Genomic DNA, 55,608 nt, shown 5'->3' on the forward strand with positions numbered 1-55,608 from the left:
GGTCGCTACAGTAGAAACCGCCCACGGGTGGGGAATTTCAGTGAGCACACCTGGGGAACTTTCTTGAGCCTCGTCACAGTTTCGGGCGGGACCCGCTACACGCTTCGAATCTACGGCGATCCCCCGTTCGGCGGTGCCCTCGGACGCCTCGCCGACGCATTGAACTCGGCCCTGTTTCAGTGGCTGCTGAACCGCAACTTTGCCAAACTACCGTCGTGTGTCGACGCCTGGGCTGCGGACCACAGCTGACGAGACTCCAACCGTCGGCGTTACTCACGCGTAGAGCCGTACGGAACCGCGGCAAGAGGCACACTCCGTCACGCTACCGAGAGCCGTCACACGTTAAACCGGAACTCCACGACATCCCCGTCGTGCATGACATAGTCCTTGCCCTCCATACGCACCTTGCCAGCGGCCTTGGCGGCCTGCATCGAGCCGGCGGCGTCGAGGTCGTCGAACGAGACGATCTCGGCCTTGATGAAGCCCTTTTCGAAGTCCGTGTGGATGACGCCTGCAGCCTTGGGTGCGGTGTCGCCCTGGTGAATTGTCCACGCGCGCGACTCTTTTGGCCCCGCGGTCAGATAGGTCTGCAGGCCGAGCGTGTGGAATCCGGCCCGCGCGAGGGAGCGCAGGCCCGGCTCGTCCTGCCCGATAGAGTCGAGCAGTTCCTGGGCGTCGGCCTCGTCGAGTTCGAGTAGCTCGCTCTCGACCTTGGCGTCGAGGAACACCGCGTCGGCAGGTGCGACGGCGGCCTTGAGTTCGGCCTTGCGGGCGTCGTCGGTGAGGATCGACTCGTCGGCGTTGAACACATAGAGGAACGGCTTGGCAGTCATCAGGTGCAGTTCACGCACCGACGACAGATCAAACGAATCCTGCTGCGAGAACAGGGTTTTGCCGGAGTCGAGGATCTCCTGGGCCTTCTTCGCGGCGTCGAGCACCTCGGCCTGGTCCTTGTTCTTACGCGCTTCCTTCTCGAGCCGCGGAACGGCCTTTTCGAGTGTCTGCATGTCGGCGAGGATCAGCTCGGTCTCGATGACCTCGATGTCGGCGAAGGGATCGACGCGGCCGTCGACGTGCACGACGTCGTCGTCGGCGAAGACGCGGACGACCTGACAGATGGCGTCCGCCTCGCGGATGTTGGCCAGGAACTGGTTGCCCATGCCCTCGCCCTCGGAGGCGCCCTTGACGATGCCCGCGATGTCGACGAACGACACTGTTGCGGGCAGGATGCGTTCGCTGCCGAAGATCTCGGCGAGGCGGTCGAGTCGCTTGTCGGGCAACTCCACCACGCCGACGTTGGGCTCGATGGTGGCGAACGGATAGTTCGCCGCGAGGACGTCGTTACGGGTCAGCGCATTGAAAAGGGTGGACTTGCCGACGTTGGGAAGTCCGACGATGCCGAGGGTGAGACTCACGGGTGTCCAGTCTACGGTGACGCGTCGGCGTCGTTTGCGTCGCCACCACCGGCGTCGGGTGGCTCCTTGTCGTCGGGCACTCCGACGTTCTCGGTCACCGGGGCGCCCTGCGGCGGCAGCGTCTCCCCCGCTCGCTCGGCTATTCGTTCGTTGAGGTAGCGCAGGACGACGGTGAATGTGGCAGCGGCAGGCACCGCGAGGAACGCTCCGGTGATGCCGAAGATCGAACCGCCGAGGGTAACCGCGAGCAGCACGATGACCGCGTGCAGGTTCATCGACTTGGCCTGCAACCACGGCTGCAGCACGTTCCCCTCGAGTTGCTGCACGGCGATGATGATCGCGAGAACGATGAGTGCAGTGGTCAGACCGTTCGACACGAGTGCGATCAACACGGCGAGCGCGCCCGCCACGAACGCACCGACGATGGGGATGAAGCCACCCATGAACGTGATCACCACAAGCACTCCGGCAAGCGGCACTTTCAGTATGAACAGACCGATGCCGATGAATGTCGCATCCACCAGGCTCACGATGGCCTGCGTGCGGATGAAGCCGCCGAGGGTGCCCCACATGCGACGCAGCACCTCACTGATGTGCGTTGCCGACGGGTGCCCGATTGTGCGGTCGATCCACGGGGTGAACTTGGGTCCGTCTTTCAAGAAGAAGAAGACCAGGACGATCATGGTGAACAGAGTGACGAGCACCGAGGTGGCCGTCCCGACCCCACTGAACACACCCGACGCGATGGTGGCCGAACTCGATTGGAGCTTGCTGACGATCGCGTGGACGGCGTTGTCGATCTGCTCGTCCCGAACGTTGAGCGGCGGGCCCTGCACCCACCGCTGCAGTCGCTGCACACCGTCGGTGGCGCGGTTGGCCAACTCGGGCGCCTGCGCGACCACCGACGGGACGATCAGAGCGATCACCGCAGCGACGACGCCGATCGCGACCAGCATCATCACCAAAGCCGCGGCGGCAGGCGGAACACCTTTTCGGCGCATCAATGCGACGGGTGGCCAGAGCACTGTGCAGATGATGATCGCGAGCAGCACCGGCAGGAGGACGACCCACAACTTGCCGACGACCCACAGCAATACCCAGACCGCAGCCACGACGAGCACAGCCTGCAGCGCGACGATCGCAGACTCGCGGAGGCCTTCCCGGATCACCGACATCCGGGTCGGGTGTTTCTTGTCGGCAGCCACTGCGGAGTCGGTGGCGGAAGTGGCGGGTGCGGTCTCGGCGGGTTCAGAGTCGGACGTGGCAGGGACGTTCTCGGACGAAGCGGTCACGCGATGATCCTCACATGAGCAACCGGGTCATGCGAAAAGCGATCGCTCGCATGACTCGGATCGTCGCTTCAGTGGCGCGCGAAAGTTCGCTTGAGCCAGCGCAGCATCGCGTTGATCGCCTCGATCTCGGCAAGCATGGGGGTCAAGATCTCCGGGGGGATCGGCGCGTCGTCGTCCGCGGCGCTACGTTGCGGAGTTGCCTTCACCGAAGCATCACCGGCAGGCTCGACGCGGCCGTCCGGTCCCACCCCGCGTGTCGACGACGTGTTGTCGAGGTGAGCGAGGTCGTCGACGCCTGCACTCGGTCCGGATAGCTGCTGCTCGGCGAGAATGCTGTCGACGGTCTCGGATCCGTACAGTCCGCGCAGAATGTCCAGACCCCACTCGGGATACTCCACGAGCGGGAGTTCACGGTTGCGACCTCGATGTCGAAAACCGCCAAAGTGTGTACTCATGCGTAACATGGTGCCACCCAGATGTAATCTACGTCACGTTTTTCCGGTTTCCCTCACGGCCTCAGCGATGGCCGATTTCCGCCAGAACAGTCCTGCGCGCCGTGTCAGAGTTGAATTATGACCACCCCGCCGATGGCCCCTGGCCTCGACTTCGATGCCTGCTACCGGGCGTTGTCGGCTCGAGATCGACGATTCGACGGCCAGTTCTTTGTCACCGTGCACACGACCGGCATCTACTGCCGCCCGTCGTGTCCCGCCCGGACACCACTACCCGCCAACATCTCGTTCGTCCCGACCGCCGCCGCAGCCCAGACGCGTGGATTCCGCGCGTGCCGACGCTGCGCACCCGACGCCGTGCCGGGCTCACCGAGGTGGAATGCCAACGCCGACCTCGGTGCGCGAGCGATGCGGCTCATCTCCGACGGCGTGGTGGAACGCAACGGCGTCGACGGACTCGCCGCGGCACTCGGCTACTCTCCTCGCCATCTCACTCGAGTGCTGACCGACGAACTCGGCGCAGGCCCCCTCGCGTTGGCCCGCGCACGGCGTGCGACCAGTGCACGCATACTCATCCAGCGCACGACGATGCCCATGTCCGACGTCGCATTCGCCGCGGGATTCTCCAGTGTGCGGCAATTCAACGACACGATCCGCGAGATCTTCGGCCTGACGCCGACGCGGCTGCGCGCGCTCCGCACTAACAGCGCGGATGCGGGAACTCACGCCGAGGACGGTGCGATCTCACTGCGCCTCCCCTACCGCGAACCCTTCGACGCCTCCTGGCCCGCGACGCTCTTGGGTGCACACGCCGTCGACTCGATGGAAGAGTTCATCGGCGATCCCGCGGGCGACTGGACGTTCTCGCGCGTCCTCACGCTCCCGCACGGACATGCCCTTGCCCGGATCTCGCTGGGATCGGGGCGTGACCGGCGCGGTGGCTACCTGCGAGTCGACCTCTCGCACGTCGACACCCGAGACCTCGGCACGGCAGTGTCGCGTGTACGCCGCCTCCTCGACCTTGACGCCGACGCCGCTGCCGCAGAAGACGTCCTGCGGCGCGATCCACGCCTTGCACCCCTGATCGACGCAGGCCCCGGCATTCGGTTACCCGGATCGCCGGACCCGACGGAGGCTCTGATCCGCACGATGATGGGCCAGCAGATCAGCGTCCGCGCGGCACGCCATCACGTCGGGGCATTGGTCTCGGCTCTCGGGACGGACACCGGGTGGAGCGGCGGTCCCGCACGGGCGTTCCCCACCGCGACGGCGATCGCCGACAACGGTGGGTCGGTGCTGCGGGGTCCGCGTACACGCGTCGACGCCATCGTCGCCGCGGCGTCGGCGATCGCCGAAAACTCGATGGAACTTCACCAGGGGGTCGCTGCGTCTGAGTTGCGTGCTCGTCTTCTGACTCTGCGCGGGGTCGGGGCCTGGACCGCCGACTACGTGACGATGGTCGTCACCGGCGACCCCGACACCCTGCTCCACCACGACCTCGTGGTGCGGCATGCCGCGAACGATCTCGGCGTCGACCTCACCGCCACTCAGGGATGGGCACCGTGGCGCTCCTACGCATCGATGCATCTGTGGCGCCATCGGCTCGGGCCGCAGCTCGGCACGGTCGCCTGACCGCCGAACCGGCGTGTCCGCGCACCGGACCGCACCGACACGCGCCAGGAGGCAACCATGACACCACTCGACGCCGTCCCCACCGAACCCACCGAGCCATCGACCGACCCCGATACCACCAACGCAGAGCCGTCAGCGGTTGAGTCCGAGGCGGTTGAGTCCGACGCGGTTGAGTCCGACGCGGTTGAATCGTCAGCGGCCCACGCGACCGTCGCGACGCCGACGGGCCCCTTCACCTTTGTTGTCGACGACGCAGGCGCGGTGCTGGCCTCGGGCTGGACCGACGACGCCGCGTCGCTCTTGCCGTCGATCCACCGGGCACTCCGACCGGCGTCGTCTCGGTGGTCTGAGGAACTCACCGACGTGCGCGACGCGGTCGACGCCTACTACGCCGGCCAACTCGACGCGATCGACGCGGTGGCGGTCCGGCAACGTTCGGGGCCCTATGTGGAGAAGGTCTGGGGGTCGCTGCGCGCCGTCGCGCCGGGCAGTCCCACGACGTTCGTCCAGCTGGCCGAGGCGACCGGACACCCGACGGCGATTCGGGCGACCGCCACGGCCTGCGCGAGAAACGCGGCCACGCTGTTCGTTCCGTGCCACCGCGTGCTCCGCCAGGACGGCACGGTCGCGGGATTTCGCTACGGCAAGCCGCTCAAGCAGTGGCTGCTCACCTACGAGGACGGCGGTACCCCGACGTTCTGACCTCAATGGCCCCCTGAACTGCGCTGACGGAAAATTGTCGGTACCGGACGGCACGATCACTGTCATGTTGTCCGTCGCTATCGCTCTCTTCGTGGGTCTGTTGCTCGGTGCCGTGCTGGGTTGGCTGGCCAACGCATCACGCTCTGCCGCGGCGGTGTCGGCCGCACGTACGGAGGCCGACGCGCTGCGCAGCTCCCAGGAGCTCGCAGCGCGATCACTGACGGCGGCAAGCGAAGACGCCGCACGCAGACAGTCGACTGCCATCGGCAGCCAGGTCAACCACATCGTCGAGCCACTGCGCGGGGTGCTGGGTCAGTTGTCGGAAGAACTGCGCAGGGTCGAGCACAACCGGATCAGCGCGTATTCGGGGCTCGCCGAGCAGGTACGCGGTATGCACACCGCCTCTCAGCAGCTGTCGAACGAGACCCGCGCGCTGGCCAACGCGCTGCACACACCGCATATCAGGGGCCGCTGGGGCGAGCTGCAGCTCGAACGGGTCGTAGAGCTGGCAGGCATGAGCGAGCATTGCGACTTCAGCACGCAGGTGTCGGCCGAGTCCGACATCGCCGGGCAGGTTCGACCGGACATGGTGATCCACCTGGCGGGCAACCGCGACATCGTCGTCGACGCGAAGGTTCCGCTGCACGCGTACCTCTCCGCCGCGGACTGCACCGATCCGGACAAGCGGGCAGCGCTCCTGGCCGACCACGCGCGCGCGGTCAGGGCACACGTGACGCAGTTGGCGGCGAAGTCGTACTGGACCGCGTTCGCCAACACTCCGGAGATGGTCGTGTTGTTCGTACCCGGAGACACCATCCTCGACGCCGCGGTGCGCGTTGATCCCGGACTCATCGAATACGGGTTCGGGCGGAACGTCGTGGTGACGACCCCGACCAGCCTCGTCGCATTACTGCGCACAGTCGCTCTCGGGTGGCGCCACGACGCCCTCGCCGCCGACGCCGCGACGATCCGAGAGCTCGGCGTCGAGCTCCACCACCGCCTCGGATCGGTCCTGAATCACCTCGACAAAACGGGCGCTTCACTACGTCGGGCGGTCGAATCGTTCAACTCGACGCTCGGCGCCGTCGACAGCCGCGTCGGAGTCACAGCTCGCAAACTCGCGTCGCTCGAATCGCTCGGAATCTCCTCCGAACCGGATCGACCCAGCCCCGTCGATGTCGGTGTGCGCCCCACTCCCGGAATGTCCGTATCAGAGTCCGACAACCCGAACCGAATACCCGACGAACCAGACGCGCGCGCAACATCGAGCACTGGTTAAGGGAAATCCGGGGATCACCCGGTACCGTCTAGGAGTGCCTTTCCCGCAGCGAAGCCGCTCCGCGGTGCCCGTCGACCAACAGTCGGTACTGCCCAACGTCAGGGGTATCCCCTGGTGGGGCGCCGTTCTGGTGGCCGCGGCCTTCACCGCTGTTGGTGCGATCATCGACGCCAATCAGAGCGAGGCGCTGGGGTCGGTCTTCAACTTCTTCTACCTCGTCGGCTGCGTCGTCGCTGTTCTCGCTGTCCGCAGGCGGGCATTGTTCACCGCCGTCGCACAGCCGCCGCTGATCGCGTTTGGTGTGGGTGTCATCACCCTGTACGGCCTCAACGCCGACGAAGCGTCGGGCCTCAAGAGCCTGATTTTCAAGGTGCTGCTTCCGATCGCCAACGACTTCCCGTGGATCCTGTTCACCTTCCTCGTGACGCTGGCACTCGGTGTCGGACGCTGGTACATCACGCGCGGCCAAACACTTACCGATTCACCCGCACCGAAACGTCGATCACGCGGCGCGGGTACCGAGCACACGTTCAAGAATCCGACCCCAAAGAATCCGACCCCAAAGGATTCCACCCCAAAGGATTCGACGTCGCGCACGTCTGAGGCTGCACGCGCGCGAGCCGGGGACTCGAAGACCAAGCGTTCGCCGCAAAGTGGCGCAGCGAAGTCGGACCAAGGACAACAACCGGGTACCGCTCGGCGTCGGGCGAAGGCTGCTCGACCGGAGTCCGATGCGACGCCACGCACGCGCAAGGCGCCCCCACAGGCAACGTCGACCGATGACCCCCGTCCTCGACGCCGCACCTCCGGCGAGCCGGGCGAGCGAAACCAAGGCAGCCGAAGCCAGGGCGAGCGGAGTGCGGGGCGTGAACGCCCGGCGCGCGACGATCACCGCGAACGCCCCGCCCGCGAACGTCCAGTGACCGACGACGGCGCGCGCCCCCGCCCACCCCGGCCCGCACAACAGGATCCTCGTCCGCGTGCGACGGCTGGGCAGGTGCAGCGCACTGCTGCCGGCGAGCAACTCGACGGCCAGGCCGTCCGCGCCACTGCGGCCGCCGATCTCGATCGGTATGAGCCGGCAACACGCGCGGCGGGTTCCGCTGTCTACCAGACCACTCGCGCACGCAATCAGCGCTGAGCGTCAAAGAGTTCCGTCTGCAAGCCAATCACCGAGTAGCCGGGCCGCGCCGTCGACCAACGACGGCCAGTCCATCGCCTGCTCGTCGGCACCGTCGCTGACCACTTTGACCAATTGGCACCGCACGTCGAACGCGGCCGCGACGTATGTGACGGCACAGCCCTCCATGTCCACCAGATCTGCGTGTAGTGCCAGACTCGCGCGACGTACCGGATCGGCGACGAAGGTGTCGCCCGAGGCGAGCACCGAGCCGTCGCCGTCGGGAACCTCCCACCGATCGACGATCGGGTAACCCATGGCACGCAGTTCGGTCGCGCTGATGTCGTGCTCGACGACCACCGACGGCAAGAACAACCCAGCGTGATGATCGTGCAGCGCTCCCGCGGTGCCGATGTTGACGACGAGCCTCGTCGACGGTGCCGAGGGGTCGGCCAAGGCGCGGGTCAAGGCGGCCGTCGCGCGCATCTTGCCGATTCCCGTGACGAGCAGTCGCGCACCGGACGGCACGTACTTCGCCTCGGCGCGGGTGGCCGAGACGATGAGGATCGAGGGATCGAAGTCGTGGTCAGGCGGCGTCGAATTCATCGGTGGCCTTCCGCGAGCGCCAACGTCGCGCGGGCCGCATCGCCAAGCGCCACACCGTATCCGGGTCCGTGTCGCACCGAATGCACCGCGAGCGGATGCATCTGGTGAAGCAGAATTCGTTGCCGCCATCCGTCGGTGAGCGGATGCGTGTACTGATAAGAATCGACGACGTTGTCGAGATGCGGGCAGCCGAACAGCGCGAGCATCGCGAGGTCGGTCTCGCGGTGTCCGCCATGCGCAGCGGGATCAATGAGGACCGCGCCATCTGGCGTCCACACCACGTTTCCGCCCCATAGGTCACCGTGCAGGCGCGCAGGCGGAGCACCGTCGTCGAAGGTTCCCGCGGCGATGAGATCGCAGGCTTGTCGGGTCGACTCCGCGTCACGCTGCGTGACGTTGCCCGCGGCGATTCCCGCTTCGAGGAACGGCAGCACGCGCGCCGAGGCGTAGAACTCACCCCAGTGGTCGAGCTCGACGGTGGGCAGGGGCAGCTTGCCGATGAATTGCCTGCCGTCGTAACCATCTGGTGGAGAACCGAATTGGGCCGCGCCCGCGCTGTGCGTGCGGGCAAGCATACGGCCGAGATCCTCGGCTGCGGCGACGGTCGGGCGTGTGGTGGTCAGTCGTTCGAGTTCGATGTTGTTCGCGGACACCGAGATCACGCCGACAACCCGCGCTCCCCCTGCCGCCAGCCACCGCAACGACGCCGCTTCGGCCGCGAAGAAGTCTGGATCATCGCCCGCCGCAGCGGTTTTGACGAAGGAGTTACTCACCCGTGGTCCGCTGTCGTCCCCGACTGCGTCTCTTGCGCCGACCGCGTCTCGAGGGTCGTGCCTGCAACGCGCGCAAGGTGATCGAACCGGTTGTTGGCGATGCGCATGACGATCTCGTACGGCAGCGCGAACTTGCGCGCCCACCAGTAGCCGAAACGGGTATCGAAGGACGTGTAGACCATGAACTTGTTCTTCCGCACACCTGCGAGAATCTTGGCCGCAGCGGATTCCGGACTGACCGAGATGCGGTGAAAGTGACTGATGGCCTTGGCAACTCGCGGATCGTCGCGGTCGACCCCGACGATGCTCACCGTGTTGACGAGCGGCGTGGCGACGGCACCCGGACACACCAGCGAGACACCGATGCCGTGTCGGCGAAGGTCGAACCTCAACACCTCGGAGACACCGCGGATACCGAACTTGCTCGCGCTGTAGGCGGCGTGCCACGGCAGCGCGAGTAGCCCCGCCGCCGACGAGACGTTCACCAGGTGACCACCCTCACCGCGTCGAACCATCTGTGGCACAAAGGATTCGATGATGTGAATCGGACCCATGAGATTGACGTCGACCATCGACCGCCAGTGCTTGTGCTGCAGATTCTCAACCGTGCCCCACACGGAGATGCCCGCGATGTTCATCACCACGTCCATCACGCCGACCTCGGCGTCGACCTGGCGCGCGAACGCCGACACCCAGTCGTAGTCGGAAACGTCGCCCGCGAGGTGGAAGAGCACGACGCCACCGGAAGCGATTATCTCGGCGACCACCTCGTCGAGTGTCTCGGCGTGCAGATCGGTCAACACCAGCTCGGCGCCCTGCGCCGCCGCCGCCTCTGCCGTCGCCCGGCCGATTCCGCTCGCCGCGCCGGTGATCAGCACCTTGCGACCGCGCAACGACGGCACCGGCGTCTTCATGACGAGATCATGGATACCCATGGTTTCCAACAGTAGCGGCAGGTTCACCGGACGCGAATGCGGACCGGCCGATCAGTGAACGCCCGTACCCACACTCACCCGATGGGCAGTTTGCCGTCGAACAACCCGTAGATCACGTCGAGCATCGCGTTGAGTACCTGCGCCGACACGTCAGGCCCCTCGGACAGCAACAGCTGGGTGATCTCTTTCGGGTCACCGGACTTCAGCAACTGCTGAACGAACGGAATCACCAGCGACAGACCGCCATCGGAACTCGGAGTGCTCGACTGCGGGGTCGCCGGCGGCTTGTTGAGAGTGTCAACCGAAGGCGACGCAGCGCCCGGGTGCGCATAGTTGAGGATTCCGTTGGTGATCGCCATCGCGTACTTCAATTGTCCGTCGTGACCCGCAAGTGCTGCCGCTTCGGTGGGATTCGACAAGTTGCCCATCTCGATGAACACAGCCGGCACCGTCGTGAGATTCACCGCGGCGATATCGGACCTGGTCTGGATGCCATTGTTGACGCCCGCGTAGTTCGCAGGCGGGAAGCCCGCCTTCACGAACGCGTCGCGCATGATGTCCGACGCCTTACGCCCCTGCCCACCCTGCACCGCGTTCGCCTTGGCGTCGGGAAGCGGAAGCGCGGGAACGATCATGTGAAAGCCCTTTTTCGCAGCGTCGGCGCCCGCAGTCGTCGAATCGGCGTGCAGGCTGACAGCGACCGCCGCACCCGACCGGCTCGCGGCGGCCGCGCGTTCGTCGACGCATCCGCCCCACCCGGTGTCGTCGGGCCTGCTCAGCACCACTCGCGCACCCTGGCTTTCCAGACCGGCTTTCACCAGTTGCGAGATCTGCCAGTTCACGGTGTGCTCGGCGGCCCCGTTGACCCCGGTGGCGCCGGTGGTCTGGCAGTCCTTCTTGCCGCCGCGGCCATCGGGCACCTGCGCCGACAGACTGTGGCCGGCAGAGCCGCCCTGATGTCCTGGATCGAGAAACACCGTCTTGCCTGCAAGGGAGTTGCCGGTCGCCGACGGTGCGGCGGGCGCGGTGGGCGCAGCCATCGCGGTACCCGCCCCCGTCGTGACGGTGACGGTTGCGGTGGCCGCAAACGCGAGCGCGGCGGCAGCAGCAGACACACGGGTCCGCAGGTGTCGTTTCTGGGTCATCACGGTTTCGGGCACGCTCGGCTTCTGCCGGGCGAACCTCACTCCTTCCAAGACGCAACACTGGTCACAACAGTCACAGCTTTAACAGCTAAGCAGCAGAGTGCGCAATGTGGAAATCGGTGACCTGGGACGATGAAATTCGTTAGGCAGCTGTGACGTCCCTGCAATCGGTGGGACGCGCTCGTCGATCAGTGCGTGTCCGGCAGGTGACGAGTGATGTGCAGGATGCCGTACTCGTCGTCGACCGTTTCTGCTGTCGCCAGGACGCCTTCGAGAGCCTCCCGCGCGGCACCACGATCCATTCCTGATCCGATCGCGACGATCCTGGTGCGGGGCTCCTCCCCCGACCAGCCATCGCGCGTGATGCGAACAAAACCGCCGACACCGTGGACGATGTAGCGCTCGGGATACCCCGGTAGATCGAACCTGACCACGCCCTTGAGGCGATAGCACCCGGTTGGCGGCTCGCGCAGCAACTCTGCGAGTCGTCGCGGATCGACGGCGTCGGCGGTGTCGAGCTCGACGGACTGGTAGACGTCGTGCAGGTGCGTGTGCGCCTCGTGATGAGAATGTGGAGCTTCTGCGTGCACGGGGTGCTCGACGTCGGCCTGTTGACGTTCGGGGTCTGGAATCAGCAATTCGTCGAGTGTGAGCTGACGTGGCTTCGTGACGTCTTCGACGGCGCGCGTCAGCCGATCGAACAGCAACGCCGGATCGACCCGCCCTTCTGCCACAGCGACGACGGGCGCGGACGGATTCAATTCACGGACAGCTGCGACCAGCTCCGAGAGCGTCTGCGCGTCGACGAGGTCACGTTTGTTGACGACGACGAGGTCGGCGATCGCGATGTGCGAGTCGACGTCCGGGTGCCGCACGCGCAGGTCGGCAAAGCCGGCGGCGTCGACCACGTACACGAGCCCGCCGTAGCGCATCGTCGGGTCGTCGAGTCCTGCGACGAGCCGGACGAGCGTCTTCGGTTCCGCGATGCCACTCGCTTCGATCACGATCGCGTCGAGGCCGGCCTCCGGTCGAGCCAGTGCCACCAGCGCAGCGTCGAGTCCCTCGCGGTCGACCGAGCAGCACATGCAGCCGTTGGACAGCGTGACCGCTCCGTCGGCCTGACCGGCCACCAGCAGCGCGTCGATGTTGATGGCGCCGAAGTCGTTGACGAGGACGCCGAGCCGCGCCCTGTCCGCTGCTCGCCCATCCGCGGTCTTCCCTGCTCCGCCAGCGCGCAGCAGGTGATTGAGCACGGTCGTCTTGCCCGCACCGAGAAAGCCCGCGAGAACGACGACGGGCACCGGCTCCGCGGTCATGCGGGCGAGTCGGCGAGACCGTCGAAGCAGTCGGTGCAGATCACCGCCAGCTCGCGTCCCAGCCGATCCGGATAGTTGTCGACGTTGCTCGTCGGTCGGCCGCACTCGCTGCATCTGCCGACCACGGCGGCGTCGTCGGAGAAGTCGACGGTCATCCGCTTGTCGAAGACGTACAGCGAGCCCTCCCAGAGGCCGCGGTCGCCGTATTGCTCGCCGTAGCGGACGATGCCGCCGTCGAGTTGATAGACCTCGGAGAAGCCGCGCTTACGCATGAGCATCGACAGCACTTCACAGCGCACACCGCCCGTGCAGTAGGTGACGACGGGACGGTCCTTGAGGTGGTCGAATGCGCCGCTGTCGAGGAGCGGTACGAAGTCACGCGTGGTCTCGACATCGGGGACGACCGCGCCGGCGAAGCGTCCGATCTGCGCCTCGATCTGATTGCGTCCGTCGAAGAAGACGACGTCGTCGCCCCGTTCGGCAACGAGGCGGTGGATGCCATCCGGGTCGAGTCGTTCGCCACCTCCGACGACGCCATTCGCGTCGACATCGAGTTCATCGGGAGCACCGAATGTGACGATTTCCGGTCGGACCCGAACGACCAACTTCGGAAAGTCGTCGCCGACGCCTTCGGACCATTTGATGTCGACATCTCGGAATGCAGGGTATTCACGCAGTCTTCTGACGTAGCGTTTGACGCTGGCCAGTTCGCCGCCGACGGTGGCATTGATACCGTGCGGGGACACAATGATCCTTCCGCGAAGATTGAGCGATTCGCACACGGCTACTTGCCACAGGCGTATCGCTTCAGGATCCGGAAGCGGCGTGAAGACATAGAACAACACGATCTTGGGGGTCGACACAGTGCAAGGGTACGGTCGGCGCCGCACGCGTTTTCTGGCGGTTCCCGCAATCGCCGCAGCTGCGATGCTCGGTGTTGCGATCACCTCGTGCGGGTTGAACACCAGCACCACTCCCTCGTCGATCGTGTTACCGCCTAAGGACAACTTGTCGACCGAATCGGATTATCCGAGTTCATCGACGACGATCGCCACGCAAAGTCGTACCGCGACGTTTCTGCCGAGCGGGACAATCGGCCGCGCGATAGCGACCGCGCCACGCGCCGACAATTCGCGATATCACCAGGGTTCGACGACCCCGCGCGGCCCTGTCATCGAGACGTCCGGATTTCACTTCACCACCCCGGACAGAGCTGTCAGCTGCTCCACAGAGATCAACGTCGACGCTTCCCGTCGCGCTCTCACGTGCCGAGCGAATGACGGCCAGTCGTCTGCGCCACGCCCGGCACGCACGCCGCGTTCCTGTGCATGGGCTGAGGATTTGGTTGTCCTGACGGCCGAACGTGCGCAACAAGGCGGTTGCGAGAATGAGCATCCGGTTTTGTATCGCAGCGCAATCGTCGACTACGGAACAACCATTTCAGTCGGCAGATTCTCGTGCTTGATCGACACCCCTGGAATCTTCTGCCTGCAATCTGACTCGCAATCCGGATTCTCGCTCAGCACAAAGGGTTTCGCCCCGCTCAATGCTGCCGACAAGGCTCCTGGGTCTCTTTCGAACCCGACTGCAATGGATTCCGATACAGCCACGACAACCGGACCCGACCAGCCTCGCGACGACACACCTACATCTCCGACGAATTGAAGCAGGCATTGCTTGATCAGCAATGCTCAGTAGTGACGCGAACCGCATTTCAACGCTTAAACCTCCCCGACCACTCATGCGCACGCCGTCGCCACGATTACAGATTCCGAATATTCGAAGAAACGGTGTATAAAGAATGTATATACAGTCCAAGTTCGATGAGTGTCGAAGCAGGCGTCGACGAGGGTAGGCCCTGACCGCACTCACAAGAACAGCAGTACATCGCAGCGACAAGCTCTCCGCTGCGTCCACAAGTCCACAGCACAACCCGGAGGGGAAAATGGCAAAGAAGGAAATCGTCCAGGTCATCGACGACGTCGACGGGAGAGTGCTCGACGAGTACGAGACCGTCCGCTGGAGCCTCGACGGCAAGAGCTATGAGTTCGACACTTCGTCGAAGCACGCCCAGCAGTTCCGCGACGGACTCGCGAAATACATTTCGGTTTCTCGCGCGAGCGGTTCACGCAGCCCCAAGCGTGTAGCACACAACGCAGGTGGCGCCCGAAGCAAAGAGCAGACGCAGGCAATCCGCGCATGGGCAACCAAGAACGGCTTTGAGGTCAGCGACCGCGGTCGAATCCCGTTGAATGTGCTCGAGGCATTCGAAGCAGCACACTGACGTCGCGCGGCGCGTCGCATCAACTGTCGCGCCGCATTGATGGACACATACAAGTTGGGCGTCTACACAGCCGATGGCTGCGTAGACGCCCTACTTGTCGGGCCGGGTACACCGATCACCAATTTCGCAGTCTCAGCGGCGACGCTCGCAGCGTCGTCGAATACGACTCTCGGAAGCCTTCGGGCGTGAGTCCGATTCCCGGGATCGAATCGACGTATTTCGACGCATATGCGGCCCACTCGGCGTCGGTCGGTCCAGTGTCGTCGGTGCGCGCCTCGCTCACGAATACGACGACGTCGCCACCCGACGGACTCGAGTTCAGATGCAACGACACATTCGGACTCACAGCGATGTTGCGCAGCTTGGCTTGACCGGGCTTGCTGAAGATCAGGAACGCGTCGTCGTGCCACAGAAACCACACTGGCGTGGCGATCGGCGTGCGTTTCGAGTCGACGGTGGTGAGCCAGATGACCTGCTCGTCGGACAGACGCTGCGCGACGTGGTCGGGGATGTTCGGGAGAGTCATGACCTCACGCTACGCACACCGATCCAACGGGGACGACCGAATTTGGTTCCGACTACGCCCATGGTGTAGTTTCGCCTTTGCGCTTGGGACCGATTTCACCGGGCGCGCATTCATGAATACGGGGCTATGGCGCAGCTGGTAGCGCACCACACTGGCAGTGTGGGGGTCAGGGGTTCGAGTCCCCTTAGCTCCACAACACAAAGGGCAGGTCAGGAACTATTCCTGGCGTGCCCCTCGTTGTGTCGAATCCCCACAGCGTGGCGCTGAATGTGCCATCGCTCGGCTGACGGGCCACCTCCCTCGTCGACGCGGTGTCGTCGTGGCAATCGTCTTGGTCGAGTAGCGGGGGTCGGGCACGCCACGATCAGCGAATCCTGCACCGGCCACTGGAAGTAGCTCGCCGTCGGAGCGGTGAGAACGGTCGAAAATCGGTGGCGGAACTGCAGGATGACGCGCCAGCATAGATGCCTGAGCTATCAGGAGATCGGATGCGTGCCACGATGGCGTTTGCTGGCCTATACCAGCTGACACACGAAATGATCAAGCAAATTGTGCTCGACAAAGTGCGTGGATACTTCTGCGTAGGGGTTATCGAGCTTGGTGATGTCATGTCAATGCAGGAGCGGGAGCCATATGAGCGTGAGGTCCTACTGCTGGCGCCGCAGAGCGCGTTCCGTGCGTCGCTGCTGTGGCTGATTCAGATGGACGCGATCACCGTTGAGCAGGCCGACAAGCTCAATGATGTGTACGCCCACCGCCACGACCTGACGCACGAGTTGGCGAAGTACGTCGTCGATCCTGACCACGAACCGCACGTTGAACTGCTTGTCGACGCCATCACGATTCTGCGAGACCTCGACCGCTTCTGGGCTCAGGTCGAACTTGGAATCGGCAGTTTCGATCATGTGGAGGGCATCGAGGATGTCGATCCTGACGAGATCGTCCCATTGTCGATGTTGGTTTTGCAGATGTGTATCGATGCCTACGTCGCCATGCCTGACGATGTGCATATGCATGAACAGCCTGGCCCGAGAGGCTAAATGTTGTTGTACCGCAAATTGTTTGAACTCAGTCGAAGCCTGGCGCATCCATGGCCTGTGTGGGCATCACGGCTAGCCTCGTGGTGGCGGCTGCCAATGGTGAAAGTCGAGGTTACCGAATTTGCAGTGACTCGCTGAGTTGTTCACCGCGCGGCCACGGAGTTCCATCGTCGTCCTGAGCGGTCCTGATTCTGAGAAAGGGTCGAAAACGGTCGCTGACACGAGGCCGAGGTACGCGCTCTTCGCTGCGAGAACACCGAATTCGAGCCTGGCGGGCGTCCCCAACCTGCCGAGTAACGACTCAATCGAGCGCGCATCGGCGTCACCGAGGAGCGGCGGAGGAGTGCAGCTTGCTCGATGGTCGTGTTGAGTTGCAATGGAGTCCGAGGTGGCCAGGGGAATCTCGTCTAATATGGGCAGGCAGGACGCTTCGTGGTGCGAAGGAGGAGATGACATATGGCACGCAGGTCCCGACGGGTGTCGCCGACGTCGACCTCCCGCACCGCTCGGATCGCCGGTCAGCCCGTGGGTAAGGGCATTCGACACGAGCGCAGCGCTGTCACCGGAAAGTTCAGAGCCGCGACATCGGCAGCTGGCAGTGCGGAGTATTCGGAGGCTGCGCGGGTCGGCAGCGTGGACCCGGAGGCCAACGACGCTCCAGATATCGAATCAATGACACCTGAAGTGCGGGCGGCGTACATCGAGCTCGTCGCCACGCAGGTGGCTGATTGGTCTGCTGAACTCAATCGCCGCTTGGCGTGACCGCGTACCTCACCGGGTCGGAGATTTTGGCGGCAGGTTCTCGCGCCTGCAAGTTCCTGGTTGTCGTCGGCGACAATGCTCAGTTCGCAGCAAACGTCCTTCGGCCGGCCTCGACGGCGTTTGGGACCGACGCCTTCCCGACGCTTTGGGACAAGGCTGCCGCGATTTTGCATTCATTTGCAACGACCCAGGCCCTGCTGGATGGAAACAAGCGAACAGCGTGGGCTGCTGCCTGGATGTTTCTGATTGTGAATGGTGCTGCGCCACTGTGGATTACGACAGTCCTGGATGCCGAAGAGGCGGAGTCGCTCGTGACGGCGGTTGCTGGTGGCGAACTCGATGTTCCTGAGACTGCGATCCGACTTCGCGAACTGGTTCCTGCGTAAGTATGAGGTTCTATCGTCGTCCCCTCAGGCCCACAGACAAGAAACCCGCTCCGACCTACGTCGGAGCGGGTTTCGTAAGTCGTGCGCGACACTCAACAGCTCACCTACTCGCCGTCAATCGAGTTCACGACGGCGGCGAACTTCGGCAGTATCGTCCGGTCCCATGATCGCTCGATCCCGTTGCGCGCGAATCGCTGAGAGCGATCCTCGACGTCGAAGCCGCTCATCTGCCAGAACAACCGGCTACCCCTGCCGTGGGACGTCAGGCGATAGTCGATCATCCATCGAACAGGTGGATCTCCGCGGAGGTCGGTCCAGCTGTATGCGAGGTGCTCAGGAGCGTCGGCGGCCGCGACCTGGCACGCCATCTCGGCAGCGGAATGATCGGGGACGGCAACTTCGACGATGAAGGTGGTCCCCACCTTTGCGACGAAGCCGACAGTGCACGAAAGCCATCGCGCCATCAGGTCCGGCTCAGTCAACGCTCGCCATGCGACTTCCGGCGGTCGCGCCACGTAGATTGCGAGTTCGATCAGGGGCGGCGTCGAGTCCTGACGTTCAGACACGTCCCTACCGTAGACATTGTCAGTGACACAGGTGGGGTTCACCAACCTGACCCGCCGACAACGACGGACCCCGCCGAGCAATTCGGTGGGCCTTCGTCATCGTTCAGAGTTGGCGGGCTGCCGTTAACGTCTCGATGTGCCGCCGGTCTGCCGGGTCGTGCCCGTCAGCCTCGTAAATTCGGATCGTCAGCGGCCACTGGACCTGATCCGGCTCAACTTTCCACCACAGCTGTGTCATAGAGAATTTTGCATCGGCCGAATTGCTGCCGCCGATCCATACAGTTTCGCCTGCGAGTTCAGTCACCGCCGACACGTGATAGCGAACGCCGCGAACGTCCGTTTTCGCGTAGACGCTGAAGCCCAACCCGAGGGGAGTGATGGTGATAGGCGACACCCACGCACTGACCCCTGGAAGCTCGCTGGCAATTTCGACTGCCTCGACACCGCTCAATGTTGAATCACCCACGGCTCATGACACTAGCCGCCGCCGTCTTCTGCAGTGGGTCCGTGCGTAGGACAGCTGTTCGTGTGCCCCAACTCTGTCGTACGACGGAAGCAACCCGGTGCGAGACGGTAGACAAACCAGACACGAAGCGCCGAGGTCAGAGGCGCCGCCGACGACGCGGACTTTCGGTGTCCCAGCGACGATCCGCACGCTCAGGCGCAACAGCTTCGGCCGCGTGTCGGCGTATGCCTTCAAGTGCGCAATCGCAGTGACTACGCGGCGCTACATTGTCAGCGCTGTCCGGACAAGGTGGGCAACGGCCAGGGATCGGCCGCGTTCCGGCCAGGCGATGACAGTCGTGACGTTAGGGGCATCGACAACCGGGACGGCCACCAGGTCCTCGGGCAACTGGGATCTGCATGAGTCCGGCGCGACCATCAGCGTCCGCCCGAGTGAAATCAACTGAAGCAGTTGCGCATGGCTATGAATCTCGGGTCCCGGGCCAGCAGCGTAGGTGCCGTCGGACCTCGGCCACCGCGGCGGCGGAAACTCCGCCAGGTCCACATCCTCCAGAAGCAGGGTCTCTCGGAGCGTCAGGGGGTGCCCAGCCGGCAGGACTGCAACCTGCCCCTCGGTAACGAGTTCTTCGGTGTCGAAGGCCGTGGCGTCGTCGTAGGGAAGGTGGAGGATTGCGACGTCTGCGCGCCCGGTGCGCAGGAGATACGCCTGCTCGCCTGGTCTGCAGAGTGTGACGTCGACACGACTGGCCCCCGGCTCGGCCGAGTATGCGTGCAAGAGCTTCGCCAACAACTCGTTGGAGGCACCCGCTTTGGTGGCAAGGACGATCCCGGGCTGAGCGGTGGTCTCGGCGGCGGCACGTCGAGTGCGTTGTTCTGCGGCGTCGACGGCGTCGAGCGCAATGCGTCCTTCCTCGAGTAGAACGCCACCGGCAGGGGTCAGGCGCACGGACCGACTGTCACGTTGCAACAACTGAATACCAAGCCGACGTTCGAGTTGACTGATCGCTCGCGACAACGGGGACTGGGCAATGCCCAATCGTCTTGCCGCTCGGCCGAAATGCAATTCGTCGGCGACGGCGATGAAGTAACGCAACTCTCGGGTTTCCATGCCACCTCCCATTCGTTCGACGGCACCAGGTGACGGCTAGTCGACAGCACCGCGAATCGTCAACATGTCCAGCAGCGTCGGGTCGTTGAACCGACAGTCCGGCGACGCGAGCCTCACCACCACAGGACCTGTCGCGATTGCCTATCCACCGTCGAAGACATTTCTCAACGCGGTGATGCTGCAGTACGTACATGCCCTCGCAGACACCAACATCCTGATCAACGCCGCGTAACCCGGCTTCGTCGCCACCGACCTGAACGGCTTCAGCGGAGTGCGGACGCCCGAGCAGGGCGCGGCGATCGCCATCAGGTTGGCAACTCTTCCCGACGACGGTCCGACCGGCGGTCTTTTCGAGGACGCCGGCGTGGTCCCGTGGTGAATGTCCAGGCGTATCGCACGATGAGGGCCAGCAGGATCAATTCCAAGACGACGCCCAGACCGTAGAAGTACAGCCACGAGCCGCCTGCCACGTTGAACGCTGTGATGGGGACATACAGCGCGGCCACTGCGAGGTTGGTGATGCGGTTCACGCGGGCCGGAAGCGTCGTCGACAGCACCACCATGAAGATCGGGATGGCCACGAGGGTCAGCGCCGTGACCGAAAAGGTCTGGGAGAGATCGAACTCGTACACCCGACCGTCGAGGATGTCCTTCACTATGCCGGGCGTGAAGAAGCCGAGAATGTCGACGTATGCGTACAGAAACATGAAGCTCGTCCACGCTGCGGCGAGCTTGGCCTGTACCGGAACCTGCTGGTCTTCCAGTGTCTGATCATTTCTTGTCGCAGTGGCGGATTGGCGTGTACTCATCGTGAACTCCGTGGCTGTCGTGCGGATCGGTGAGTCCACGATCACTCAAAGCCGGCGGCGCAGACATCGTGCCGGAGGTCGTAATTCACCGGCCGATGGTGGGGTCGTTGTCTCGTACTTTCGGCGGTTACGCGTGGGGTCACCGATCCCTAGGCTGGAGAAGTGGTCACTGTCTGGCGCGCCCTCTGGCACGAGCCGCGTCCCGCCGACGCGCCCCCCATCGGGCGGCTCGACTGGACGCTCGTGGTCGTGTTTGCCGCTGCCGTCGTGGTCGAGGGCATCGCTCGGCCGGATGTGTCCTGGCGGCCGCTGATCACCGTTCTCGCGTTGGTGCTCATTCCCCCGCTCGTCTGGCGGCGGAAACGACCGTTGACAGCCGCACTGATCGGATGGGGCGTCGCCGGACTGCTGTCGGTGTGTCAACTCGTCACGCACACCACCGACGTCGGCCTCTATTCCGTGCTGGCGGTTCTGATTCTGCTCTACTCCGTGGTGCGATGGGGTTCGGGCCGCGACGCTGTCCTGGGCGCAGCGTTCGTGGCGGCCGTTGCCGCACTTGGAATGTGGGCTTCCTCCGCACGTTGGGCAGATGTATTCGGCGGCAGCGTTCTGCTGCTGTTGTGCGTAGCACTCGCGGCGGTGTTCCGTTATCGCGCCGACCTCGAGCAGCGGCGACAGCGTGACGTACGCAATCAGGAGCGGGTGGCGCTGGCGCGCGAGTTGCACGACACCGTCGCCCACCATGTCTCTGCGATCGCGGTGCAGGCGCAAGCCGGTGGCGTAATCGCGGGTAGCCACCCTGAGAAGGCGGCCGCGGTCTTTGCTGCGATCGAGTCAGAAGCGAGTCGAACCCTTGGGGAGATGCGGTCGATGGTTCGGCTGCTACGCGACGCGGAGCCCACCTCTTACTCGCCGCAGTTGGGCGTCGCGGATCTACCTGCTTTGGCGCGGACCGATGCCACGCCCACCGTGGCGGTCGTGCTGGACGGTTCGCTGACCGGACTGACGCGACCTGTGGACTCCGCGATCTACCGCATCGCACAGGAATCGCTGACCAACGCGGTACGGCACGCGCCGGGTGCGGCCCGCGTCGAGATCGAGGTGCGCCGTGAGGGCGACGCCGTCAGGCTGCGCGTCAGTGACGACGGACAGACCGAACCGGGGTCTGTCCCAGAGCATGGGTTCGGCCTGCTGGGAATGACCGAGCGCGTCGAAATTCTCGGCGGATCGTTGCGCGCCGGGCCGCGCCCCGAGGGCGGCTGGATGGTCGAGTCCGTGTTGCCGATGCAGCAGGGGCCGGCATGAGCATTCGCGTTGTCGTCGCCGACGACCAGGACCTCGTTCTGGCGGGTCTGGTGATGATCTTGGACGCCCAACCCGACATCGCTGTTGTGGGGAAGGCAGGAGACGGTTTGACCGCGCTCGAGTTGGCGACCAGCTTGCGTCCCGACGTCCTCCTTGTCGACATCCGGATGCCTGGGCTCGACGGCGTCGAGGTGACGCGGCGCATGGCCGGGCCAGAAGTGACCGATCCGCTGGCGGTCGTCGTGATCACCACCTTCGACCTCGACGAGTACGTTCTCGGCGCGCTGCGCGCCGGCGCTCGCGGTTTCCTCCTCAAGGATGCCGGGCCCGACCTCCTCGTCCAGGCCATTCATGCCGCAGCTCGCGGCGACGCGTTGATCGCCCCCAACATCACCCGTCGACTACTGGCGACTTTCGCCGATCAGGCGCCGGCCGTTCCGGTCCAACCCGTGGACCCACTCACCCAGCGCGAAGAAGAGGTGCTCACGCTCGTGGCTCGGGGACGGACCAACGCCGAGATCGCCACAGAACTCTTCGTCGGCATGAGCACCGTCAAAACCCACGTTGCCTCGTTGATGGCGAAACTCGGCGCGCGCAACCGCGTCGAGATCGCCATGTGGGCGTACGACACCAGGCGCATGAACTCCGACTACTGCTGAGATCGGCCATCAACGCCCCACCCGAATCGTTACGACGCTGGTGCCATTGCAGATTCCGCGCCAGATGGCCGGACTCAGCCCTGGCGCCCCTTGTACCGAGGGTCCTTCTTGTTGATGACAAAGAGGCGCCCCCGACGGCGGACCACCTGGGCTCCTGGCTTGTTCTTCAGCGAGCGAAGCGAATTACGTACTTTCATCCCACTATTGTAAACGATAGTCATTTTCATTACCGAGGCCCCGCGCACCACGCGTGACCATACTCGGGTCTATCTCATTATATGAGACTCCAATATCATTTAATGGGATTCCCCACTACGCTGTCGGCAGGCGATCCAACCTCGCGCGCCTTCACGGTGACCATCCGCATCACCTCCACGTTCCGTCCCCCGAGAGCAGGAGTGGTGCCGCATGCCGCATTCCACGACAATCCCAGCAGTCCCGAACGAATCAGCAGCGCTCCGAGCCGTGCGAGGATCGGCGATTCGCAATCTCCTCGCCGTCACCGAGCAACCCGAGATGCTGAGCCTGGCGGGCGGCCTTCCCGCGACCGACCTCATTCCTACCGACCGCATCGCCGACGCCGCGGCACGGGTCATGGGCCGCCCCGGCGCCCTGCAGTACACGACGAGCCGCGGAGCGTCGCACTGTCGCGACGCGGTGGCGATGGTCGAAGGCGTCGACCCCTCACGAATCCTGCTGACCCACGGTTCTCAGCAAGCGTTGTCGTTGCTCGCCCAGGCGATCATCGATCCCGATGACGTCGTCGTCGTCGACGACCCCGTGTACGTCGGTGCGCTGCAGGCATTTCAGTGTGCGCGCGCCGCAATCGTCGCCCTGCCGATCACGAATGAGGGGACGAACGTAGCAGCGCTGGTCGAGCTTCTCGAGGGCGGAACCCGCCCTCGACTCGTGCACACGGTCAACAATTTCCATAATCCATCAGGGATCACCGCGAGCACGTCCACCCGCGAGCAGCTGGCGGACCTTGCCGAACGGTACGGGTTCTGGATCGTCGAGGACGATCCCTACGGCCGCCTCGGATTCCGCAGCGCGCCACCCGCCCCCATTCCTGGCGGACGGACGATCCGACTCGGCTCGGCGTCGAAGACACTTGCTCCGGCACTACGTGTCGGATGGTTGAATGCAGACCCGGGAGTCGTGGCCCTCATCGAGCGACTCAAGCAGTGTGCCGACCTGTGCGGCTCCACACTCAACCAACTGATGGTGGCTGATCTGCTCGCGGACACGGCGTGGTTCGACGCCCACGTCCGCGCAATGACGTCCGAATATTCTTCTCGCGCGCAGTCTTTGGCGTCTGCACTCGACGACGAGTTCGGCGACTCCGTCGAGTACGCGCCACCCTCGGGCGGCATGTTCTGTTGGGTGCGGTTGCCTGACGTCGATACCGACAAGCTACTGAACGTCGCTGTGTCGCGCGGCGTCGCGTTCGTGCCGGGCTCGGCGTTCGCCGTGAATGCCAACCTCACAGACTGCGCACGCCTCAGTTTTGCGACTCTGCAGCCCGACGGACTACGTGAGGCGGTCCGGCGGTTGGGCACGGCTGTCAACGACAACTGAGGGCCGCACCAGAACGCACGTACGCCCATCCCCGAAAATCGTTGCCTTTCAGCATGATTGCGATGTCCCCTGGGACACGGGCCGACACAGAACGAGACCCCTTCGACGCGTCGTCGAAGGGGTCTCGTTCGAGCAGCGGACGTGTCAGCTCAGGAGAACTTCGCCTTCAGCTTTTCGACGCGCTCTTCGTGCTTTTCCTTCTTCTCGGCCTTCTTCTCGTCGTGGAGCTTCTTACGAGCGGCCTCGGCTGCGGCCTCAGCGGCATCCTGTTGAGCCTCGAGCTCGGAGAGAACCTCGTCGAGCGGGCGACGCACGATGGCACCGTCGTACTTGGTCACCAAAGCGTCGAGCGCTGCGGTGTCGGCCTCGTCGGTCTGCGCGAGGATGGCATTGCCGCCGGGGCGAACGGTCTTGCCGAACTCCGTGATCGCGTCGTCGAGGTCGTCGGAACGGCTGGCGTCGACCAGCGCGCCGCCTGCGGCACCGAGGCCAAATCCGAGCAGAACACCAAGGGCCCACCGAGCACGCCGATCAGCATCCCGATCAAGGAGCCACCGACCGTGGCGTCGCCGGACTTCACGTCGCCGCCCTCGGTGATCGTCAGATGACCCGCGTCGTCACGCTGCACGATGGCCGCGGAGACCAGCCCGACCGATGAGCCGGAGTTGGTGATGGTGTTGTACACCTCGTAGGTCGTTGAGTTCTCCGGGAAACTGATCGCTACGACATATTCGGTCATGTCCTGCCTTCCATTTCACAGTTGTACGACTCGTCCCCCCCACGGACGGAACCGTCGGCCCCGCATTTACACCGAAGCGTGAATCCGTAACGGTGGGGTGTGGATGCCCGACGTCAGAAGTGTGACCGTCCCATCACCACGCGTGATTTTTTCGCACTGGCGGCCGTAAGGTCCTTGCGCATCAACGGTTTGTTCACCTTCTCGGTGAAGGTCTCGATCAGCGGTCCGGTAAAGAATGCGGTAACCACAGTGCCTGCACCGATCGTGCCGTGAAAGATCACTGCGAGCACGACAAAGACCAAGTCTTGACATGTTCGCACTGCCCGATACGGCATTTTCGAGTGGTCGACGATGATCGGCGCAACCGCGTCGTAGGGTGAATTGCCAAGTGCCGAAGTCATATATAGCGATGCGCCGTAACAGAAGAAGGTGATCCCTATAGCGAACATCACCATCTTCTGCCATGCCGCGAGATTGTCGGAAAAGTACGGATCGAGCCACGTGCTGAACCACTGCACGAAGTAGCCGACCAGAACATGTTCATGATCGATCCGATTCCGATGTACTGGCGACCCCACAGCAGCATAGGAATGAAAAGAACTGCGTTGCTGATCAACTGGTAGGTACCGAGGTCGATCCCAAGCGTGTTGCTGATGCCGATGTTCGCCGCGGTGTACGGGTCGACGCCAACCTGGCCGACGCGCAGCACCGCCGATCCCAGAGAGAGGACCGCGATGCCCACCAGAGCCCAGAAGATGCGCCGGACGTAGTAGCCGTCGAGCAGCGTCGAGTCCGACGGGTCGTCGACTCGTCGGATCGGTCAGAGTGTGTGTCGTCCCGACTGTCGTCTGGTCCGGTCATCGCTGAACGTCACCGCCTCGGTCACAGGCCCCCTGACAACAAGTGATACCAAGGGTGCCACCAAAACGACAGCGATCGGGCGATTTCGGGCCTTTGTGCTCTCGCGTCGCGTCGTCGCAACGTGTTTGAGATCTACGTGTGTGAGATCTAGGTCCGTGAGATCTGAGTCTGTGAGATCCACGACCGTTCCAGCGACTACCGAGAACGACTATTCACTCGCTTTGCCGAGCAGCGAGTCGAGCCATCCGGTTCCGTTGAGAATCCCGTCCACAGGCACGCCGCCGGAGAGCACCGTCGGTGTGGCGACCTGTCCCCCTGTGGCCTTGGCCAGCTGATTCTCTGACTCTTCTGCCGCCTTCTCCCCCTCGGCGACCTTGGACCCATCGGCGATGCATTTCTGCGTCACTGCGTTGGCGCCCTGCTCGGCCGCGACCTTCGCCAGGTCAGAGTTCGACTTATCGGAGTGGCCACCTTCCTTCGGCTGATCCGCGAACAGCGCGGTGTGGAACTTGAAGAAGACCTCTTTATTCTCCCCTGCGCCAACACATTGCAGAGCGCCCGCCGCACGACTCGAGTAGCTGCCCGACGCCGACTGGCGGTTGAGGAAGTTCAACATGTGGTAGCGAACTCGAAGCCTGCCCCCATCGACGGCGCTCACAATCGCCTGACCCGACTGCTCCTCGAACTGCTTGCACACCGGGCACATGAAGTCCTCGAAGACGTCGATCGTCGTCTTCGCGTCGGGAGCTCCGATGATCAACGCGGCGTTGGAGTTGAGGACCTGCTCGTTCGCTGTCCCCCCGTGGTCGCGGTTGCGGTTCCACAGCACGCCGCCGACGACCAGAGCGATCACCACCACTACCGCGATTCCCAACAACACATACGTCGACGTGCTCGACGTCGAGCGAGGTTGGTGTTTCGACGTCGATGCGGGTGGCTTGCGCCTGTCAGTCACAGATCATCCTTCGTGTGGTCGCCGTGCCCTCCTGCGGAGCGGGTGCGCAACACCGGTCAGCAGCGTGGCACCACGGGCGAGCCTAACGCACCGGTGATCCGCCACAGCACCGTCGAGTCATGACAAGCTCCGTCGAGTCACGACAGGGCGGCGTCGACGACCTCCTGCGCCTGCTCCTGCACCCTCGCGAGGTGCTCGACGCCCTTGAACGATTCGGCATAGATCTTGTACTTGTCTTCGGTACCCGACGGCCGCGCGGCAAACCAGGCGTCTGCGGTGGTGACCTTCACACCGCCGATCGGCGCATCGTTGCCCGGCGCTTTCGTCATGACCGCGGTGATCGGGTCGCCGGCGAGATCGGTGGCAGTGATCTGATCAGCGGAAAGATTCGCAAGCACCGCCTTCTGTTCGCGGGTGGCGGGCGCATCCGTTCTGGCATAAGCGGATTCGCCGTACTCCGCAGCCAGCTCGCGGTAGCGCTCCGACGGCGTCTTGCCGGTGACCGCGAGGATCTCCGACGCCAGCAGCGCCATGATGATGCCGTCCTTGTCGGTCGACCACGGACCACCGTCGAACGTGAGAAACGACGCGCCTGCACTCTCTTCGCCGCCGAACGCGATGCTGCCGTCGAGCAGGCCGTCGACGAACCATTTGAACCCCACCGGCACCTCGATGAGCTTCCTGCCGATGCCCGCAACGACCCGGTCGATGAGACTCGAACTCACCAGAGTCTTCCCGACCGCGGCGTCAGGCGACCAGTTCGACCGATGCGTGTACAGGTAGTCGATCGCAACTGCCAGATAGTGATTGGGGTTCATCAACCCGCCGTCGGGGGTGACGATGCCGTGACGGTCGGCGTCGGTGTCGTTACCCGTGGCGATGTCGTAGGAATCACGCGACTCGATGAGCGAGGCCATCGCGTCCGGCGACGAACAGTCCATCCGGATCTGACCGTCCGTGTCGAGCGTCATGAATGAAAACGTCGGGTCCACAGTCGGATTCACGACGGTGAGCTTGTCGAGGTTGTACCGGAACCCGATGGCGGCCCAATAGCCGACTGACGCACCACCGAGTGGGTCGGCACCGAACTGAATCCCCGCCTTGCGGATCGCCTCGAGGTCGACGACCGATGCCAGGCCGTCGGTGTAATTCATGACGAACGAATAGTCGTGTACCAATTCGTCGCGTCGGGCTTTTTCGAACGGAATGCGTTTGACCCCATCGAGTTTCGCCGTCAGCAATTCGTTGGCACGGTTGGCGACCCACGATGTGATCGTCGTATCGGCGGGGCCACCTGTCGGCGGATCGTATTTGAAGCCGCCGTCACGCGGCGGGTTGTGTGATGGGGTGACGACGATGCCGTCTGATTGCACACCGGGATTGGCAGCATTGAACGCGAGGATCGCGCGACTGACAGCGGGGGTCGGCGTGTAGGTGTCGCCTTCGGCGGTATAGACGGTCACCCCGTTGGCCACCAGAACTTCAAGTGCGGACTTCCACGCCGGAACCGACAGTGCGTGCGTATCGAATCCGATGAACAACGGGCCGGTGATACCCGCGCCTGCGCGATACTCGACGATCGCCTGGGTGATCGCGAGGATGTGCGCTTCATTGAACGCGGAGTCGAGGCTCGACCCCCTGTGCCCCGAGGTACCGAAGACGACCCGTTGCCCGGGATCGTCCGGATCGGGCACCTTGTCGTAATAGGCGCCGACGACGGCGTCGACGTCGATGAGGTCTTCGGGCTGAGCCGGAGTGCCGGCACGTGGGGAAGCCATAGTCCTAGATTGTGCCCGAAACCCGGCGCCGCCGTCAGTCCCTTGTTCCACCGGCGTCATGCTGGAGTCGATGACCCCGCGACTGAATGTGCTCGTCCTGCCCGGTGGGACCGACAACAGCTACCGCCCGTTCCGAGCGACCCAGGGAACAGCGCTGAGGATGTACCCATTCACGTGGTCGATACGCGCGAGGTTCGGCAGCGCCGTCGACGTACGGCAGGTCCGCTACCGCGTGTACGGATGGAACGGCGGCCAGGCAAGCCCCCTTCCGTATGCGCGGGCAGCGCTCGATTCGATCACTCGCGACAACCCCGACGTTCCCGTCGTCCTCATCGGACACTCGATGGGCGGGCGCGTGGCGGCACACCTCGGCGCCGACCCACGGGTCGCCGACATACTCGCGCTGGCCCCCTGGTGGCAGCATCGCGACTGGCGCCATATCCGTCGAGGCGTGCGCGTGCGCGCCATCCACGGCGACGCCGACACCCTCACATCACCACGACGTACCGTCGAAGGCATCGCCGAACTGCGCGACGCCGGTTACGACGCCACGTTCGTCTCGGTGCCGGGTGGGCGGCACGCGATGCTCGACCACGTCTCACTGTGGCAGCGTTCAGCGCTCGACATCGTCGGTCGCGCACTTGCCGATGACAGCTGATTTCACCGGTTATCGCGGAAATCCGTTGCGCGCTGCACACCGGGCATCGCCTACCTGTTCCACGCGGTACCGTGTGCGCATGCCAAGGGCGGGTAGGCGGAAAACGATGTCGGAGAGCAGAATCCTCGATGCGACATCGGCAATTCTGGAAACCGGTGAGCACTACGCCGACATCCCCGTCGAACGCATCCTCGAGGTCGCCGAGGTCTCCCGATCGACGTTCTATCAGTGGTTCCCCGACAAGACCGCGCTCATTCTGCAGCTCACCACTCCACTGCTCGCCGAGTTCGTCGCGACGGCCGACCGCTACTGGAAGGAACCGTCGCAGGCACGTCCGGAGGCGCTGGCCGACGTCATCGTCGAACTCTTCGCCTCCGCACGCCGCTACCGTGTGATCTGGCGTGCGTATCTGGAGACGACGAGCACCGACACCCGCTTCGGCGACAACTTCCGACGAGGCCTGCAGAACTACACGGCCGATATCGCCGAACGAATCCGCACCGAGCAGGCCGCGGGAATCGCATCCCCCGACATCGAGCCCGATCAGACGGCTCGATTCATCGTGGTGGGCATGCAGGCAGGCTTCTCCGACGTCATGCAACTCGCCGACGACGGCTACGACCGCGCGTTCGCCTCGGCAATGGCTCGATCGTTCTGGCTCACCATGTACGGCGAGGGCACCGCACAAAAAAACCTCCCACCTGCGTAAACAGGTGGGAGGCTTTCGTGGAGCTGCCGGGAATTGAACCCGGGTCCTCCGTCGCTTCGGTAGGGCTTCTCCGTGTGCAGTCCGCTATATCTCTACTCGGATCTCTCGGTCACGCGAACAAGCCGAGATGACGATCCCAGTCGCTGTGAGATGTCCCGTTCACTCCCGCGACCGGAGTGGACAGTGAGCTCCCTGAGATGATGCCGGCACCGGGCAAGGGAGCAAAACCCGGGCCAACAGACACGCAGTCGCTGTCAGGCAGCGAGTGCGTAGTCGCGCTGATTCTTATCGGCGCTTAATTGGTTGCCGCGACGCTTAACGGTGGTCTCTGGCCTGCACCGACACGCTTCCCCCACCTCGACGCACGTAGTCGAAACCGATCAGCCCCGAGATGGTTCCACCGGAAACCGGCGGAAGCTCCACTATAACAACCCACGGCACGCGGTTCATTCCCTTTTCTCTTCGGCCCTGATCACTGCCGCGCGCCGTCCATCTCTCAAGCGCCGAGCGCTGGTCCGATCACCCGCCAACTGTCGCGCATCTCGGTGGCGAACAACGACCAGGTGTGCGCACCCTGCTCGAATACACGGTACGTGTGCGGTATCCCCGCCCCATTGAGAGCGGCGGCCATCTGGTCGGTACACCAGCGGGTCCCCATCTCCACCTCGGCGGGCCCGGCCAGCAACGACGGCGCGCCGAGGGGAGCACCGTCGGTTCGTCCCGGCAAGCCCGACGCCGCGCCAAGATAGATGGCCTTTCCCCGCAGTCGTGCAGGATTGCGCGAAGGGTCGTGATCGACCCACGCGGGCGATCCGGGAGGTCCGAACATGTTCAGCGCGTTGCCACCGCCTATCGATGTCGTGGCGAAGACGCCTGCGGTCGCGGGCGGCGCACTGATGGCAGGGCAACCGCTGTACGACGCCGCCGCGCGATAGAGCGATCCGCCCCGCCCGGCGATGTCGAGCGCGGGACCACCGGAGAGGGACAGACCGGCGATCGCGTTGCGGCCGTTCGCGCGCAGCGGGCCTGAGATGGCACCCGGCAGTTCCCGCAGCAGGTACGTCTCCCACTTGTTGACGCCGAGCGCGGGGTCCGGCCGCTGCCAGTCGGCATACCACGCGTACGGCCCACCCAGCGGCGACACCACTGTCACGTTCTTGCCGGCGAAGAACGATCGGTGGTCGGTCTGCTCGAGCCAACTGTCACCTTCGACGCCGCCCGACCGTCCGTTGAGCAGATAGAAGACCGGCGCCGAGACCTCGCCGCGCGGTCGCAATACCTGATTGGGGATCACCCTCCCCATCGACGGCGAGTACACGTAGACGATCGACAGTTGGTCGTCGACCCGATCGATGCGCACTACCGCCGCCGACGCAGGAGCCGCGACCGCGGTACCCGTGAGCACTGCTGCCACGGTCGCCAGGACAACGGCCAGCGACGTGGCGACGATCGACGCACCGCGCCGACACCGCCTCGGCGCCTCCAACGGTCGCAGCGTTCGCAGTATCCGTGACGACTGTGACGCCTGTGGCTGATGTTCCGGCTGTGGTAGTCCTCTCGTGATCACCCGGCATGTCTACCGACACTCACAGCAACCTTCCGGACTCGGCGCGCCGCTCATCGTCGGTCGAAACTAGATCGCAACGCAAACGACCGTCCCGAGATACCCCCGAGTCGTCGACGTGACCCGGCGACGACGCACTCAGCGAATCTCGAGGACTGCCGTGTCGTGCACGCCCACCGGCACCGCCAACTCACCGTGCTGCGCCGTGAACGAACGCCCGGTCCACGCGTCGACACCGGTGACCGACGCATCACCCACGAGTCCGACGCTCCCCAATGACACAGACAGCGTCCGAGCATGATCGGAACGGTTGGTCAGCGAGATGACCAGACCCTTGTCGCCGATCGCACGCGACCACACCTCGGGATCGTCGTCGACCATCGCGCCTGCGACGACTCGCGAATCCTGGTCGATCGCGATGATTGCCGCGTTGCGCAACGTGTCGAGCGTCTGCTGCGACATGTTCGTCAGATCGTTGCCCGCGATGAGAGGCGCAGCCATCATCGACCACATCGACATCTGCGTACGCTGCTCCGCCGCTGTGAGCCCAGATGATCCGACGACGAGCATGTCCGGGTCGATGAACGACCCCGGCTTCACCCGCGCGGTCAGCGGCCCGGCGGCGTCGACGATGTTGACGATGCCCTGATACCCCGACGGCCCATTCGCGGTCGACCACGCGGGCGTGACGTCGTTGGTCACACGAGTCGTCGTTGCCGTTCCGCCCCAATCGAATTGGGCACCGGGTACCGATCCGGCGACGCCACTGTTGGGATTGATCGCAAACACGATGCGACGGCCTGTGTCGCGCAACGCATTTCGCATCGCGGTAAACGACGAGACCTGATCGTCGTGGGACGTATTCGACGAACACCAGTCGTACTTGAGATAGTCGACGCCCCACCCGGCGAACGTCTGAGCGTCGATCACCTCATGACCACCGCTGCCCGTCGCGCCTGGATACGCGCCCTGATACTGCGTGCAGGTCTTGTCCCGCGCGCCGGAGTAGATACCGAAGAGCAGGCCACGCTCATGCAGGTAGGCACCGAGTGCGGCCATCCCGGAAGGGAATCGCAACGGATCAGCCTGCAGCCTGCCCGAGGCGTCGCGCTGCGGCGCGGCCCAGCAATCGTCGACGATCACATACTTGTAGCCGGCATCGCGCAGCCCCGACGACACGAGCGCATCAGCCTGCGCACGGACGATCTGCTCGGTGATCCCACATCCGAAACTGTTCCAACTGTTCCACCCCATCGGGGGAACCGCCGCAAGCCCCGGGATCGCGGGCCCGTCACCGCCGATCCGACCCTCCTGCTGCGGCGTACACGCGACAGCCGCCAACGCGGCGATCACCGCCACCAGGGCGGCAACCACCGAGAAATGTGTTCGACGATGAGGCGACGTCGTGGTCACATGCCCTTGACCCGACGACCCAGCTCGCGTTCGACCTCACGCTGCGCGGTGCGTCGAGCGATGTCGTGGCGTTTGTCATGCGCCTGCTTACCGCGAGCAAGTGCCAGCTCGACCTTGACCTTGCCGTCGTTGAAATAGAGCGACAAAGGCACCAAGGTGAGGTTGCCGTCGCGGATCTTACCGATCAGATTGTCGATCTCGCTCCGATGCATGAGCAGCTTGCGCTTACGCAGCGGCGTGTGGTTCGTCCACGAACCGCGACCGTACTCGGCGATGTTCAGGCTACGCAGCCACACCTCGCCGTCGTCGATGGTGGCGAATGCGTCGACCAACGACGCCTTGCCCTCCCGAAGACTCTTGACCTCGGTCCCAACCAGAGCGACACCGGCCTCGTAGGTGTCCAGGATGGCGTAGTTATGGCGAGCCTTACGATTCGACGCAATCACATTGCGCCCCTTCTCCTTCGCCATTACTCATGCCTTTCTCTCTAATCGTCGGCCAGCCTTCGCTCCGAGCCTCCTCGCTACGCTCGTCGATTCTCACTCGGCTACCGACGACTTCCATCGTCGGCCGCTACTCACGAACATAGACACGCAGCGTGACATACGCCGTCGCGCCTGCCAACACAATTCCGGCGAGGATCAGCCACGGCGACACGAACAGCACGTCGCCCGCGGTGATCCTGGCCAGGATGTTGACGCCGTAGAGGTCGTTCAACGCCTTGTCGAAGAAGAACACCTTCGCCGCGAAAAGGCCGCCGATCGCCAGCAACGAACCGATGAAGGCCGAGAACACGGCCTCCAACAGAAACGGCAGCTGCGTGTACCAGCGGGTCGCACCGACCAACCGCATGATCGACACTTCCGTCCGCCGGGTGAACGCCGCGACCTGAACCGTGTTGACGATCAACAGGATCGCCGCCACCGCAAGGACCGCGGCCACCGCGAACGCCGCGTTGCGCACCCCGTCGAGCACGCTGAAGATACGTTTCACCAGCTCTCGCTGGTCTAGAACGCCATCGACGCCGAGATCCTTCCGGTCGGCGTATTTGTCGAGCACCGCGCCGAACTGGTTGGCGTCACTCATCCGAACCTTGAGCGACGCGGGGTTGGCATCGGGCGAGATCATGTCGGCGATCTCCGGTGCGCTCTGCTCGAACGCCGCTTTCGCCGCCTTGTACGCGTCAGCCTTGCTGACGTAGGTCACCGAGCCCACTCCCGGCTCGTTCTCGAGGTCGGTGCGCAGCGTCGAACAGGGTGCTTTCTGGCAATCCGGGTCGGCCGCACTGACGTCGTCGTTGATGTAGAACTGCATCTCGACACGGTCGAGGAAGATCTTCTGACTCTTGTTCGCCATCTGGATGACCAACAATCCGCCACCGAGCATGCCGAGAGTGATGGCAGTGGTGAGGATCATCGCGACCGTCATCGTGACGTTGCGGCGGAGACCGTTGAAGACCTCGCGGATGATGAAGTTCGCTCGCATGCTGGTGCTACACATCCTTTGGTCTGTGGAGTACGCGGGCTGGTGGTACGCGGACTGACGGGCGTCGACATGGTCGGTGGCGCGCGATCGCGCTCACCTGAGCCGACGGTCAGCCGATGCCGTACACGCCCTGTGCGTCGTTGCGGACGAGTCTGCCGTTGTCGAACTCGAGTACCCGACGTCGCATCGCGTCGACGATGTGCCGATCGTGCGTCGCCATGACGACGGTTGTTCCGCGCCGGTTGACGCGGTCGAGCACGTCGACGATCTCCTCGCTGGTCTCCGGATCGAGGTTGCCCGTGGGTTCGTCGGCGAGCAGGACCAGTGGCCGGTTGACGATCGCCCGCGCGATGGCGACACGCTGCATCTCACCGCCCGACAGCTCGTAGGGCATACGGTCCTGCTTGCCCTCGAGACCCACGTACTCGAGGACCTCAGGTACGACACGGCGAATGGTCGACGGCTGCTTGCCGATCACCTCGAGCGCAAACGCCACGTTGTCGGCCACCGACTTCTGCTGCAGCAACCGGAAGTCCTGGAACACACATCCGATGGATTGCCGCAGCTTGGGCACCGTGCGTCCGCGAAGGCGGTTCACGTGTAAGTCGCCGACGTACACCTCACCCTTCGTCGGCCGATCCTCTTTGAGCAGCAGCCGGAAGAACGTCGACTTGCCAGAACCAGAGGGGCCGATGAGGAACGCGAACTCGCCCTTGTCGACCTCGAGATCGAGGTCGGTGAGGGCGGGTCGGCTGGATGCCTTGTACTTCATCGTCACGTTCTCCAGCTTGATCACGACAACAGAGTGTAACGGTGACGCCTGAGAGGTCTGTTCAGGTGCGCACCCGCGCGCCGACCCGCCCGGTCAGCGCGACGGGACAGCCGTCGTCTCCTGCTGGTTGTTCCGGTTGTTGAAGAAGTCCGAGAAGCCGTTGCCACCGGTCGTGGTCGGTTGCCCACTCTGGGTGCCCGGAACGGCGCCTCCCTGACCGGGCTCTTCGCTCGGATTCTCCGACTCCCCCGAGATGCCCGACGGCACCGACGTCGAGGGATACGACGAGGACGGCGTCGAGTACGTGGTCTCCGGAGTCGTCTCGACCGACGTGCGGTGATGAGTCGGTTGGGGCGCAGGAGCGTCGACGATTCCGTATCGCTGCGAGGTGTAGCCGTAGACAATGACGCACACGATGAAGAGCACCGACACGATCGCCGTACTGGTCCGGACCCGGGTGTGCGGAATGTGATGCCAGTCGCGTCGATGGCGCAGACTGTGTGGATCGCCGATCTCGTCCGATGGCGGGATCGGGGCCGCCGTGCGATCGGCGTCCGAGTCGCTTTTCGCGTCCGAGTCGGCTTTCGCGTCGCCGTTGCTGTTGCCGTTGTCCTTGGCGTTTTCCTGCTTGTCGGCGGCGGCTTCTGCCTGCTCGATCTTGGCGACGACCTCCTCGGCCGCTGCCTTCGCGGCGTCGTCGTCGGAGCGACTCGCGGCGTGGTCGGGGCCGTCATGACGATGAACCATCACTTGTCACCCCCCGACGATGCTTGTGCATCGGCCTCGGCATGACCGCTCGGCGGCGCTGACCCGGCCTGCACCTCTTTACCGGAAGCGACGTTGATACCGCGACGAGCCAGCGCGCGCACAATCCATGCGCGCAGCGCGCGACTGACCTCGAACTGTTTACCCGGAAGTGTCCTGGTCACCATTCGGACGGTCATCGAATCGAGTTCGAGGTTCGTCACACCGAGCGGCGACGGGGCGTCGAGGAGCAGGTCGTGCCAGTACGGATCGTTGTAGAACCGCTGGCCGACCTCGGAGAGAACCTCGTTGACCACCCCGATGTCGGAGTCGGCGGGAACCGGAACGTCGACGACAGCTCTCGCCCAATCCTTCGAGCGGTTGGTGGTCTTGATGACCTGGCCGTTGGGGACGGTGATGACCTCGCCCTCGGACGTGCGCAGCCGCGTGATGCGCAAGGTCACGTCCTCGACGGTTCCCTCGGCCTCACCATTGCCGGTGACGGTCAAAGCCACGACGTCGCCGTAGCCGTACTGCCGTTCGGCGACCACGAAGAATCCCGCGAGGATGTCTTGGACCACCCGCTGGGCGCCGAAACCGAGGGCGGCACCGACCACGGCGGTCGGGCCGACCAATCCTGACAGCGGAACCTTGAACACGGTGAGGATGTGCAGGAACACGATGATGCCGACGACGACAACGAGCGTCCACGACACCACATCGATCATCGCGCGACGGTGTTTGGAGTCCTCGCTCTGCACGATCAGATCACTGTCGTGGAACTTGGCCTCGATGCGGTCGTTGAACTTCTGCGCCGACCAGCGGATGAACCGCACGACGAGGATGCCGCCGAGGATCCAGATGACGATCTCGAGGCCGTTGGTGGCCATCCACCGATAGAAGCGCCCGATCACCGACTCCGTCGCACCGGGTGCGAAGGCAAGGGTGGTGAGGTCGGCCCGCGCCAGCACCGACGACCCTGCCTGCGCGAAGACCTCACGCATCGGCATCAGCCATCCGCCAGCGGATGCCGGCCTCGATGAACTCATCGATGTCGCCGTCGAGAACCGTGGTCGGGTTGTTGTTTTCGACGTTGGTCCGCAGATCCTTGACCATCTGATAGGGGTGCAGCACGTAGGAGCGCATCTGGTTGCCCCAGCTCGATCCGCCGTCGCCCTTCAGCGCGTCGAGCTCGGCGCGTTCCTCCTGCTGCTTGCGCGCGAGGAGCTTGGCCTGCAGCACCCGCATCGCCGACGCCTTGTTCTGCAGCTGACTCTTCTCGTTCTGACAGGTCACCACGATGCCGGTCGGGATGTGGGTCAACCGGACCGCGGAGTCGGTGGTGTTGACCGACTGACCGCCCGGACCCGACGACCGGTAGACGTCGACCTTCACGTCGTTCTCGTCGACGTCGATGTGGTCGGTGGTCTCGACGACGGGCAGTACCTCGACCTCGGCGAACGAGGTTTGGCGACGACCCTGGTTGTCGAACGGGCTGATGCGGACCAAGCGGTGCGTGCCCTGCTCCACCGACAGCGTGCCGTACATGTAGGGCGACTTGACCGCGAACGTCGCCGACTTCAGACCCGCTTCTTCTGCGTAGGAGGTGTCGTAGACCTCGACGCCGTAGCCGTGCTTCTCCGCCCAGCGGATGTACATGCGCATCAACATCTGGGCCCAATCAGCGGCGTCGACGCCGCCGGCGCCCGACCTGATGTTGACCACGGCATCGCGCGAGTCGTACTCGCCGGCGAGCATGGTCTTGACCTCCATGGCCTGGATGTCGCTGCGCAGGGATTCGCGCTCGGCGTCGGCGTCGGCAAGCGCAGATGTGCGTGCCTCACCCTCTTCGGACTCCGCGAGTTCGTAGTGGACGGGCATGTCGTCGAGTCGCTGCCGCAACTCGGTGACGCGACGCAGCTCCGCCTGGGCGTGCGAGAGTTCGCTCGTCACCTTCTGCGCGTGGTCTTGGTCGTTCCACAGATCAGGGTCGGACGCCTGCATCTCGAGCTCGTCGATCCTCCGGCGCAACTCCTCGACGTCGAGGACTTTCTCGACGGTCGTCAGGGTCGAGTCGAGGGATTCGAGATCGGTTGCTACGTCAGGATGCACGGTTTACCAGGGTACCGACTGCTGATCGCCGATGTGCCCCCACTCCTCACGCCGACGGCGGTACCGAGGGCGGGGCGTCGGGAGCCTGCATAGGAGGCAGTTGGCCGAAACTCCACGTCGTCGCGGTCTTGCCCGGTTTGTAGACGACGGCATGTTCGGATCCGATCTGCGGCCACGGCTCGCCTACCGCGAGGATCATCGTTCCGTACACCTCGGTCGGGTTGGTTCCCGGACCGTTGATCGTTCCGGAGATGGTGCAGAACGCTTGCCCCTTGCTGTCGGGCTCGCCCTGATCACTCACGCCGGTGACCGTCAGGGTCCCCTGCGCGTAGCCCGCCGTGTTGCCACCGAATCCGCCGATTCGCTGTCCGCGAAAACGCATGATCATCGCGATCACGGCGACGACGAGCAAAATGACGAGAATGACGGTCAACATGGCCTCAACCCTACCGACACGACCGGGCATTTCGGGCTGCGAACGCAGCGTCGACGGTCATCGTGGCAGCCATCGGTCGACCGTTTTCGCGACGCAGCCAAGCGCTACGCTGACCGGGTGCTTCCGACGCCCGGTTCCGACGCCACCGCCGACCTCGATTTCGCGCTCTCTCTCGCAGAGTCCGCCGACACGCTGACAATGGGGCGCTTCGGCGCGATCGACCTCGAGGTCGACGCCAAACCCGACCTCACCCCGGTCTCCGACGCCGACCTCGCCTGCGAGCGGATGATCCGCGAACGTCTGGCGGCCGTGTTCCCCGACGACGAGGTCCTCGGCGAAGAGTTCGGCGGCGACGCGATCCTGACCGGTCGGCAATGGGTCGTCGACCCCATCGATGGCACCAAGAACTTCGTGCGCGGCGTCCCGATCTGGGCCACGCTGATCGCTTTGCTGGTCGACGGCGTGCCGGTGGTCGGCGTGGTGTCGGCGCCTGCGTTGAGCCGCCGGTGGTGGGCCGCCGCCGGCCACGGGGCGTTTGTCGCGTTCGATCACGGCGACGCGCGCCAGATCACGGTCTCGCAGGTCGCCGACCTCGCGTCGTCGAGCCTGACCTTCTCGAGCCTGTCCGGCTGGGCCGACCGCGGCGTCCGCGACAAGTTCATCGACCTCACCGACCGTGTCTGGCGAGTGCGCGGCTACGGCGACTTCCTCAACTACTGCCTCGTCGCCGAGGGCGCGGTCGACATCGCGGCAGAACCCGAGGTGTCGCTGTGGGATCTCGCCCCGCTCGACGTGCTGGTCCGCGAAGCAGGCGGGCGCTTCACCTCGCTCGACGGCTCGCCCGGCCCCGGCGGCGGCAGCGCGGTCGCGACCAACGGACTCCTCCACGACGAGGTGCTCACCGCCCTCGAGGGGTAGCCGTAGCGCCGCGCCCGACCTACCTGTCCGCTCGGATAGTCCCTGCGAAATCCCGGCGTGGCGACGGGCGACAGCTTCTAGCGTGTGCGTGTAAGACCCGACGCCCCAGGAGATTCGCGATGCCCGGCTTTCCCGCACTGACCCACGTGGCCATCACCGTCACCGACCTCGACGCCAGCACTCGTTGGTACTCGGCTCTGTTCGACGCCGCGCCAGTGCTCGACGAGGATGAGGAGTCGGGCGAGTTCCATCACGCGGTGTTCGCACTCGATGGCGGAACCCTCTTCGGACTGCACACGCACACCGGCTCGGCGGCGTCGGGAAGCTTCGACGAACACCGGACGGGACTCGACCACATCGCCTTCGCCGTCAGTCGTGCGGAGCTCGACGACTGGTTGGTGCGCTTGGACGAACTCGGCGTCGCGCACAGCGATATCAAGCACGCACACTATGGGTCCGGCATCTCGTTCCGCGACCCCGACAACATCGCGCTGGAGTTCTTCGCACCTCCTGCATGAGCCGGGACAGCCTTCGTCAGACCTGCGTTCCCGACTCCTCATCGAGCACGACGAACTCGGTGCCGGGATCTTTCATCTCGGTCAGCCGCGAGTAGTGAACACCGGTACCCGCGTCGGAGAGCACAGCCTGGTGGATCGGGACGGCGACCCGCGGCGCCATCGCGCGCAGGTAGTCGACCGACTCGCTGAGTTTCATCCACGGCGCCGCCGAGGGCAGCGCGAGCACGTCGATCTGCTCGAACGGAATGTAGAACGAATCACCGGGATGCATGAAACGCCCTGGAGCCGTTGATGTTCCGAGTACATACGCAACGTTGTCGACGACGGGGATCTCGGGGTGGATCACGGCGTGACGTCCTCCGGTGAATCGCGCGGTCACCGCACCGACACCGACCTGGCCGCCCGCGAGTGCCGCAGTCCACTCCCCTGCCGCGTCGTCGGAGTTGAGTTGTGCGGCGGTCTGCGGATCGGCGATACGGATCGCCTGGGGGTTCTCGCCGACCAGATTCGGCAGCCGCGCGACGTCGCAGTGATCAGGATGTTGATGGGTGATCAGGATCGCGTCGAGTCCGGTCAGCCCTTCGAAGCCGTGCGCAAGGGTGCCCGGGTCGAAGAGGATACGAGTCCCCTCCAATTCGACGAGCATGCAGGAATGGCCGAAGTGGGTGATCTCCATGCGTCCACTGTGCTCTCCCGCACGGGTTTACGCATTGGTCCAGCCGAACCCCGGATCACACAACCGCTGGGAACACACCCCACCCCGCGGCGGCGTCGACGATGCGGGCGACGCTGTAGACCATCCACAACCCGAGCACCACCACCAACACCGGCAGCGCTCGACGTAGCCGGAGCCGTCTCAAGGCTCCCGGACCCGCGACGAGACACCAGACTCCGGCGGCGACGGCGATGGCCGTCGCCGCCAGCGTCAACGGTCCGAAGACGTTGTAGGTGAATGCCCCGCCCACATCGCCGTGCATGAGGTGCACCCAACTGCGCGTGAGTCCGCACCCCGGACACGGCAGGCCCGTGAGCGCACGGAAGACGCAGAGGTCGGGGCCGTGATCGACCGATCCCAGCGGCCACACGATCGCGGTGAGCAGCGCTGCCCCACCGACTGCGACCACCATCGCCGGTCCGACTCGTCGGCCACCCGCACCCGACGGTGCCGCTGTGTACGGACCCGGGAGGTCGGTGCGATCAGTTGACACGTGACCAGCCTAAACCGGCGAGAGGAACACGATGTTCGACGAGCGCGTGACAATCTCCTTACCGAGTAGTAAGGTTCGTACTTACTACCGAGTAAGATACTGCTCACGCGCAGTCCAAGCACCCGTGCGAAGAGAAATGGTTGTCATGACGACTCACACCGAACCCCGCGACACCTCTGCGGTCGGCAAGAACCCGCACAAGCGCAATGCCATCGGCACCGCGATGCGTGTGCTCACGACGGTCACCGGCTCCGACTTCGCGGAGAAGTACCAGATCCGTGAGCCCATCAACCGGATCGCCTACCAGGCGACCAAGACCGGCTTCCAGACCCTTGGCGCAGCCAACCGCGCGTTCAAGAAGGTTCAGGGCGGCTCGGGTGGCGCGGCACGGTTGAGCACCACACCGAAGGACTACTTCAACCTCAACCCCGACGACGAGCAGCAGATGATCGCCGAGACGGTGAAGGAATTCGCCGAGGAGATCCTGCGCCCCGCGGCCTACGATGCCGACGCAGCCGCGAGCGCGCCCGAAGACATCCTCAAGCGCTCGGCCGAACTCGGCATCACGATGATCAACGTGCCCGAGCAGTTCGACGGCGCGGCGTCCGAGCGTGGCGTTGTCACCAACGCCCTGGTTGCCGAGGCAATGGCCTACGGCGACATGGGACTTGCCCTTCCTCTCCTCGCACCGAGCGGCGTCGCCACCACCCTCACCAACTTCGGTAGCGACAGCCAGCAGAAGACCTACCTGCCCGACTTCGCAGGCGAGAACGTGCCGCAGTCGTCCGTCGTCATCGCGGAGCCGCGCGCACTCTTCGACGCATTCTCGTTGCAAACCAAGGCAACTCGGGTACCGAGTGGCTACCGACTCAACGGCGTGAAGTCGTTCGTGCCCGCCGCGGGTTCGTCGGAGCTGTTCATCGTCGGAGCCCAGCTCGACGGCCAGCCCGCGCTGTTCATCGTCGAATCCGATTCCGAGGGACTGATCGTCGAAGCCGATCCGGGCATGGGTGTGCGCGCCGCGGGCATGGGTCGCCTGCTGCTGCAAGACGTCGCGGTCCCCGAGAGCGCGCTCCTCGGCGAAGAGACCGGCGAGGCAGCTCTCGCGGCCTACCGTGACGTCGTGCGTCTCTCGCGCCTCGGTTGGTCGGCGCTGGCCGCCGGAACCGGCAAGGCCGTCCTCGACTACGTGATCCCCTACGTCAACGAGCGTGAGGCATTCGGCGAGCCGATCTCCAACCGTCAGGCCGTCGCGTTCATGGTCGCCAACATCGCCACCGAGCTCGACGGTATCCGCCTGGTCACGCTGCGCGGCGCATCGCGGGCCGAGCAGGGTCTGTCGTTTGCCCGCGAATCGGCACTCGCACGCAAGCTGACCATCGACAAGGGCCTGCAGATCGGGCTCGACGGCGTGCAGTTGCTCGGCGGTCACGGCTTCACCAAGGAGCACCCGGTCGAGCGTTGGTACCGCGATCTGCGCGGCGCCGGCATCGGCGAGGGCATCGTCGTCCTCTGACGGCGACTGTCTTCCGACGACGAGACCGACCGAGAAAGCATCTGACATGGCAATCAATCTGGAACTCCCCCGGAAGCTGAACACCACGATCGACCAGGCCCACCAGGCCGCGGCCGAGATCTTCCGACCCATTTCGCGCAAGTACGACCTCGCCGAGCACTCCTACCCCGTCGAACTCGACACTCTCGCAAGCCTTTACGACGGCCTCGCCGAAACCGGCCAGGCCGGGGCGGGTGCCGACGGCGGGCGAAGCCAGCAGAAGAAGGCAAGGTCGACACCCGAAGGCGCGAATATCAACGGCGGCAACATGCAGTCGGTGATGAATGTCATCGAAACTTGTTGGGGCGACGTCGGTTTGACGTTGTCCATGCCCTATCAGGGACTGGGCAACTCGGCCATCGCTGCTGTCGCCACCGACGAGCAGCTCAAGCGCTTCGGCAAGGTGTGGGCTGCCATGGCCATCACCGAGCCCAGCTTCGGCTCCGACTCGGCGGCGGTGACCGCCACCGCCGAACTCGACGGCGACGAGTATGTCATCAACGGCGAGAAGATCTTCGTGACCTCCGGTTCGCGCGCCACCCATATCGTCGTGTGGGCAAGCGTCGATCGCAGCCTGGGACGCGCTGCCATCAAGAGCTTCGTCGTGCCGCGTGAGCATCCCGGCGTCGAGGTGGTGCGACTCGAGCACAAGCTGGGCATCCGCGTCTCCGACACGGCGGTGATCCGCTTTGAGAACTGCCGCATCCCCAAGGAGAATCTGCTTGGCAGCCCCGAGGTGGATACCAAGAAGGGTTTCGGCGGGGTCATGCAGACCTTCGACAACACCCGCCCACTCGTCGCGGGCATGGCCGTCGGTGTTGCGCGTGCCGCACTCGAAGAGCTCCGTCGCATCCTCGAGGAGGCGGGCATCGAGATCGACTACGACAAGCCCGCCGAGAACCAGCATGCCGCCGCGGCCGAGTTCATCCGGATGGAGTCCGACTTCGAGGCTGCCTACCTGATGACGATCCGCGCCACGTGGATGGCCGACAACAAGGAACCCAACTCACTACAGGCGTCGATGGCCAAGGCCAAGGCTGGCCGCACCGTCACCGATGTCACCAACAAGGCCGTCGAACTGACTGGCACACTTGGATATTCGGAACGCCTGCTGCTCGAGAAATGGGCCCGCGACTCGAAGATCCTCGACATCTTCGAAGGCACCCAGCAGATCCAGCAGCTCATCATCGCTCGCCGCGTGCTCAACAAGGGCAGCGCGGAACTCAAGTGAGCGTCTGAGCGACCTCTACGGCGACGGCCCTGCGGCACCTCAAATGCCGCAGGGTCAATTCCATTCGAGGGGGATCGATACTCGACGGCGTCCGGACATCACGGCTCAGAAGGCAGCACGGGGAACATCGCGTCGATATCGGTGTCGGTGGGCACCATGAGCAGCGGCACCTTGCGTTTGCCGATGATCCGCTGTGCCACTGACTGCCCGAGCACCGAATCCACGTAGGACATGAATCCCCCACGGGGACTTCCGACCACCACCATCATCACGGCGTACCGGTCACTCACGGTTGTCAACAGATCTGCTGCCGAACCGTGCCCGCTGTGATATGTCCACGACGCCGGCACAGCGTTGAGGAGTTCCCGCGCTTCAAGCGCTGCCTCGTTGACCGTCGTGTCGAAGAGTTCATCCCAGTTCGGGGCATCCGGATCGAGCGGCTCGTCGTCGAGGTCGACTATGTGTACGACGTGCAGGTGAGCGTCTAGCCGCTGTGCCAGTCGTACCGCATACCGGAGGGCGACAACGCTGTCGGGATGCCTGTTCCACCCGATGACCAATGCCGCATGCGCGTCTTTCCGTGGGGCCGGTCCCGCTCGGTGACGCGCGAGCGGCCCCTTCTCGTCATACTGTCCGAAAGCTCTATGAGCTGTCATCGTTGACTCCTTGCGGTGAAGATGCCTCGGACGAGGCTTAGAACGCCCACACGAGCGCGAGCCCGAGCGAGCAGGCCGCGACAGCCGCAATCAGCGACCCGGCTGCGTTGGCCAGCGAGAGCCAGCCGCGTCTACGCTGCGCGAGCCGCACCGTCTCCACGCTGGCCGTGCTGAACGTGGTGTACCCACCACAGAATCCGGTTCCGATGATCGCTTGGAGCTCGCTCGGTGCCGAGTGGTAGATCACCAGCCCGGCAAGAATCCCCAGCAGGAGGGAGCCCGTCACGTTGATCACAAACGTCGCCCACGGGAAGGTCGTGGCTCGCCATTGTTTGATCGCGCCGTCGACAACAAATCGCGCCACCGACCCGAGCGCACCGGCTATCAGGATTGCGAGGATGGTCATGACACCGCCCCGCCGCGATTCCCGACCACCAGACCCGCGATAGCGATACCTGCCCATGCACCGATCAGGCCGAGAACAATGCTGGAGACCCCGTATGCGAACGCCGTGCCGGGAGCGCCATGGTGGCCGAGCTGGGTGGTCTCGAGCGCAAAGGTCGAATACGTCGTGAATGCGCCACAGAATCCGGTACCAAGAAAGACCCGCAGATTTCGACGCCAACCGGAGTCCGAACCGAGCAGTGCGAGCACCTCCAGGATCGCACCGAGGATGAACGCGCCGGCGATGTTGATGCCGAACGTCGCCCAAGGCCACGATACCCCTCTGGTGGGAAACCATTCCTCGATCAGGTAGCGCAACCCGGTTCCACCGAGACCGCCGACGAACACCAGCCCCACAGCACTGAGACGCAGGTGAAGTGGTCGGGGTGCCGGAGTATCGGGGTCGATCTGAATCGAGTTCGCCTCGTCATCAACCGGCTCGGTGTGTTCAGCGCCCACCATGAAAGCTCCTTCCGTCACTATCGGAAACAGGAACTATCAGCCGCGAACGGCGGTTTGGGAACGACGTGTAGTTGCCGCACCCAGGCGAGATCCATCACCCTGGCACGCGTAAGTCTATACCGGACGTTGCGGCGCTTGAGGGCTAGGGACTGTGCTCAGCCACCGAGTTGCAGGGCCAGGCGAGCGAGCACGTCGGGATCCTCGATAGTCGACGGCACGGCGTACTGCTCGTGGTCGGCGATCTGACGCATGGTCTTGCGCAGTATCTTGCCCGAGCGCGTCTTCGGTAATGCGGGCACCACGGTCACGTCTCGGAACGAGGCCACAGCACCGATCTCGTTGCGCACCATGTCGATCAGCTCGGCCCGCAACGTCTCCGTTTCGATCTCAACACCGGACTTGAGTACCACATAGCCGCTCGGACGCTGCCCCTTGAGCTCGTCATGTATCCCGATTACCGCGCATTCCGCGACAGCGGGATGCGACGCGACAACCGCTTCAATACTGCCAGTGGACAAGCGATGCCCGGCGACGTTGATCACGTCGTCGGATCGTCCGAGGATGAAGATGTAGCCGTCATGGTCGATGTATCCGGAGTCGCCGGTCAGGTAGTAGCCGGGGAAGGCATTGAGATACGAACTCCGATAACGCTCTTCGTCGCCCCACAGTCCGGTCAGTGTGCCCGGCGGCAACGGCAGTGCGATCACGATATTGCCCTCGACGCCCGCATCGACGACGTTCCCCTCAGCGTCGACGACACCGACTCCGAAGCCCGGGACGGCGACGGTTGCCGACCCCGCCTTGACCGGCATCGGTTGCAGCCCACGCAGATTGGCCGCGATCGCCCAACCGGTCTCGGTCTGCCACCAATGGTCGATCACCGGCACACCGAGCACGTTCGACGACCAGGCGAGCGTGTCGGGGTCGAGCCGCTCACCGGCGACGAAGAGCGCGCGAAGTGACGAGATGTCGTACTGGTCAAGAAGTTTCGCGTCCGGGTCGGTCTTGCGGATCGCCCGGATCGCGGTCGGCGCGGTGAACAGCGCCTTGACCCGATGCTCGGCGATGACGCGCCAGAAGGCTCCCGCATCAGGTGTGCCAACCGGTTTGCCCTCGTACATCACCGTCGTCGCGCCGACGAGCAGCGGCGCGTAGACGATGTACGAGTGGCCGACAACCCACCCGACGTCCGACGCCGTCCACCAGATGTCGCCCGCACCGATGTCGTAGATGTTGGCCATCGACCAGGTCAGCGCGACAGCGTGCCCGCCGTTGTCGCGCACAACGCCTTTGGGCTTTCCCGTGGTGCCCGACGTGTAGAGGATGTAGAGCGGGTCGGTCGCCGCGACGTCGACGGGTTCGGTGAGACCGGCCGTCTCCATCTCGGCATCCCAGTCGAGCCAGTCGCGCCCTTCACCACTCGACGAGTCATAGTCGGCGGCGGAACCCGCCACCTGTGGGCGATCCTTCACGATGACCGTCGAGACAGCGCTGTCGGAGAGGTCGAGGGCGCTTGCCACCATCGGCAGATACTCGACGCTGCGTCCCGGCTCGAGGCCGCCCGATGCGGTCACGATCGCAACCGGCTCGGCGTCGTCGATGCGTGTGGCGAGTTCGGGGGCGGCAAAGCCGCCGAACACCACCGAATGCACTGCGCCGAGCCGCGCGCAGGCGAGCATAGCGATCGCTGCCTCGGGGATCATCGGCATGTAGATGATGACCCGGTCGCCGCGCGAGACACCCCGGCGGCGCAGCACGTCGGCGAATCGCGAGACCTCCACCAGCAGCTCGGCGTAGGTGTACTCGCGGATCTCGTCGACCACCGCGGAGTCCCAGATCAGTGCGAGACGGTCACCGTGTCCTGCGGCGACGTGCCGGTCCAGCGCGTTGTAACAGGTGTTCAGTCGACCGTCGGGAAACCAGCGGTAGATCGGCGCTGCCGAATCGTCGAGTGCCACGGTCGGCGGAACCGACCATTCGACGTCGGCTGCGGCCTGCAGCCAGAAGTTCTCCCTATCGTCGACGCTGCGCGCGAACGTGTCGTCGTAGCTCGCCATCGAACGCTCTTCTCGTCGCTCAGTCCAGGTACTTTTCGACGATGTCGGCCGGCCTGGTTGCCGCGGCGTCGGGGTCCTGGCCTGCGTCCCGTTTGGCCTGACGCTGCCGCAAGAGATCCCAGGCCTGATCGAGAGACACCTCGACCTGCGACAGGCGCGAGTTCTCCTCGTCGGGCGTGATGTCGCCGCGGCCCACCTTGGCGCGAAGTTCGTGCTCCTCGGCGATGAGGTCGTTGATGTGTTCGTGGATTTGCTTATCGGTCGCCATGACCCCCACGTTAGTCCCGACGATGCGACACGAGCCGCAAATTCAGACCGCGCACTCGAATGCCGACACGATCTCCGACGAGATGCGGCCGCGGTTGCTGATCTCGTAACCGTTCTCGCGTGCCCAGGCGCGGATCGCCTGCGTCCTGGGGTGCGCCCGCTTGGACGGGTGCCCGTTGCCCGAACCATCCGCAACGCGAGAAATTGCAAGATACTTCTGAAGCGATTGTGCGAATTCCTTCGCATGCGCAGGTGAGGTGTCGAACTCGTACTGTTTTCCGTTGAGACCGAAAACCACGGTCACCGCTTCGTCCAATTCAGAACCATCGAGATCGTCGACGAACCTGACTATCTTCTTTGTCGCCATTCCGGCGTCCCCTCCCTCGTCATCGCTGAAATCCGACAACCCCGGCAGCTATCCCAGCTGGCGCAATCAGCCCGTGATGAGCGTCACTGCACCAGCCCAGTGTGCCGTGTTCGCACACGCCACACTGCCGACCGCACGGTTCATCCCCCCGGACGGACTGTGCGCCGAGTTGCCCCAACAACTCACAGCGCACACATCGCTATCGAATCGACATGAGTATATCGAATCTCTGATTGAAGGTGCTCATCAACGCCGGATCGTCGAATTCACATAAAGACAAACCGTGCCGCTCGCGCCGCAAAGTGAAAATCGATGTGAGCCTAAGACTGCCACCATCGGCCACCCCGGTGTCTAGTAAATCGGGTGTCTACTTCTGCATCCACTGCCGGGAGGTGTGATGACAGCAATCTTTTCCGACGCGCGTGACACGGATCGAGTCCTCGACGACGCCGTCAACCAGTCACTCGCCCACGGCCATCGCCACTTCGCGGTCCGGAGCGGACGCATCGTGCGGTACCACCCGCTGGTGGCGGGCTTCATCGGCCATCCGCCCGACATCACGACCGAGGACTGGCACGATCTCACCCTGCTGGTGCCCGAGGGAGTCCAGTTCACCCTCCGTGATCTCACGCGGCCTCCCGAGGCAGGTTTCTCGGTCGTCGCTCGCCACGTCGCCGTCCAGATGACCGGCGAACACGTCGACCCGACCCTGCGGCTTTCCACCGGATCGCCGCGGATCGAGAAGCTGACACTCGACGACGTCCCCGAGATGCTCGCGCTGGTCGAGCTGACCCGGCCCGGACCCTTCCTTCGACGCACCATCGAGTTAGGCGGATACGTGGGCATCCGCCACGAGGGCGCATTGGTTGCCATGGCCGGTGAACGCCTCCGCCCACCGGGATGGTCGGAGATCAGTGCGGTCTGCGTCCACCCCGATCATCGCAACCGTGGATACGCCTCCGCACTGGTCCTCGCGGTCGCCGCGGGCGTCCGCGACGCCGGGCGCGTGCCATTCCTCCGCGCCAACGGACTGAACGAGAACGCAATACGACTCTACGAGTCCCTCGGGTTCCGCCACCGCAGAACGGTGACGCTGACCGCTCTTCGCGCACCCTGAGAAACACCAGAACCGCTCCGATTCCAAAGCTTCTCGCGCGCTTGATGATCGGGAAACATGACGTCGGCAGCAGCCACGATGCGCGGCTGCCAGGACATGTGACCGATGGGAGATGCTCGTGAGCTCTGCGGCGAGACCGGCTCTGCACGAGGATGATTCGCCGACGAACCGGGCGGGCAGCGGCGGAGTCTACGATTCGGTGATGCCATCGGCAACACACCGCTCGTGCGCCTGAACGCTCTGGCACGCAATGTCGCTCCCACCATTCTGCTCAAGCTCGAGTACCTCAATCCCGGTGGCAGCGTGAAGGATCGGGCAGCACGCGAGATGGTCCTCGCCGCCGAACGCTCCGGCGAGCTCAAACCGAACGGTGTCATCGTCGAGGGTACGTCCGGCAATACCGGAGTGGGACTTGCGATCATCGCCGCCGCGCGCGGGTACTCGATCATCGTGGTCGTCCCCGATAAGACCAGCGCCGAGAAGATCAGCCTTCTTCGCGGACTCGGAGCACGCGTCGTGGTGACACCTGGTGGTCGGCCGATCGGACATCCCGAGCACGTCCGATCAGTCGCTGAGCACATCGCGTCGACGACGCCGGGTGCGTGGCTCGCCGGCCAGTACGACAATCCCGCCAACCCCGCCGCGCACGCGCTGACCACGGGCCCTGAGATCTGGGGCCAAACCGACGGCGCCGTCACGCATTTCGTCGCAGGCGTCGGAACCGGGGGCACCATCACCGGAACCGGCGAGTTCCTCAAGCACGTTTCCGACGGCGCGGTCCGCGTGATCGCGCCCGACCCGCTGGGTTCCACCTACAGCGGGGGCGAAGGTCGAGCCTTCTACATCGAGTCCGTCGGCCACTACCGCCACCCCGACACAGTGGACGACGTCTGGCCCGAGTCGTTTCACCCCGACGTCGTCGACGAGTTCGTGCCGATCACCGACCGTGAAGCCATCGACACCGCGCGAGAACTCCTCCGTCATGAGGGGCTACTCGTCGGCGGTTCGGGTGCGCTCGCTGTCGCGGGCGCGCTACGGGTGGCGACGTCGCTGCGTCCCGACGACGTCGTGGTCGTCCTCATCCCCGACTCCGGACGCAACTACCTCTCGAAGTATTTCAACGACACCTGGGTCAGCCGTTGGGGATTCGGTGTGGCGAACTCGAGCGAGCAGCCAGCCGTGCGACGCCTGAGGCGGGCGTATCCAGGACTCCCGTCGAATGCCACCGTCGCGCAGGCGCGCGCGCTACTCGCCGACATTCCGTCCCTACCGGTACATCTGCCGCGCGCAGGCGATCAGGTGGTCGCGGCCGAGATCGTCGGCTCGGTCGACGCGTCGACACTCGTCGACGCCGACGACGACGCACATCTGTGCGAGTACCTGCTTCCCCCAACACATCTGGCGGGAATCGACGAGCCGATCGTCGACGTCGCCGCGCGTCTCGGCGCCGGCCGCTCCGGAAGTGACGGCCATTCCCTCGTCGTCCTCGTCGAGAACGGCTATGCGGTCGGCATCGCCACGGCCGCCGACATTGTTGCCGCAACACCCGACATCACCGTCGCCGGACTGGTGACGGAAACCACCTGAGCGAGTTGCGCTCCACTGCTCTGCTTCACCGCCCACTGTCCACAGCCCACAGTCCACACAACCCGGAGGTCCACCCATGTCCGACGATGCGCCCACTGACGCGACGCCCGCGAACAACCCAACAGCCGACAACCCCGAGTTGGTCGACGCGAACGTCGACATCGACAGCCGCACAACAGTGTCGCGTCGTCGACTCCTCGCCTTCGGCGCGGTCGGAGCGGGACTCGTCGCCGCAGGTGGCCTCGGCGCCTGGGGGTTGCTGCGCAGCGACGCCAACGCCGACAAGCCTGCCGACGGACTGACCGTCACCAAGTCGTGGGCAGGTAAGCAACTGACACTCACCTCCCCGAGCGGTGTGTGCGACGCCCCGCTCGTCATCGCCTACGAGAAGGGGTTCTTCAAGAACGCGGGCCTCGACGTCGTGCTCAAGAAGGCGGGCGAGAACGAAGATCTCCCCGCCGCCGTCGGCTCGGGCAAATACATTGCGACAAACGGCATCTTCTTCAACTTCCTCGGCCCCATCTACAACGGCACCCCGGTGAAGCTCTCGGGCGGTCTGCATCACGGATGCCTCGATCTCTATGCGCGCAACGACAATTCGGTCCCGACGGTCGCGGCGTTGCGCGGCAAGAAGATCGGCGTGAGCGACCTCCAGGGGTCGGCCACCAACTTCTTCTCGCTCGATCTACTCGACGCCGGAATCAACTCGAGCCCCGCGGCGAAAGAAGTGGAATGGGTTGTGATCCAACAAGATCTGCTGCCCAAGGCCCTGCAGGACGGCAAGGTCGACGCGATCGCCACCGCGGGCGGATTCCTTCCGATCATCCAGGGCGTGCACGACGGGTGGGCAAAAGAGCTGTCCAACAACGACACCATCAGCCGCAACTCCGCGTATCCGTGCTGCGCCGTCGCGCTCAACAACGACTTCGTGGCGGAGGACCCGGTGACGGCGAGCAAGCTGGTCAACGCGTGGGCGCAGGGATCGCGCTGGGTGGGCTCGAATCTCGAGGAGACCGCGCACATCGAGTCCACGCGAAACTACGTTCCCGACAAGCCCGAGAACATCCTGCCGGTGCTGCGCACGCTGACCTTCGACCCCTCACCTCGCAACCTGCAGGAACAGCTCGAACCCGGCATCGCGAAGTTCATCAACACCGGATACCTACCTAAGGAGACCAACTCCAAAGCACTCGCCGACCAGGTCTTCGTCGACCTCGGTCTCAACTTCTGACGGAGCGATCGGTGACCACCACAACCAACCGCGACGTGCCGCGCACAGAACCCGGTCTGCGGAGTCGCGAGACTCCTGACACCACCGGCCACGCACACAACGCCGCCGAGCGCCCGACGGTGCAGGGCGCCGCGCGCATCCACGCCGCGCTCGACAAGGTCACGCACCCGGTCCGAGTCGATCCACTGCTCGTCGCCTCCGGGATTCTCGCGTGGATCGCCTTCGCCGCAATTGTGGCGTTCGCTCCGCACAGTCCCCGACTCTCCCAGCGCGACATCACACTGATCGACCAGTCGTCGACCTTTGTCGCCGTCGTCGGACTCGTCATCGCGGCCATCGCCGCTGCGACGTGGGCCGTCAGTACCCGACCAGGAGCCCTGGGTGCACGCGCCTCGCGTCGACTCTCGCACGGCGCCGCGTGGCTACTCGGCGCCACGCTCTGGGCGATCTTCTGGGAGGCCTCCACCGCAACGACGAGTCTCCTCAAGCCCCCGTATTTCGTTGCACCACAAGCTATTGCCTCCCGACTCTGGGATGACCGCGGGATTCTCTCCGAGAGCCTCGGCAACTCGCTGCAGCTCCTGGCTGTCGGATTCATCCTCGGTGTGATCGCGGGGGTCACCACCGGTGTGGTGATCGGCTGGTGGCAGACCGCGAACTATTGGGTCCATCCGATCCTGATGTTCCTCGGGCCGGTACCGACGCTCGCCTGGGTGCCGATCATCTTCGTGCTGTTCCCGACTGCCTATTCGGGCGCAGTGTTTCTCATAGCACTGAGCGTGTGGTTCCCGCTGACCGTGGTGACCCGCGCGGGCATCGTCAGCATCCCGAAATCGTACTTCGACGTCGCGCAGACGTTGGGAGCGCGCGACCGCTTCCTCGTCCTCCGCGTCAGTCTTCCCGGCGCCTTGCCCAGCATCTTCACCGGCGCCTTCATGGGTCTGTGCGCCTCGTTCGTCAGCTTGACCGTGGCTGAGAACTTCGGTGTGAACTCGGGATTGGGCTGGTACCTCAACTGGAAGAAGGGCTGGGGCGACTTCCCCGGCGTCTACGCGGGCATCGTCGTCCTCGTCGTGGTCTGCGGTGTGCTGCTGAGTCTGCTGTTCCGCCTTCGTGATTGGTCACTGCGCTGGGAGAAGGAGCTGACCCGATGGTGAACAAGACCTCCCCTGCAACAAACTCCGCAGGTACAACCACGACAGGCGGCGTGATCGACATCAGCCACGTGACACAGGCATTCCGTAGCGGCAGCACCGATCTCGCAGTGCTCGACGACATCTCGATCTCCGTCGATGCGGGCGAGTTCCTGGTACTCGTCGGCCCGAGCGGATCGGGCAAGTCGACGCTGATCCGGCTTCTCGCAGGCCTCGACCATCCACTGTTCGGCACGGTCGATGTCGACGGGCAACGGGTCACCGCGCCAGATCCCAGTCGCGCGTTGGTCTTTCAAGATCCCACTCTCCTACCGTGGCGCACCGTGCGCGGCAACGTCGCACTCGGGCCCCAGGCACGCGGACTCGGACGCGAGGCCGACAAACAGATCGACGCCGCAATCGATCTCGTCGGACTCACCGACTTCGCCGACGCCTGGCCGGCGCAACTCTCCGGCGGCATGGCACAGCGCGCGGCACTCGCCCGCGCACTCGTGAACGATCCGTCGGTGCTGTTGCTCGACGAGCCGCTCGGCCGACTCGACGCTCTGACACGCCGGGTGTTGCAGGGCGAGCTGCTGCGCCTATGGCACGAAAGACGTTTCACCGCAGTGCTCATCACGCACGACGTCCCCGAAGCACTGATCCTCGCCGACCGCGTCGCGATCCTCTCGCCCCGACCCGCACGTATCCGAGAGATCATCGACGTCGACCTGCCTCGACCACGCGATCCGTCGAATCCCGAGTTCGTCGCCTTGCAATCGCGCATCCTCACCCTGCTCGACGAGGAGGCGACAACACCCGACGACGCGCTCACCGCAGCGCGTCGCGGCGACGGATGACCCCATGGTCTGCTCGCCGCGTCATCCTGCTGGCGTTCGCCATTCTCGCGGCATACGCGTGGTCGACGTGCGCGGCAGCTCCGGCGAGCGCGCACGCCGTCGTCGTCGCGACCTCACCGTCGAACGGGTCGGAGATCTCCACGTCGCCGCACGACGTCAGAATCACCTTCGACGAGCCGGTGTCGCGTTCGGCGACATCGGGAACGGCAAGCGTCCTCGACTCGTCCGGTCGCGCCGTCACGTCGGGTCAGCCGAAGCTCCTCGACGGTGGTCGCACGCTGTCGATCCCGTTGCGGCCCAACCTGAGCAAAGACTCCTACATCGCCAGTTGGACGGTGGTCTCCGCGGACAACCATCCCGTCGGGGGCTCGATCCAGTTCGGCGTCGGAGTACCTGCGATCGCATTGGCGCCTCCACCGGCTCCGACGCCGAGCGCGCTGGCCGGTCTGCTCAGCGGAGTGCTGACCGGGCTGCTCTATATCGCACTGATCGGAGCACTCGGCCTCATACCGGCCGCCCTGCTGCTCGACGCGTCGCCGCCTCGGCTGCGCACCACGTGGCGCCTCGCGCGGATCGCGGCGGCCGTCGCGGTCATCCTCTCGCTCGTCCAGATCGTCGTCGCCTACATCTGGGATGCGTCGGCAACGCCGAGCGGTCCGACGTGGGACGGGTTCGCCGACTTCGGAGCGTCGTCGTATGCGTTGTTGGTCTACCTGCGGATCGCGGTGATCGTCGCAGCGGTACTCGTCGTCGGTCGCGCGCCCGGTCAGACGCCGCGCTGGGACAGCTCCGAGATCACGCGACTCTCGGTGGCCGGCGTCTGTGGTCTCGCGGCCCTGGCCACCGTGGTCGCCAATGGCCACGGCGGTTCCGGGCCGATTCGGTTCGTCTCCACGTTCATTCACGTCGTCGCGATGGTCGGGTGGATCGGCGGGCTCCTCGTGCTGACGTGGCTTCTGGTCCACGACGACCCGTCGTCGCAACGACTGCGCCGATTGGGCGTGTGGTCGGTGGTTGCGGCGTCGTGCGTGGCGGCCATCGTTGCCACCGGAGTCGTCGCCGCGGTGATCGGCGTCGGACACTTCGCTGCGCTGGTGCACACGAGTTACGGCGTGACACTGCTGGTCAAGCTCGCGATGGTGGCGCTAGCGATTGCGCTCGGCGCGTCCAGTCACCGTCGAATTCGACGTTCCGCGCGAGAACACGTCTCCGGTCCTGCTGTGGCAGCGCGGATTCGGACACGCGTGGGAGTCGAGGCGGTCGTCGGCTGCGCGATCATCGTGGTCGCAGGTGTGCTCTCGTCACTCACGCCCGCCGCTGCGGCGTACGCGCCGACGAGGACCATCGAGACGACGGTCGGCGAGTACGCGCTGCGCATCGATGTCGGTCCCGCGCGTCGTGGCCCCGAGACCTTTCGTGTCGTGGTGACGCCGACAGCCCCTCAGACGGGTGTGGCGGCGCCCACCTCGATCAGTCTCGTACTCCGACAACCCGATTCCGGGGTCCGCGGCCTGCCCGTCGACTTCTCGTACCGGCTACCCGGCGACATCAATCACGGACGCCCCGCGCCGGTCACGTTCATCAGTCCGGCGGTGACCGTGCCCACGACCGGTGAG

The 55,608-nt window shown here is 64.6% G+C and carries 62 protein-coding genes, 1 tRNA gene, 1 other RNA gene, 1 pseudogene and 1 riboswitch (1 of these 66 only partly in view); of the genes and pseudogenes, 26 read left to right on the forward strand and 39 right to left on the reverse strand.

What is annotated here, in order from left to right:
- Nucleotides 1-249, forward strand: a pseudogene (locus tag A5785_RS08345) (hypothetical protein); the annotation flags it as partial.
- 86 nt (nt 250-335) lie between these two features.
- Here A5785_RS08345 and ychF read toward each other — a convergent pair.
- The 3 genes from ychF to A5785_RS08360 form a co-directional block, all read right to left on the reverse strand.
- Entirely contained in the window at nt 336-1,415 is a 1,080-nt protein-coding gene (gene ychF, locus A5785_RS08350) for a redox-regulated ATPase YchF (protein ID WP_005207710.1), read from the reverse strand.
- Between the two features lie 11 nt (nt 1,416-1,426).
- Entirely contained in the window at nt 1,427-2,707 is a 1,281-nt protein-coding gene (locus A5785_RS08355; protein ID WP_064865830.1) for an AI-2E family transporter, read from the reverse strand.
- 68 nt (nt 2,708-2,775) lie between these two features.
- Nucleotides 2,776-3,162, reverse strand: a complete 387-nt coding sequence (locus A5785_RS08360; protein WP_231894603.1) for a hypothetical protein — start codon at nt 3,160-3,162, stop codon at nt 2,776-2,778.
- Between the two features lie 117 nt (nt 3,163-3,279).
- Here A5785_RS08360 and A5785_RS08365 point away from each other — a divergent pair, with 117 nt between their 5' ends.
- The 4 genes from A5785_RS08365 to A5785_RS08380 all read left to right on the forward strand — a co-directional run bounded on the left by A5785_RS08365 (nt 3,280) and on the right by A5785_RS08380 (nt 7,913).
- Nucleotides 3,280-4,791: an Ada metal-binding domain-containing protein gene (locus A5785_RS08365; protein WP_064865832.1), complete on the forward strand. Its 1,512-nt coding sequence runs from the start codon at nt 3,280-3,282 to the stop codon at nt 4,789-4,791.
- Nucleotides 4,792-4,848: 57 nt separating this feature from the next.
- Nucleotides 4,849-5,493 carry a methylated-DNA--[protein]-cysteine S-methyltransferase gene (locus tag A5785_RS08370; RefSeq protein ID WP_064865835.1) on the forward strand — a complete coding sequence of 215 codons (645 nt, stop codon included), beginning with the start codon at nt 4,849-4,851 and terminating at the stop codon, nt 5,491-5,493.
- A 64-nt stretch (nt 5,494-5,557) separates the two neighbouring features.
- Nucleotides 5,558-6,772 carry a DNA recombination protein RmuC gene (locus A5785_RS08375; protein ID WP_039856483.1) on the forward strand — a complete coding sequence of 405 codons (1,215 nt, stop codon included), beginning with the start codon at nt 5,558-5,560 and terminating at the stop codon, nt 6,770-6,772.
- A 34-nt stretch (nt 6,773-6,806) separates the two neighbouring features.
- Nucleotides 6,807-7,913: a DUF6542 domain-containing protein gene (locus tag A5785_RS08380; protein ID WP_231895451.1), complete on the forward strand. Its 1,107-nt coding sequence runs from the start codon at nt 6,807-6,809 to the stop codon at nt 7,911-7,913.
- 3 nt (nt 7,914-7,916) lie between these two features.
- Here the strand turns inward: A5785_RS08380 and A5785_RS08385 are convergent, their stop codons facing one another.
- The 6 genes from A5785_RS08385 to trhO form a co-directional block, all read right to left on the reverse strand.
- Nucleotides 7,917-8,498: a nucleosidase gene (locus tag A5785_RS08385; protein ID WP_005207703.1), complete on the reverse strand. Its 582-nt coding sequence runs from the start codon at nt 8,496-8,498 to the stop codon at nt 7,917-7,919.
- Nucleotides 8,495-9,271: a fructosamine kinase family protein gene (locus A5785_RS08390; protein ID WP_064865837.1), complete on the reverse strand. Its 777-nt coding sequence runs from the start codon at nt 9,269-9,271 to the stop codon at nt 8,495-8,497. The genes A5785_RS08385 and A5785_RS08390 overlap by 4 nt, the downstream gene beginning before the upstream one ends.
- On the reverse strand, nt 9,268-10,206 hold the full coding sequence (locus A5785_RS08395; protein WP_039856506.1) for an SDR family oxidoreductase: 939 nt from the start codon (nt 10,204-10,206) through the stop codon (nt 9,268-9,270). The genes A5785_RS08390 and A5785_RS08395 overlap by 4 nt, the downstream gene beginning before the upstream one ends.
- A gap of 74 nt (nt 10,207-10,280) precedes the next feature.
- Nucleotides 10,281-11,351, reverse strand: coding sequence for an N-acetylmuramoyl-L-alanine amidase (locus tag A5785_RS08400; RefSeq protein WP_039856481.1), 1,071 nt, complete (start codon nt 11,349-11,351; stop codon nt 10,281-10,283).
- Nucleotides 11,352-11,539: 188 nt separating this feature from the next.
- Entirely contained in the window at nt 11,540-12,667 is a 1,128-nt protein-coding gene (locus A5785_RS08405; protein WP_005207699.1) for a CobW family GTP-binding protein, read from the reverse strand.
- On the reverse strand, nt 12,664-13,530 hold the full coding sequence (gene trhO / locus A5785_RS08410) for an oxygen-dependent tRNA uridine(34) hydroxylase TrhO (protein WP_039856480.1): 867 nt from the start codon (nt 13,528-13,530) through the stop codon (nt 12,664-12,666). The genes A5785_RS08405 and trhO overlap by 4 nt, the downstream gene beginning before the upstream one ends.
- 1,082 nt (nt 13,531-14,612) lie before the next feature.
- On the opposite strand from trhO, the gene A5785_RS08420 reads away from it, so the two are divergent.
- Nucleotides 14,613-14,951, forward strand: a complete 339-nt coding sequence (locus A5785_RS08420) for a histone-like nucleoid-structuring protein Lsr2 (RefSeq protein ID WP_005207697.1) — start codon at nt 14,613-14,615, stop codon at nt 14,949-14,951.
- 115 nt (nt 14,952-15,066) lie between these two features.
- Here the strand turns inward: A5785_RS08420 and A5785_RS08425 are convergent, their stop codons facing one another.
- Nucleotides 15,067-15,477, reverse strand: a complete 411-nt coding sequence (locus tag A5785_RS08425; RefSeq protein WP_064865839.1) for a TIGR03667 family PPOX class F420-dependent oxidoreductase — start codon at nt 15,475-15,477, stop codon at nt 15,067-15,069.
- Nucleotides 15,478-15,597: 120 nt separating this feature from the next.
- Here A5785_RS08425 and A5785_RS08430 point away from each other — a divergent pair.
- From A5785_RS08430 to A5785_RS08445, 4 genes are all read left to right on the forward strand, one after another.
- Nucleotides 15,598-15,670: transfer RNA gene (locus A5785_RS08430), tRNA-Ala, on the forward strand.
- 295 nt (nt 15,671-15,965) lie between these two features.
- Complete coding sequence (locus tag A5785_RS08435) at nt 15,966-16,517, forward strand: hypothetical protein (protein ID WP_064865841.1); 552 nt, start codon at nt 15,966-15,968, stop codon at nt 16,515-16,517.
- Between the two features lie 456 nt (nt 16,518-16,973).
- Nucleotides 16,974-17,279 carry a hypothetical protein gene (locus A5785_RS08440; RefSeq protein ID WP_156528020.1) on the forward strand — a complete coding sequence of 102 codons (306 nt, stop codon included), beginning with the start codon at nt 16,974-16,976 and terminating at the stop codon, nt 17,277-17,279.
- Entirely contained in the window at nt 17,276-17,665 is a 390-nt protein-coding gene (locus A5785_RS08445; RefSeq protein WP_064865846.1) for a type II toxin-antitoxin system death-on-curing family toxin, read from the forward strand. The genes A5785_RS08440 and A5785_RS08445 overlap by 4 nt, the downstream gene beginning before the upstream one ends.
- 104 nt (nt 17,666-17,769) lie before the next feature.
- Here A5785_RS08445 and A5785_RS08450 read toward each other — a convergent pair whose 3' ends face one another.
- From A5785_RS08450 to A5785_RS08460, 3 genes are all read right to left on the reverse strand, one after another.
- Nucleotides 17,770-18,231, reverse strand: a complete 462-nt coding sequence (locus A5785_RS08450; RefSeq protein WP_064865848.1) for an SRPBCC family protein — start codon at nt 18,229-18,231, stop codon at nt 17,770-17,772.
- Between the two features lie 103 nt (nt 18,232-18,334).
- Nucleotides 18,335-18,697, reverse strand: a complete 363-nt coding sequence (locus A5785_RS08455) for a hypothetical protein (protein ID WP_156528022.1) — start codon at nt 18,695-18,697, stop codon at nt 18,335-18,337.
- A 261-nt stretch (nt 18,698-18,958) separates the two neighbouring features.
- Complete coding sequence (locus A5785_RS08460; RefSeq protein WP_064865852.1) at nt 18,959-19,804, reverse strand: LysR family transcriptional regulator; 846 nt, start codon at nt 19,802-19,804, stop codon at nt 18,959-18,961.
- A 64-nt stretch (nt 19,805-19,868) separates the two neighbouring features.
- Here A5785_RS08460 and A5785_RS23475 point away from each other — a divergent pair, with 64 nt between their 5' ends.
- On the forward strand, nt 19,869-20,036 hold the full coding sequence (locus tag A5785_RS23475) for a hypothetical protein (protein WP_197500812.1): 168 nt from the start codon (nt 19,869-19,871) through the stop codon (nt 20,034-20,036).
- 73 nt (nt 20,037-20,109) lie between these two features.
- On the opposite strand, the gene A5785_RS08470 is transcribed toward A5785_RS23475, so the two are convergent.
- The gene (locus tag A5785_RS08470) at nt 20,110-20,613 is read right to left on the reverse strand and encodes a DUF6326 family protein (protein WP_064866176.1); all 504 of its coding nucleotides are present in this window, start codon (nt 20,611-20,613) and stop codon (nt 20,110-20,112) included.
- A gap of 162 nt (nt 20,614-20,775) precedes the next feature.
- Here A5785_RS08470 and A5785_RS08475 point away from each other — a divergent pair, with 162 nt between their 5' ends.
- Entirely contained in the window at nt 20,776-21,918 is a 1,143-nt protein-coding gene (locus A5785_RS08475; protein ID WP_064865854.1) for a sensor histidine kinase, read from the forward strand.
- Nucleotides 21,915-22,577 carry a response regulator gene (locus tag A5785_RS08480; protein ID WP_064865856.1) on the forward strand — a complete coding sequence of 221 codons (663 nt, stop codon included), beginning with the start codon at nt 21,915-21,917 and terminating at the stop codon, nt 22,575-22,577. The genes A5785_RS08475 and A5785_RS08480 overlap by 4 nt, the downstream gene beginning before the upstream one ends.
- Nucleotides 22,578-22,651: 74 nt before the next feature.
- Here A5785_RS08480 and ykgO read toward each other — a convergent pair whose 3' ends face one another.
- Nucleotides 22,652-22,774 (reverse strand): type B 50S ribosomal protein L36, encoded by a 123-nt coding sequence (gene ykgO, locus A5785_RS22865; RefSeq protein WP_082946557.1) that lies wholly within the window; start codon nt 22,772-22,774, stop codon nt 22,652-22,654.
- 211 nt (nt 22,775-22,985) lie between these two features.
- Here ykgO and A5785_RS08485 point away from each other — a divergent pair, with 211 nt between their 5' ends.
- Complete coding sequence (locus A5785_RS08485; protein ID WP_064865858.1) at nt 22,986-24,155, forward strand: aminotransferase-like domain-containing protein; 1,170 nt, start codon at nt 22,986-22,988, stop codon at nt 24,153-24,155.
- A 149-nt stretch (nt 24,156-24,304) separates the two neighbouring features.
- Here A5785_RS08485 and A5785_RS23660 read toward each other — a convergent pair whose 3' ends face one another.
- The 6 genes from A5785_RS23660 to pgm all read right to left on the reverse strand — a co-directional run bounded on the left by A5785_RS23660 (nt 24,305) and on the right by pgm (nt 28,488).
- Nucleotides 24,305-24,493, reverse strand: a complete 189-nt coding sequence (locus tag A5785_RS23660; protein WP_231894604.1) for a hypothetical protein — start codon at nt 24,491-24,493, stop codon at nt 24,305-24,307.
- On the reverse strand, nt 24,490-24,894 hold the full coding sequence (locus A5785_RS23960) for a hypothetical protein (RefSeq protein WP_324288141.1): 405 nt from the start codon (nt 24,892-24,894) through the stop codon (nt 24,490-24,492). The genes A5785_RS23660 and A5785_RS23960 overlap by 4 nt, the downstream gene beginning before the upstream one ends.
- 113 nt (nt 24,895-25,007) lie before the next feature.
- On the reverse strand, nt 25,008-25,412 hold the full coding sequence (locus tag A5785_RS23670; RefSeq protein WP_231895452.1) for a YczE/YyaS/YitT family protein: 405 nt from the start codon (nt 25,410-25,412) through the stop codon (nt 25,008-25,010).
- A complete protein-coding gene (locus A5785_RS23675; RefSeq protein ID WP_231895453.1) occupies nt 25,343-25,636 on the reverse strand; it encodes a hypothetical protein in 294 nt (97 codons plus the stop codon). Before A5785_RS23675 ends, A5785_RS23670 begins: the two co-directional genes overlap by 70 nt.
- Nucleotides 25,637-25,963: 327 nt before the next feature.
- Nucleotides 25,964-26,710, reverse strand: a complete 747-nt coding sequence (locus A5785_RS08500; RefSeq protein ID WP_039854772.1) for a DsbA family protein — start codon at nt 26,708-26,710, stop codon at nt 25,964-25,966.
- 137 nt (nt 26,711-26,847) lie between these two features.
- Nucleotides 26,848-28,488: a phosphoglucomutase (alpha-D-glucose-1,6-bisphosphate-dependent) gene (gene pgm / locus A5785_RS08505; RefSeq protein WP_005203572.1), complete on the reverse strand. Its 1,641-nt coding sequence runs from the start codon at nt 28,486-28,488 to the stop codon at nt 26,848-26,850.
- Nucleotides 28,489-28,558: 70 nt separating this feature from the next.
- Between pgm and A5785_RS08510 the strand changes: the two genes are divergently transcribed.
- Both A5785_RS08510 and A5785_RS08515 read left to right on the forward strand, forming a co-directional pair.
- The gene (locus tag A5785_RS08510; protein WP_005203574.1) at nt 28,559-29,146 is read left to right on the forward strand and encodes an alpha/beta hydrolase; all 588 of its coding nucleotides are present in this window, start codon (nt 28,559-28,561) and stop codon (nt 29,144-29,146) included.
- A 106-nt stretch (nt 29,147-29,252) separates the two neighbouring features.
- Entirely contained in the window at nt 29,253-29,855 is a 603-nt protein-coding gene (locus A5785_RS08515; protein ID WP_005203576.1) for a TetR/AcrR family transcriptional regulator, read from the forward strand.
- A 15-nt stretch (nt 29,856-29,870) separates the two neighbouring features.
- On the opposite strand, the gene ssrA is transcribed toward A5785_RS08515, so the two are convergent.
- The 10 genes from ssrA to A5785_RS08565 form a co-directional block, all read right to left on the reverse strand.
- Nucleotides 29,871-30,243: a transfer-messenger RNA gene (gene ssrA, locus A5785_RS08520) on the reverse strand.
- 108 nt (nt 30,244-30,351) lie between these two features.
- Entirely contained in the window at nt 30,352-31,269 is a 918-nt protein-coding gene (locus A5785_RS08525) for an alpha/beta hydrolase (RefSeq protein WP_231895454.1), read from the reverse strand.
- A 288-nt stretch (nt 31,270-31,557) separates the two neighbouring features.
- The gene (locus A5785_RS08530) at nt 31,558-32,778 is read right to left on the reverse strand and encodes a glycoside hydrolase family 27 protein (RefSeq protein WP_197500813.1); all 1,221 of its coding nucleotides are present in this window, start codon (nt 32,776-32,778) and stop codon (nt 31,558-31,560) included.
- A 50-nt stretch (nt 32,779-32,828) separates the two neighbouring features.
- On the reverse strand, nt 32,829-33,302 hold the full coding sequence (smpB, locus tag A5785_RS08535) for an SsrA-binding protein SmpB (protein WP_064865861.1): 474 nt from the start codon (nt 33,300-33,302) through the stop codon (nt 32,829-32,831).
- A gap of 103 nt (nt 33,303-33,405) precedes the next feature.
- Entirely contained in the window at nt 33,406-34,317 is a 912-nt protein-coding gene (gene ftsX / locus A5785_RS08540; RefSeq protein WP_005203583.1) for a permease-like cell division protein FtsX, read from the reverse strand.
- 109 nt (nt 34,318-34,426) lie between these two features.
- Nucleotides 34,427-35,113 carry a cell division ATP-binding protein FtsE gene (gene ftsE, locus A5785_RS08545; RefSeq protein ID WP_005203585.1) on the reverse strand — a complete coding sequence of 229 codons (687 nt, stop codon included), beginning with the start codon at nt 35,111-35,113 and terminating at the stop codon, nt 34,427-34,429.
- A 69-nt stretch (nt 35,114-35,182) separates the two neighbouring features.
- Nucleotides 35,183-35,836: a hypothetical protein gene (locus tag A5785_RS08550; RefSeq protein ID WP_005203587.1), complete on the reverse strand. Its 654-nt coding sequence runs from the start codon at nt 35,834-35,836 to the stop codon at nt 35,183-35,185.
- Nucleotides 35,836-36,837, reverse strand: a complete 1,002-nt coding sequence (locus tag A5785_RS08555) for a mechanosensitive ion channel family protein (RefSeq protein ID WP_005203589.1) — start codon at nt 36,835-36,837, stop codon at nt 35,836-35,838. The genes A5785_RS08550 and A5785_RS08555 overlap by 1 nt, the downstream gene beginning before the upstream one ends.
- Nucleotides 36,830-37,945, reverse strand: a complete 1,116-nt coding sequence (gene prfB / locus A5785_RS08560) for a peptide chain release factor 2 (protein ID WP_005203591.1) — start codon at nt 37,943-37,945, stop codon at nt 36,830-36,832. The genes A5785_RS08555 and prfB overlap by 8 nt, the downstream gene beginning before the upstream one ends.
- Nucleotides 37,946-37,991: 46 nt before the next feature.
- Entirely contained in the window at nt 37,992-38,381 is a 390-nt protein-coding gene (locus A5785_RS08565; RefSeq protein WP_005203593.1) for a hypothetical protein, read from the reverse strand.
- Between the two features lie 117 nt (nt 38,382-38,498).
- Between A5785_RS08565 and hisN the strand changes: the two genes are divergently transcribed.
- Nucleotides 38,499-39,299, forward strand: a complete 801-nt coding sequence (gene hisN, locus A5785_RS08570) for a histidinol-phosphatase (protein WP_005203594.1) — start codon at nt 38,499-38,501, stop codon at nt 39,297-39,299.
- Between the two features lie 119 nt (nt 39,300-39,418).
- On the forward strand, nt 39,419-39,817 hold the full coding sequence (locus tag A5785_RS08575; RefSeq protein WP_005203596.1) for a VOC family protein: 399 nt from the start codon (nt 39,419-39,421) through the stop codon (nt 39,815-39,817).
- Between the two features lie 16 nt (nt 39,818-39,833).
- On the opposite strand, the gene A5785_RS08580 is transcribed toward A5785_RS08575, so the two are convergent.
- Complete coding sequence (locus A5785_RS08580; RefSeq protein ID WP_005203599.1) at nt 39,834-40,493, reverse strand: MBL fold metallo-hydrolase; 660 nt, start codon at nt 40,491-40,493, stop codon at nt 39,834-39,836.
- 55 nt (nt 40,494-40,548) lie between these two features.
- Nucleotides 40,549-41,025: a DUF2752 domain-containing protein gene (locus A5785_RS08585; protein ID WP_064865863.1), complete on the reverse strand. Its 477-nt coding sequence runs from the start codon at nt 41,023-41,025 to the stop codon at nt 40,549-40,551.
- Between the two features lie 145 nt (nt 41,026-41,170).
- Here A5785_RS08585 and A5785_RS08590 point away from each other — a divergent pair, with 145 nt between their 5' ends.
- Together A5785_RS08590 and A5785_RS08595 are read left to right on the forward strand one after the other, a co-directional pair.
- On the forward strand, nt 41,171-42,541 hold the full coding sequence (locus tag A5785_RS08590; protein WP_064866181.1) for an acyl-CoA dehydrogenase family protein: 1,371 nt from the start codon (nt 41,171-41,173) through the stop codon (nt 42,539-42,541).
- A gap of 46 nt (nt 42,542-42,587) precedes the next feature.
- Nucleotides 42,588-43,811, forward strand: a complete 1,224-nt coding sequence (locus A5785_RS08595) for an acyl-CoA dehydrogenase family protein (protein WP_064865865.1) — start codon at nt 42,588-42,590, stop codon at nt 43,809-43,811.
- A 98-nt stretch (nt 43,812-43,909) separates the two neighbouring features.
- On the opposite strand, the gene A5785_RS08600 is transcribed toward A5785_RS08595, so the two are convergent.
- The 6 genes from A5785_RS08600 to A5785_RS08625 form a co-directional block, all read right to left on the reverse strand.
- On the reverse strand, nt 43,910-44,467 hold the full coding sequence (locus tag A5785_RS08600; protein ID WP_082946555.1) for a universal stress protein: 558 nt from the start codon (nt 44,465-44,467) through the stop codon (nt 43,910-43,912).
- 37 nt (nt 44,468-44,504) lie between these two features.
- Entirely contained in the window at nt 44,505-44,873 is a 369-nt protein-coding gene (crcB, locus tag A5785_RS08605) for a fluoride efflux transporter CrcB (protein WP_064865870.1), read from the reverse strand.
- Nucleotides 44,870-45,373 carry a fluoride efflux transporter CrcB gene (crcB, locus tag A5785_RS08610; protein WP_064865872.1) on the reverse strand — a complete coding sequence of 168 codons (504 nt, stop codon included), beginning with the start codon at nt 45,371-45,373 and terminating at the stop codon, nt 44,870-44,872. Before crcB (A5785_RS08610) ends, crcB (A5785_RS08605) begins: the two co-directional genes overlap by 4 nt.
- Before the next feature lie 20 nt (nt 45,374-45,393).
- Nucleotides 45,394-45,481: riboswitch (Fluoride riboswitch) on the reverse strand.
- Nucleotides 45,482-45,528: 47 nt separating this feature from the next.
- Nucleotides 45,529-47,547, reverse strand: a complete 2,019-nt coding sequence (locus A5785_RS08615; RefSeq protein WP_267626650.1) for a propionyl-CoA synthetase — start codon at nt 47,545-47,547, stop codon at nt 45,529-45,531.
- A complete protein-coding gene (locus A5785_RS08620) occupies nt 47,450-47,698 on the reverse strand; it encodes a DUF2630 family protein (RefSeq protein ID WP_064865876.1) in 249 nt (82 codons plus the stop codon). The genes A5785_RS08615 and A5785_RS08620 overlap by 98 nt, the downstream gene beginning before the upstream one ends.
- A 42-nt stretch (nt 47,699-47,740) precedes the next feature.
- On the reverse strand, nt 47,741-48,064 hold the full coding sequence (locus tag A5785_RS08625; protein ID WP_005203615.1) for a histone-like nucleoid-structuring protein Lsr2: 324 nt from the start codon (nt 48,062-48,064) through the stop codon (nt 47,741-47,743).
- Nucleotides 48,065-48,461: 397 nt separating this feature from the next.
- Here A5785_RS08625 and A5785_RS08630 point away from each other — a divergent pair, with 397 nt between their 5' ends.
- From A5785_RS08630 to A5785_RS08655, 6 genes are all read left to right on the forward strand, one after another.
- Nucleotides 48,462-49,181, forward strand: a complete 720-nt coding sequence (locus tag A5785_RS08630; RefSeq protein ID WP_005203618.1) for a GNAT family N-acetyltransferase — start codon at nt 48,462-48,464, stop codon at nt 49,179-49,181.
- Between the two features lie 225 nt (nt 49,182-49,406).
- A complete protein-coding gene (locus A5785_RS08635; RefSeq protein WP_005203620.1) occupies nt 49,407-50,768 on the forward strand; it encodes a PLP-dependent cysteine synthase family protein in 1,362 nt (453 codons plus the stop codon).
- Nucleotides 50,769-50,844: 76 nt separating this feature from the next.
- Entirely contained in the window at nt 50,845-51,999 is a 1,155-nt protein-coding gene (locus A5785_RS08640; RefSeq protein ID WP_005203622.1) for an ABC transporter substrate-binding protein, read from the forward strand.
- An 11-nt stretch (nt 52,000-52,010) separates the two neighbouring features.
- On the forward strand, nt 52,011-53,156 hold the full coding sequence (locus tag A5785_RS08645; protein ID WP_064865878.1) for an ABC transporter permease: 1,146 nt from the start codon (nt 52,011-52,013) through the stop codon (nt 53,154-53,156).
- Entirely contained in the window at nt 53,150-53,992 is an 843-nt protein-coding gene (locus A5785_RS08650) for an ABC transporter ATP-binding protein (RefSeq protein WP_005203626.1), read from the forward strand. Before A5785_RS08645 ends, A5785_RS08650 begins: the two co-directional genes overlap by 7 nt.
- Nucleotides 53,989-55,608: the 5' portion of a copper resistance CopC/CopD family protein gene (locus tag A5785_RS08655; RefSeq protein ID WP_005203628.1), read on the forward strand. The gene runs 81 nt beyond the window's last position; only the first 1,620 of its 1,701 coding nucleotides appear in the window; the start codon lies at nt 53,989-53,991; its stop codon lies off the right edge, out of view. Before A5785_RS08650 ends, A5785_RS08655 begins: the two co-directional genes overlap by 4 nt.

Source organism: Gordonia sp. 852002-50395_SCH5434458 (assembly GCF_001665905.1).
Taxonomy (GTDB): Bacteria; Actinomycetota; Actinomycetes; order Mycobacteriales; family Mycobacteriaceae; genus Gordonia; species Gordonia jacobaea.

Coding starts and splice junctions, on each gene's coding strand:
- A5785_RS08360 (WP_231894603.1), bottom strand. CDS start 3,162: ATGAGTACACACTTTGGCGGTTTTCGACATCGAGGTCGCAACCGTGAA.
- A5785_RS08365 (WP_064865832.1), top strand. CDS start 3,280: ATGACCACCCCGCCGATGGCCCCTGGCCTCGACTTCGATGCCTGCTAC.
- A5785_RS08370 (WP_064865835.1), top strand. CDS start 4,849: ATGACACCACTCGACGCCGTCCCCACCGAACCCACCGAGCCATCGACC.
- A5785_RS08375 (WP_039856483.1), top strand. CDS start 5,558: ATGTTGTCCGTCGCTATCGCTCTCTTCGTGGGTCTGTTGCTCGGTGCC.
- A5785_RS08385 (WP_005207703.1), bottom strand. CDS start 8,498: ATGAATTCGACGCCGCCTGACCACGACTTCGATCCCTCGATCCTCATC.
- A5785_RS08395 (WP_039856506.1), bottom strand. CDS start 10,206: ATGGGTATCCATGATCTCGTCATGAAGACGCCGGTGCCGTCGTTGCGC.
- A5785_RS08400 (WP_039856481.1), bottom strand. CDS start 11,351: ATGACCCAGAAACGACACCTGCGGACCCGTGTGTCTGCTGCTGCCGCC.
- A5785_RS08405 (WP_005207699.1), bottom strand. CDS start 12,667: ATGACCGCGGAGCCGGTGCCCGTCGTCGTTCTCGCGGGCTTTCTCGGT.
- A5785_RS08420 (WP_005207697.1), top strand. CDS start 14,613: ATGGCAAAGAAGGAAATCGTCCAGGTCATCGACGACGTCGACGGGAGA.
- A5785_RS08425 (WP_064865839.1), bottom strand. CDS start 15,477: ATGACTCTCCCGAACATCCCCGACCACGTCGCGCAGCGTCTGTCCGAC.
- A5785_RS08435 (WP_064865841.1), top strand. CDS start 15,966: ATGCGTGCCACGATGGCGTTTGCTGGCCTATACCAGCTGACACACGAA.
- A5785_RS08440 (WP_156528020.1), top strand. CDS start 16,974: ATGGCACGCAGGTCCCGACGGGTGTCGCCGACGTCGACCTCCCGCACC.
- A5785_RS08460 (WP_064865852.1), bottom strand. CDS start 19,804: ATGGAAACCCGAGAGTTGCGTTACTTCATCGCCGTCGCCGACGAATTG.
- A5785_RS23475 (WP_197500812.1), top strand. CDS start 19,869: ATGTCCAGCAGCGTCGGGTCGTTGAACCGACAGTCCGGCGACGCGAGC.
- A5785_RS08470 (WP_064866176.1), bottom strand. CDS start 20,613: ATGAGTACACGCCAATCCGCCACTGCGACAAGAAATGATCAGACACTG.
- A5785_RS08480 (WP_064865856.1), top strand. CDS start 21,915: ATGAGCATTCGCGTTGTCGTCGCCGACGACCAGGACCTCGTTCTGGCG.
- ykgO (WP_082946557.1), bottom strand. CDS start 22,774: ATGAAAGTACGTAATTCGCTTCGCTCGCTGAAGAACAAGCCAGGAGCC.
- A5785_RS08485 (WP_064865858.1), top strand. CDS start 22,986: ATGCCGCATTCCACGACAATCCCAGCAGTCCCGAACGAATCAGCAGCG.
- A5785_RS23960 (WP_324288141.1), bottom strand. CDS start 24,894: ATGACCGAATATGTCGTAGCGATCAGTTTCCCGGAGAACTCAACGACC.
- pgm (WP_005203572.1), bottom strand. CDS start 28,488: ATGGCTTCCCCACGTGCCGGCACTCCGGCTCAGCCCGAAGACCTCATC.
- A5785_RS08510 (WP_005203574.1), top strand. CDS start 28,559: ATGACCCCGCGACTGAATGTGCTCGTCCTGCCCGGTGGGACCGACAAC.
- A5785_RS08515 (WP_005203576.1), top strand. CDS start 29,253: ATGTCGGAGAGCAGAATCCTCGATGCGACATCGGCAATTCTGGAAACC.
- smpB (WP_064865861.1), bottom strand. CDS start 33,302: ATGGCGAAGGAGAAGGGGCGCAATGTGATTGCGTCGAATCGTAAGGCT.
- ftsX (WP_005203583.1), bottom strand. CDS start 34,317: ATGCGAGCGAACTTCATCATCCGCGAGGTCTTCAACGGTCTCCGCCGC.
- A5785_RS08550 (WP_005203587.1), bottom strand. CDS start 35,836: ATGGTTCATCGTCATGACGGCCCCGACCACGCCGCGAGTCGCTCCGAC.
- A5785_RS08555 (WP_005203589.1), bottom strand. CDS start 36,837: ATGCGTGAGGTCTTCGCGCAGGCAGGGTCGTCGGTGCTGGCGCGGGCC.
- A5785_RS08565 (WP_005203593.1), bottom strand. CDS start 38,381: ATGTTGACCGTCATTCTCGTCATTTTGCTCGTCGTCGCCGTGATCGCG.
- A5785_RS08575 (WP_005203596.1), top strand. CDS start 39,419: ATGCCCGGCTTTCCCGCACTGACCCACGTGGCCATCACCGTCACCGAC.
- A5785_RS08580 (WP_005203599.1), bottom strand. CDS start 40,493: ATGGAGATCACCCACTTCGGCCATTCCTGCATGCTCGTCGAATTGGAG.
- A5785_RS08590 (WP_064866181.1), top strand. CDS start 41,171: ATGACGACTCACACCGAACCCCGCGACACCTCTGCGGTCGGCAAGAAC.
- A5785_RS08595 (WP_064865865.1), top strand. CDS start 42,588: ATGGCAATCAATCTGGAACTCCCCCGGAAGCTGAACACCACGATCGAC.
- A5785_RS08600 (WP_082946555.1), bottom strand. CDS start 44,467: ATGACAGCTCATAGAGCTTTCGGACAGTATGACGAGAAGGGGCCGCTC.
- crcB (WP_064865870.1), bottom strand. CDS start 44,873: ATGACCATCCTCGCAATCCTGATAGCCGGTGCGCTCGGGTCGGTGGCG.
- crcB (WP_064865872.1), bottom strand. CDS start 45,373: ATGGTGGGCGCTGAACACACCGAGCCGGTTGATGACGAGGCGAACTCG.
- A5785_RS08620 (WP_064865876.1), bottom strand. CDS start 47,698: ATGGCGACCGATAAGCAAATCCACGAACACATCAACGACCTCATCGCC.
- A5785_RS08625 (WP_005203615.1), bottom strand. CDS start 48,064: ATGGCGACAAAGAAGATAGTCAGGTTCGTCGACGATCTCGATGGTTCT.
- A5785_RS08630 (WP_005203618.1), top strand. CDS start 48,462: ATGACAGCAATCTTTTCCGACGCGCGTGACACGGATCGAGTCCTCGAC.
- A5785_RS08640 (WP_005203622.1), top strand. CDS start 50,845: ATGTCCGACGATGCGCCCACTGACGCGACGCCCGCGAACAACCCAACA.
- A5785_RS08650 (WP_005203626.1), top strand. CDS start 53,150: ATGGTGAACAAGACCTCCCCTGCAACAAACTCCGCAGGTACAACCACG.